The 57,671-nt window shown below is 39.1% G+C and carries 48 protein-coding genes, 11 tRNA genes, 1 pseudogene and 1 riboswitch (2 of these 61 running past the window's edge); of the genes and pseudogenes, 37 read left to right on the top strand and 23 right to left on the bottom strand.

Annotated elements, in window-relative coordinates:
* Together ED622_RS06800 and ED622_RS06795 are read left to right on the top strand one after the other, a co-directional pair.
* Nucleotides 1–415, top strand: the final stretch of a protein-coding gene (locus ED622_RS06800) for an AraC family transcriptional regulator (RefSeq protein WP_122033163.1). The gene continues 470 nt to the left of window position 1, outside the view; only the last 415 of its 885 coding nucleotides appear in the window; its start codon lies off the left edge, out of view; it ends in the stop codon at nt 413–415.
* Between the two features lie 25 nt (nt 416–440).
* On the top strand, nt 441–977 hold the full coding sequence (locus tag ED622_RS06795; protein ID WP_122033162.1) for a dihydrofolate reductase family protein: 537 nt from the start codon (nt 441–443) through the stop codon (nt 975–977).
* 88 nt (nt 978–1,065) lie between these two features.
* On the opposite strand, the gene ED622_RS06790 is transcribed toward ED622_RS06795, so the two are convergent.
* On the bottom strand, nt 1,066–2,280 hold the full coding sequence (locus tag ED622_RS06790; RefSeq protein ID WP_045102459.1) for a pyridoxal phosphate-dependent aminotransferase: 1,215 nt from the start codon (nt 2,278–2,280) through the stop codon (nt 1,066–1,068).
* 382 nt (nt 2,281–2,662) lie between these two features.
* Here ED622_RS06790 and ED622_RS06785 point away from each other — a divergent pair, with 382 nt between their 5' ends.
* The 6 genes from ED622_RS06785 (at nt 2,663) to menE (ending at nt 9,805) form a co-directional block, all read left to right on the top strand.
* Nucleotides 2,663–3,985 carry an isochorismate synthase MenF gene (locus ED622_RS06785; protein ID WP_122033161.1) on the top strand — a complete coding sequence of 441 codons (1,323 nt, stop codon included), beginning with the start codon at nt 2,663–2,665 and terminating at the stop codon, nt 3,983–3,985.
* Nucleotides 3,982–5,715 carry a 2-succinyl-5-enolpyruvyl-6-hydroxy-3-cyclohexene-1-carboxylic-acid synthase gene (gene menD / locus ED622_RS06780; protein ID WP_045102457.1) on the top strand — a complete coding sequence of 578 codons (1,734 nt, stop codon included), beginning with the start codon at nt 3,982–3,984 and terminating at the stop codon, nt 5,713–5,715. The genes ED622_RS06785 and menD overlap by 4 nt, the downstream gene beginning before the upstream one ends.
* Nucleotides 5,699–6,493, top strand: coding sequence for a 2-succinyl-6-hydroxy-2,4-cyclohexadiene-1-carboxylate synthase (menH, locus tag ED622_RS06775; RefSeq protein WP_122033160.1), 795 nt, complete (start codon nt 5,699–5,701; stop codon nt 6,491–6,493). Before menD ends, menH begins: the two co-directional genes overlap by 17 nt.
* A 4-nt stretch (nt 6,494–6,497) precedes the next feature.
* On the top strand, nt 6,498–7,364 hold the full coding sequence (gene menB / locus ED622_RS06770) for a 1,4-dihydroxy-2-naphthoyl-CoA synthase (protein ID WP_045102455.1): 867 nt from the start codon (nt 6,498–6,500) through the stop codon (nt 7,362–7,364).
* 78 nt (nt 7,365–7,442) lie between these two features.
* Nucleotides 7,443–8,417, top strand: a complete 975-nt coding sequence (menC, locus tag ED622_RS06765; protein ID WP_122033159.1) for an o-succinylbenzoate synthase — start codon at nt 7,443–7,445, stop codon at nt 8,415–8,417.
* Entirely contained in the window at nt 8,405–9,805 is a 1,401-nt protein-coding gene (gene menE, locus ED622_RS06760) for an o-succinylbenzoate--CoA ligase (protein WP_122033158.1), read from the top strand. The genes menC and menE overlap by 13 nt, the downstream gene beginning before the upstream one ends.
* On the opposite strand, the gene ED622_RS06755 is transcribed toward menE, so the two are convergent.
* Nucleotides 9,785–11,653, bottom strand: a complete 1,869-nt coding sequence (locus ED622_RS06755; protein WP_122033157.1) for an MFS transporter — start codon at nt 11,651–11,653, stop codon at nt 9,785–9,787. The genes menE and ED622_RS06755 overlap by 21 nt on opposite strands.
* Before the next feature lie 22 nt (nt 11,654–11,675).
* Complete coding sequence (locus tag ED622_RS06750; RefSeq protein ID WP_122033156.1) at nt 11,676–12,275, bottom strand: TetR/AcrR family transcriptional regulator; 600 nt, start codon at nt 12,273–12,275, stop codon at nt 11,676–11,678.
* Nucleotides 12,276–12,499: 224 nt separating this feature from the next.
* Here ED622_RS06750 and ED622_RS06745 point away from each other — a divergent pair, with 224 nt between their 5' ends.
* Both ED622_RS06745 and ED622_RS06740 read left to right on the top strand, forming a co-directional pair.
* The gene (locus ED622_RS06745; protein WP_122033155.1) at nt 12,500–13,393 is read left to right on the top strand and encodes a Tim44 domain-containing protein; all 894 of its coding nucleotides are present in this window, start codon (nt 12,500–12,502) and stop codon (nt 13,391–13,393) included.
* 146 nt (nt 13,394–13,539) lie between these two features.
* Nucleotides 13,540–13,770, top strand: a complete 231-nt coding sequence (locus tag ED622_RS06740) for a TIGR02647 family protein (RefSeq protein WP_122033154.1) — start codon at nt 13,540–13,542, stop codon at nt 13,768–13,770.
* 20 nt (nt 13,771–13,790) lie between these two features.
* Here the strand turns inward: ED622_RS06740 and ED622_RS06735 are convergent, their stop codons facing one another.
* Nucleotides 13,791–14,042: a YkgJ family cysteine cluster protein gene (locus tag ED622_RS06735; protein WP_122033153.1), complete on the bottom strand. Its 252-nt coding sequence runs from the start codon at nt 14,040–14,042 to the stop codon at nt 13,791–13,793.
* Between the two features lie 161 nt (nt 14,043–14,203).
* On the opposite strand from ED622_RS06735, the gene ED622_RS06730 reads away from it, so the two are divergent.
* Together ED622_RS06730 and ED622_RS06725 are read left to right on the top strand one after the other, a co-directional pair.
* A complete protein-coding gene (locus ED622_RS06730; protein WP_122033152.1) occupies nt 14,204–14,644 on the top strand; it encodes a YcgN family cysteine cluster protein in 441 nt (146 codons plus the stop codon).
* Entirely contained in the window at nt 14,644–14,943 is a 300-nt protein-coding gene (locus tag ED622_RS06725; RefSeq protein ID WP_122033151.1) for a hypothetical protein, read from the top strand. Before ED622_RS06730 ends, ED622_RS06725 begins: the two co-directional genes overlap by 1 nt.
* On the opposite strand, the gene ED622_RS06720 is transcribed toward ED622_RS06725, so the two are convergent.
* A complete protein-coding gene (locus tag ED622_RS06720) occupies nt 14,932–15,624 on the bottom strand; it encodes an SDR family oxidoreductase (RefSeq protein ID WP_122033150.1) in 693 nt (230 codons plus the stop codon). The genes ED622_RS06725 and ED622_RS06720 overlap by 12 nt on opposite strands.
* A gap of 171 nt (nt 15,625–15,795) precedes the next feature.
* Between ED622_RS06720 and ED622_RS06715 the strand changes: the two genes are divergently transcribed.
* Together ED622_RS06715 and ED622_RS06710 are read left to right on the top strand one after the other, a co-directional pair.
* On the top strand, nt 15,796–16,635 hold the full coding sequence (locus tag ED622_RS06715; RefSeq protein WP_122033149.1) for an isopenicillin N synthase family oxygenase: 840 nt from the start codon (nt 15,796–15,798) through the stop codon (nt 16,633–16,635).
* A 168-nt stretch (nt 16,636–16,803) separates the two neighbouring features.
* Nucleotides 16,804–17,289: a GNAT family N-acetyltransferase gene (locus ED622_RS06710; protein WP_122033148.1), complete on the top strand. Its 486-nt coding sequence runs from the start codon at nt 16,804–16,806 to the stop codon at nt 17,287–17,289.
* A gap of 163 nt (nt 17,290–17,452) precedes the next feature.
* On the opposite strand, the gene ED622_RS06705 is transcribed toward ED622_RS06710, so the two are convergent.
* The 10 genes from ED622_RS06705 to ED622_RS06660 form a co-directional block, all read right to left on the bottom strand.
* Nucleotides 17,453–17,543, bottom strand: a tRNA-Ser gene (locus ED622_RS06705).
* A 122-nt stretch (nt 17,544–17,665) separates the two neighbouring features.
* The gene (locus tag ED622_RS06700; RefSeq protein ID WP_122033147.1) at nt 17,666–18,373 is read right to left on the bottom strand and encodes a carbonic anhydrase; all 708 of its coding nucleotides are present in this window, start codon (nt 18,371–18,373) and stop codon (nt 17,666–17,668) included.
* 232 nt (nt 18,374–18,605) lie between these two features.
* Nucleotides 18,606–18,682 (bottom strand) — tRNA-Asp (locus tag ED622_RS06695).
* 38 nt (nt 18,683–18,720) lie between these two features.
* Nucleotides 18,721–18,811: transfer RNA gene (locus ED622_RS06690), tRNA-Ser, on the bottom strand.
* 794 nt (nt 18,812–19,605) lie between these two features.
* Nucleotides 19,606–19,682 (bottom strand) — tRNA-Asp (locus tag ED622_RS06685).
* Between the two features lie 38 nt (nt 19,683–19,720).
* Nucleotides 19,721–19,811 (bottom strand) — tRNA-Ser (locus tag ED622_RS06680).
* A gap of 95 nt (nt 19,812–19,906) precedes the next feature.
* A complete protein-coding gene (locus ED622_RS06675) occupies nt 19,907–21,184 on the bottom strand; it encodes a HAMP domain-containing sensor histidine kinase (RefSeq protein ID WP_122033146.1) in 1,278 nt (425 codons plus the stop codon).
* Between the two features lies 1 nt (nt 21,185).
* Entirely contained in the window at nt 21,186–21,863 is a 678-nt protein-coding gene (locus ED622_RS06670; protein ID WP_122033145.1) for a response regulator transcription factor, read from the bottom strand.
* A gap of 137 nt (nt 21,864–22,000) precedes the next feature.
* Nucleotides 22,001–23,809 (bottom strand): DUF3413 domain-containing protein, encoded by a 1,809-nt coding sequence (locus tag ED622_RS06665; RefSeq protein ID WP_122033144.1) that lies wholly within the window; start codon nt 23,807–23,809, stop codon nt 22,001–22,003.
* A 19-nt stretch (nt 23,810–23,828) separates the two neighbouring features.
* Nucleotides 23,829–24,059: a YejL family protein gene (locus ED622_RS06660; RefSeq protein WP_122033143.1), complete on the bottom strand. Its 231-nt coding sequence runs from the start codon at nt 24,057–24,059 to the stop codon at nt 23,829–23,831.
* Nucleotides 24,060–24,135: 76 nt separating this feature from the next.
* On the opposite strand from ED622_RS06660, the gene yejK reads away from it, so the two are divergent.
* On the top strand, nt 24,136–25,152 hold the full coding sequence (yejK, locus tag ED622_RS06655; protein ID WP_162922479.1) for a nucleoid-associated protein YejK: 1,017 nt from the start codon (nt 24,136–24,138) through the stop codon (nt 25,150–25,152).
* A gap of 142 nt (nt 25,153–25,294) precedes the next feature.
* A complete protein-coding gene (locus ED622_RS06650; protein WP_122033141.1) occupies nt 25,295–26,500 on the top strand; it encodes a chemotaxis protein in 1,206 nt (401 codons plus the stop codon).
* A gap of 124 nt (nt 26,501–26,624) precedes the next feature.
* Here ED622_RS06650 and nhaC read toward each other — a convergent pair whose 3' ends face one another.
* Nucleotides 26,625–28,061 (bottom strand): Na+/H+ antiporter NhaC, encoded by a 1,437-nt coding sequence (gene nhaC / locus ED622_RS06645; protein WP_122033140.1) that lies wholly within the window; start codon nt 28,059–28,061, stop codon nt 26,625–26,627.
* A gap of 621 nt (nt 28,062–28,682) precedes the next feature.
* Between nhaC and asd the strand changes: the two genes are divergently transcribed.
* Nucleotides 28,683–29,798 carry an aspartate-semialdehyde dehydrogenase gene (gene asd, locus ED622_RS06640; protein ID WP_122033139.1) on the top strand — a complete coding sequence of 372 codons (1,116 nt, stop codon included), beginning with the start codon at nt 28,683–28,685 and terminating at the stop codon, nt 29,796–29,798.
* A 112-nt stretch (nt 29,799–29,910) separates the two neighbouring features.
* On the opposite strand, the gene ansA is transcribed toward asd, so the two are convergent.
* Nucleotides 29,911–30,924, bottom strand: coding sequence for an asparaginase (gene ansA, locus ED622_RS06635; RefSeq protein WP_045102434.1), 1,014 nt, complete (start codon nt 30,922–30,924; stop codon nt 29,911–29,913).
* Between the two features lie 92 nt (nt 30,925–31,016).
* The gene (sppA, locus tag ED622_RS06630; protein ID WP_122033138.1) at nt 31,017–32,873 is read right to left on the bottom strand and encodes a signal peptide peptidase SppA; all 1,857 of its coding nucleotides are present in this window, start codon (nt 32,871–32,873) and stop codon (nt 31,017–31,019) included.
* Nucleotides 32,874–33,088: 215 nt separating this feature from the next.
* Between sppA and ED622_RS06625 the strand changes: the two genes are divergently transcribed.
* The 4 genes from ED622_RS06625 to ED622_RS06610 all read left to right on the top strand — a co-directional run bounded on the left by ED622_RS06625 (nt 33,089) and on the right by ED622_RS06610 (nt 39,635).
* The gene (locus tag ED622_RS06625; protein WP_122033137.1) at nt 33,089–35,092 is read left to right on the top strand and encodes an NADPH-dependent 2,4-dienoyl-CoA reductase; all 2,004 of its coding nucleotides are present in this window, start codon (nt 33,089–33,091) and stop codon (nt 35,090–35,092) included.
* Between the two features lie 93 nt (nt 35,093–35,185).
* Complete coding sequence (locus ED622_RS06620) at nt 35,186–37,135, top strand: DNA topoisomerase III (RefSeq protein ID WP_122033136.1); 1,950 nt, start codon at nt 35,186–35,188, stop codon at nt 37,133–37,135.
* A gap of 79 nt (nt 37,136–37,214) precedes the next feature.
* Nucleotides 37,215–38,039 carry a DUF5718 family protein gene (locus ED622_RS06615; RefSeq protein WP_122033135.1) on the top strand — a complete coding sequence of 275 codons (825 nt, stop codon included), beginning with the start codon at nt 37,215–37,217 and terminating at the stop codon, nt 38,037–38,039.
* Between the two features lie 123 nt (nt 38,040–38,162).
* On the top strand, nt 38,163–39,635 hold the full coding sequence (locus ED622_RS06610; protein WP_122033134.1) for a sensor domain-containing diguanylate cyclase: 1,473 nt from the start codon (nt 38,163–38,165) through the stop codon (nt 39,633–39,635).
* Nucleotides 39,636–39,664: 29 nt separating this feature from the next.
* Here ED622_RS06610 and dusC read toward each other — a convergent pair whose 3' ends face one another.
* Nucleotides 39,665–40,612: a tRNA dihydrouridine(16) synthase DusC gene (dusC, locus tag ED622_RS06605; RefSeq protein ID WP_122033133.1), complete on the bottom strand. Its 948-nt coding sequence runs from the start codon at nt 40,610–40,612 to the stop codon at nt 39,665–39,667.
* Nucleotides 40,613–40,663: 51 nt separating this feature from the next.
* Complete coding sequence (locus ED622_RS06600; RefSeq protein WP_122033132.1) at nt 40,664–41,218, bottom strand: type II secretion system protein; 555 nt, start codon at nt 41,216–41,218, stop codon at nt 40,664–40,666.
* 101 nt (nt 41,219–41,319) lie between these two features.
* Between ED622_RS06600 and ED622_RS06595 the strand changes: the two genes are divergently transcribed.
* Complete coding sequence (locus ED622_RS06595) at nt 41,320–41,934, top strand: SEC-C metal-binding domain-containing protein (RefSeq protein ID WP_122033131.1); 615 nt, start codon at nt 41,320–41,322, stop codon at nt 41,932–41,934.
* An 82-nt stretch (nt 41,935–42,016) separates the two neighbouring features.
* Here the strand turns inward: ED622_RS06595 and dsbB are convergent, their stop codons facing one another.
* Nucleotides 42,017–42,532 (bottom strand): disulfide bond formation protein DsbB, encoded by a 516-nt coding sequence (gene dsbB, locus ED622_RS06590; RefSeq protein ID WP_122033130.1) that lies wholly within the window; start codon nt 42,530–42,532, stop codon nt 42,017–42,019.
* A 76-nt stretch (nt 42,533–42,608) separates the two neighbouring features.
* Nucleotides 42,609–44,204 carry a Na(+)/H(+) antiporter NhaB gene (gene nhaB, locus ED622_RS06585; RefSeq protein WP_122033129.1) on the bottom strand — a complete coding sequence of 532 codons (1,596 nt, stop codon included), beginning with the start codon at nt 44,202–44,204 and terminating at the stop codon, nt 42,609–42,611.
* A gap of 446 nt (nt 44,205–44,650) precedes the next feature.
* On the opposite strand from nhaB, the gene fadR reads away from it, so the two are divergent.
* A complete protein-coding gene (gene fadR / locus ED622_RS06580; protein ID WP_122033128.1) occupies nt 44,651–45,493 on the top strand; it encodes a fatty acid metabolism transcriptional regulator FadR in 843 nt (280 codons plus the stop codon).
* 261 nt (nt 45,494–45,754) lie between these two features.
* Nucleotides 45,755–46,513, top strand: coding sequence for a MipA/OmpV family protein (locus ED622_RS06575; RefSeq protein ID WP_122033127.1), 759 nt, complete (start codon nt 45,755–45,757; stop codon nt 46,511–46,513).
* A gap of 214 nt (nt 46,514–46,727) precedes the next feature.
* Here ED622_RS06575 and ED622_RS06570 read toward each other — a convergent pair whose 3' ends face one another.
* The gene (locus ED622_RS06570) at nt 46,728–47,132 is read right to left on the bottom strand and encodes an H-NS family nucleoid-associated regulatory protein (RefSeq protein ID WP_162922474.1); all 405 of its coding nucleotides are present in this window, start codon (nt 47,130–47,132) and stop codon (nt 46,728–46,730) included.
* 242 nt (nt 47,133–47,374) lie between these two features.
* Nucleotides 47,375–47,559: riboswitch (Lysine riboswitch) on the top strand.
* A 79-nt stretch (nt 47,560–47,638) separates the two neighbouring features.
* On the opposite strand from ED622_RS06570, the gene ED622_RS06565 reads away from it, so the two are divergent.
* From ED622_RS06565 to ED622_RS06505, 13 genes and pseudogenes are all read left to right on the top strand, one after another.
* Nucleotides 47,639–49,225: a Na+/H+ antiporter NhaC family protein gene (locus ED622_RS06565; RefSeq protein WP_122033125.1), complete on the top strand. Its 1,587-nt coding sequence runs from the start codon at nt 47,639–47,641 to the stop codon at nt 49,223–49,225.
* Nucleotides 49,226–49,332: 107 nt separating this feature from the next.
* Nucleotides 49,333–50,109 carry a nucleotidyltransferase domain-containing protein gene (locus ED622_RS06560; RefSeq protein WP_122033124.1) on the top strand — a complete coding sequence of 259 codons (777 nt, stop codon included), beginning with the start codon at nt 49,333–49,335 and terminating at the stop codon, nt 50,107–50,109.
* 2 nt (nt 50,110–50,111) lie between these two features.
* Nucleotides 50,112–52,481, top strand: coding sequence for a DNA polymerase II (locus ED622_RS06555; RefSeq protein WP_122033123.1), 2,370 nt, complete (start codon nt 50,112–50,114; stop codon nt 52,479–52,481).
* Between the two features lie 243 nt (nt 52,482–52,724).
* Nucleotides 52,725–53,369 (top strand): UvrY/SirA/GacA family response regulator transcription factor, encoded by a 645-nt coding sequence (gene uvrY, locus ED622_RS06550; protein WP_122033122.1) that lies wholly within the window; start codon nt 52,725–52,727, stop codon nt 53,367–53,369.
* Entirely contained in the window at nt 53,369–55,195 is a 1,827-nt protein-coding gene (gene uvrC / locus ED622_RS06545) for an excinuclease ABC subunit UvrC (protein ID WP_122033121.1), read from the top strand. Before uvrY ends, uvrC begins: the two co-directional genes overlap by 1 nt.
* 45 nt (nt 55,196–55,240) lie before the next feature.
* On the top strand, nt 55,241–55,795 hold the full coding sequence (gene pgsA / locus ED622_RS06540) for a CDP-diacylglycerol--glycerol-3-phosphate 3-phosphatidyltransferase (RefSeq protein WP_122033120.1): 555 nt from the start codon (nt 55,241–55,243) through the stop codon (nt 55,793–55,795).
* Between the two features lie 316 nt (nt 55,796–56,111).
* Nucleotides 56,112–56,185 (top strand) — tRNA-Cys (locus ED622_RS06535).
* Between the two features lie 22 nt (nt 56,186–56,207).
* Nucleotides 56,208–56,283 (top strand) — tRNA-Gly (locus ED622_RS06530).
* A 108-nt stretch (nt 56,284–56,391) separates the two neighbouring features.
* Nucleotides 56,392–56,478: transfer RNA gene (locus ED622_RS06525), tRNA-Leu, on the top strand.
* Nucleotides 56,479–56,510: 32 nt separating this feature from the next.
* A tRNA-Gly gene (locus tag ED622_RS06520) sits at nt 56,511–56,586 on the top strand.
* 107 nt (nt 56,587–56,693) lie between these two features.
* Nucleotides 56,694–56,780 (top strand) — tRNA-Leu (locus ED622_RS06515).
* 32 nt (nt 56,781–56,812) lie between these two features.
* Nucleotides 56,813–56,888, top strand: a tRNA-Gly gene (locus ED622_RS06510).
* A 497-nt stretch (nt 56,889–57,385) separates the two neighbouring features.
* Nucleotides 57,386–57,671 (top strand): annotated as a pseudogene (locus ED622_RS06505) (aspartate aminotransferase family protein); its annotated part runs 1,214 nt beyond the window's last position; the annotation flags it as partial.

Raw genomic sequence — 57,671 nt, 5'->3', positions numbered from 1 at the left:
CGATACGAAATTATTGGGTGAGTCTTTATTAAATGAAATTGTCTATCGAGTACTGACTGGCACAGAAGGGCATGTATTATTTAATTTAGCACATCATGATGGCCAGTATGCCAGAGTCGCTAAAGCGATGAATAAAATGCACCAATCTTATGCGGATGGATTAACAGTACAAAACTTAGCTGAAGAAGCCAATATGAGCGTGTCTGCGTTTCATTCGGCGTTTCGTAAAGTCACGTTAGAGTCTCCGTTACAATATTTGAAAAAAGTGCGTTTGAATAAAGCCAAAGAGTTGATTCAACTAGAAGGACGACGTGTTAATGATGCTGCTCACTCTGTAGGCTATACCAGTACATCACAATTTAGCCGAGAGTTTAAACGCCATTTTAATATGACGCCTAAAGGGTGTGTCGCTTAGTGTTAATAAAATAGAGAATTCAAATATGTCAAATGTCGTATTTATAGCAACAAGCCTAGACGGATATATCGCGGATAAAAATGGGGGATTAGATTGGTTACATGCGATCCCTAATCCAGAAGGTAATGACATGGGTTATGCTAAGCATGTAGCTAGTATTGATGCGTTAGTGATGGGGCGTAATACGTTAGATATGGTATTGAGCTTTGGTATCGATTGGCCTTATTCAAAACCTGTTTTTGTATTGAGCAACACGATGACTTCAGTACCTGATGGCTATGAAGATAAAATCTTTTTAGTAAAAGGCCCATTGAAAGAAGTATTAGATCAAATCCATGCAAAAGGATTTATGAATTTGTATATTGATGGCGGAGTTACGATTCAAAATTTCTTAAAAGAAGATCTGATTGATGAGATGATTATTACCACGATTCCAGTACTTTTAGGTGGTGGTTCGTCACTGTTTGGTGATTTAGAGGCATCAATAGACTTTAAATGCATAAAAAGTGAGATATTTTTGGACTCAATTGTTCAAAATCAATTTGTACGTCAGCGTTCATAGTGTTCACTGTTTTTTAAATATAAAAAAGCCTGCAAATTCAGCAGGCTCTATTTTTCATTTTATATTCGCGTGATTGAGATTAGATCAATTACTGCTTATAAGTATGTAAGAAGCGCTCTAGACGACCAATTGCCGTTTCTAAATCGTCAACACGAGGCAGTGTTACGATGCGGAAGTGATCGGGTTTTGGCCAGTTAAAGCCAGTGCCTTGAACTAACAGCACTTTTTCCTTGATTAAGAAATCTAGAACAAACTTCTGATCATCTTTAATCTTGTACATCTTAGGATCAAGTTTAGGGAATAAGTACATTGCCCCCTTTGGCTTCACACAACTTACGCCTGGGATTTGAGTAATTAAGTCATACGCTTTGTCACGTTGCTCTAATAAACGCCCACCCGGAAGCAGAAGCTCATTAATACTTTGATAACCACCTAGTGCAGTTTGAATCGCGTGTTGCATTGGCACGTTGGCACACAAACGCATTGAAGCCAGCATATCTAAACCGGCAATATAGCCTTGAGCGTGATCTTTAGGACCATTCAAGAACATCCAGCCACCACGGAAACCACACACACGGTACGCTTTCGATAGACCGTTAAACGTTACAGTTAAAAGATCGGGAGCTAGTGTTGCTAATGTTGTATGAACTGCACCGTCATAAAGTACTTTGTCATAAATTTCATCAGCAAAGATGATTAGGTTATTTTGGCGTGCAATCTCAACCACTTGTAATAAGAAATCACGACTATATACAGCACCCGTTGGGTTGTTCGGGTTGATTAGTACAATACCTTTAGTATTCGGTGTGATTTTCTTTTTGATATCGTCAAGATCTGGGTACCAATCTGCACCTTCATCACATAGGTAATGAACTGGCTTACCACCAGAAAGTGCTACTGATGCCGTCCATAATGGATAGTCAGGTGCAGGTACTAGCATTTCATCGCCATTGTTCAATAACGCCTGCATTGCCATTACGATAAGCTCTGAAGCACCATTACCGATGTAGACATCTTCTACATCTAAATCTAATAGACCACGACGTTGATAATGCTGAACTACCGCTTTACGAGCAGAGTAGATGCCTTTTGAATCACAGTAACCTTGCGACGTTGGCAGGTTTTTAATCACATCAACTAGGATTTCATCAGGGGCGTCAAAGCCAAATGGGGCGGGATTCCCAATGTTTAGTTTAAGAATTTTGTGACCTTCTTCTTCCATTCTTTTAGCATGTTTAAGAACTGGACCACGGATGTCGTAGCATACACTGCTAAGTTTTGATGACATTCCAATATTTTGCATGGTGAAACCCTGATGAAAAAAATACGTTATAGACTCAAATTACACTATTTCTAGGGGACTGAGAAACAATTTTTAGAAAATAATCACGCAAAATTCGCATCAGCAATATTTACTACTGAGAAAGAGGCTTTTGCCATTTCTTTTGATAATGAGCAGCATTGGTTGATATATGTGCAATTAAGGAAAATTCACATTGTTTTAGATTTACATAAATAAGCAAAATTTGATAATAGTTTTATTTTTTAGACATACAATTGATGTGAATTATTTTTTATTTTCAAACCTTTTGCTAGAATAACTAGTTCATACAAGGAAATAGCAAGCAATACCGCTTGTGCAATACGGTTGCCATGATGGCTGAAAACGATCAAGAGAGGTTAATTTGTCCACTTTTCAAAATGCCATTGAATCGATTCGTCATCAAATTACGCAGGCAACGTCATCCCATACTATCTGTCTTGAATTGGATTGGTCTATTGGCGAACAACTGATTGACTGGCTAGAAGCTCAACCTGTATACCCTAAGTTTTATTGGCAATCTCGAGATGGCCAAGAAGAAGTTGCGGTCGTAGGGCAAGTGAAGACATTTACTGATCCAGGTGCTGCACAAAAAGTGTTAGCGCCACAGCAACGTATCTGGGGTGGTCGTTCTTTTGATGGTCGTACTGAACGTAATCGACGTTGTATGTCGTCTTTTTTCTTTTTGCCACAAGTAGAAATCAGCCGTTTAGCCTCCTCTTGGCAGATCATGGTGAATCTATCAGACGATAATTCACGTCTACTATCGACACTAGATAAACTTGTCGAGCATTTCTCTTCATTATCTGAATTACATTGTCGGGTGACCCAACGCATTAACACGCCAGAAAAAGCAGATTGGACTAATATGGTCAATAAAGCTCTGACGGCTATTTCAAACAAACAGTTTGAGAAAGTGGTTCTTGCGCGTAAAACGACATTAACGCTCGATCAAGACTTATCATCTGCTCAGTTTTTAAAAGCGAGTCGCAAAGCGAACAGTCATAGTTTTCATTTTATGATGGCGTTAGATAGCGAGCATTGCTTTATTGGTTCAACACCAGAGCGTCTGTATGTACGTAATGGCTATGCATTAAAAACAGAAGCATTGGCAGGAACGATTGGCCGTGGACATGATGAAGAAGAAGACAATCAATTAGCATCATGGTTAATTTGCGATAAGAAAAACCAATATGAAAACCGCCTTGTGGTGGATGACATTATCAATCGCCTGTCTAAATTTAGCCTTTCAATGAAGGTCGCTGAAACGTCTGAATTAGTAAAATTGCGTAAAGTACAGCACCTCAAACGCCCAATTTCAGCTGAGATAAACTCAGATTGCAGTGACTCGCAATTATTAGATAACTTACAACCAACTGCAGCTATTGCAGGTTTGCCTCGTATGTCGGCGTTGGATTTTATTATCGACAACGAACCGTTTGCCCGTGGTTGGTACAGTGGCGCTGTCGGTTTTTTAAGTCAGCAACGCAGCGAATTTTGTGTCGCTATTCGCAGTGCCTTAGTTATGGGGAATAAATTGCACCTATTTGCAGGGGCAGGAATTGTACCTGGCTCTGAACCAAGCAGTGAATGGGAAGAGTTAGACAAAAAAACCTCAACTCTGTGTACCTTATTAGAATCGGATCCTACCGTGAGTGTAGAGATCAAGGAGTCGCAAGTCGCATGATGCAACCAGAGCAGCAAGTAACGCTAAACCAAGTTTGGGCTGAGTTGATTATTGAAGAGTTAGTTCGATATGGGGTGAAGCATGTTTGCATAGCTCCGGGATCTCGCTCGACACCATTAACGCTTGCGGCTTCAGAGCATCAACATTTATCAATTCATACTCATTTTGATGAGCGTGGATTGGGTTTTCTTGCTCTTGGTATTGCTAAAGCCTCAAAAGAAGCGGTTGCGGTGATAGTGACATCAGGAACGGCGGTTGCGAATTTATTGCCTTCGGTTGCCGAATCAGGATTAACCAAAGAGAAGCTAATATTACTTACAGCAGATCGCCCCGTTGAATTGATTAACTGTGGTGCAAATCAAGCGATTAATCAGCAAGGCATATTCTCATCTCATGTTTGTCATTCTCTCCAACTGCCATCACCAAGCATTAATATTCCAGCCCAGTGGTTATTAAGTCGATTAGATCAAGCCTGCTTTGCTCAGCAAGAGCAGGGTGGTGCCATTCATATTAACTGTCCTTTTCCAGAACCATTTTATGGCAAGAAAGATAATGATCTTGTACGAGATTATCTTGCGCCTATTCAAGAATGGAAAGAGGCATTCTCAGCCTATATTCAACAACCTCGTTATTCTTCAGTTGTGACCGTATCACCTCAATGGATGAAAACAGCCCAGAAGAAAGGCATTGTGATTATCGGTAACGTCACGTTAGAAGAAGCACAAGCCGCGGCTAAATTAGCGCAAGAATTAGGATGGCCAGTATTGGCGGATCCACAATCAGGTTATTACTCATCGTGGGCGCATTACGATTTATGGCTACAGAATACAGCCTGTATTGAATTACTTGCAGATGTTGAGTGTGTACTTCAATTTGGTGCACGTCTAGTGTCTAAACGCTTAAGTGCATGGTTAGATAAATATCAACAAGATTACTACTTGATTGACCCACACTTTGAACTACTTGATGCCAGTTGTCATTCTCATGTTCGCTATCGTGCAGATATTACAGCATGGTGCCAGACTCATGCTGAAAGCTTAACCGAGCGAGATTGCTTCTTTGACCACGCACCTTCTCTATTGTGGAGTGAGTCTTTAAAAGTGGCCTCTCTTAATGCGTTGGCGTTGGCTCGCTCTATGGCATGCCACAGTGAAACACTGTCAGAATTAAGCTTTGCACTTACCATAGGCCAGAAGGCTGAATCATGTGATTGGTTCATCGGTAATAGTTTAATTGTTCGTTTGTTAGATATGGTCGGAGAGCTAAATCAACAACACACGTATACCAATCGTGGTGCCTCAGGCATTGATGGGTTAATCGCAACAGCAGTGGGTGTTCAACGAGCAAATCAAAATCCTTTGTTGGCTTTAGTCGGTGATACCTCTCTACTTTATGACTTGAATTCATTAGCATTATTAAAGCAAGCAACTCAACCGGTTGTCATTGTGGTCATCAATAATGATGGTGGTGGCATTTTTGATTTGCTGCCTGTTGATGAAAAGAAAAAAGATGATTTCTATCGTATGCCTCACCAACTAGAGTTTAGTCATGCCGCTGCGATGTTTGGTTTGGCCTATCATAAGCCAGAAACACTAAGTTGTGCGATGTCGATGATTAATGAGGGTCTACAACAGGGTATTCACCTAGTGGAAATTAACACCCCAGCAGGACAAGCTGGTGAAGAGTTAACGCGTTTATTCCAAACAATCCAACATGCCACTTTATTCTAAATGCATTAAGCCTAAAGAGAATATCGCACAACCTTGCGTGGTATTTTTACACGGATTATTAGGCTCAATAGGTGATTGGGAAAAGATAGCGTCAGCGATAGCGAAAACTCACCCAGTGTTATTAATCGATCTTCCTGGTCATGGTCATAGTCGTTTAATTAATGTGTCTGAGGGTCATGGCTTTGAGCAAACTTGTCGCTTGATAGTCGAGCAACTTGAAAGCAGTCCTTATCAAGAGTTTATTTTTGTGGGCTACTCCTTAGGTGGACGCATTGCTATGTATTTGAATGCGTGTGTTGAGTTGCCAAGCAATATCTCTCTTCGTGGCTTGTGCATTGAAGGGGGAAATTTTGGTTTGCTATCAAAAGAAGAGAAGCAAACTCGATTGAATAATGACATTCGATGGGCTGAGCGATTTGAACAACAACCGATTGTTGATGTTTTAGACGATTGGTATAAACAAAAGGTATTTTCTTCACTAAACCCTGAGCAAAGACAAGTTTTAGTGGTTAAAAGAAGTGATAACCTTGGTAAGTCAATTGGGATGATGTTGAGATCTACATCACTGGCTAAGCAACCATATTTGCTTGAAGCCTTACATCGTAGCACCATTCCTATGCTTTATATTTGCGGCGAAGCAGATAACAAATTTCAACACTTGGCTGAGCAAAGTCAATTAACGTATCAAATCATTGCTCAGGCCGGTCATAACGCTCATGTGGAACAGCCCGAACGCTTTACACATGTACTTAATACATTCTTACAACAATGGAAATAAACCCATGGCAAGAACTGTTGGCATTTCAGAACAAGAACTTTACGCTCCAGTAGATTGGACAGATTGCACGGCTCAATACGAAGATATTCAATATCATAAATCGGCCGATGGCATCGCGAAAATCACTATCGCACGTCCACAAGTACGTAACGCTTTCCGTCCTGGTACGGTAAAAGAGATGATCGATGCGCTGGCGGATGCTCGTTATGACGAGAAAGTTGGCGTTATTATTCTTACCGGTTTAGGCGAAGATGCATTCTGTTCAGGTGGTGATCAGAAGATCCGTGGCGATTACGGCGGCTACCGTGATGACAGTGGTACACACCACTTAAACGTCTTGGATTTCCAACGCCAAATTCGTACGTGTCCAAAACCAGTTATTGCTGCTGTTGCTGGCTATGCGGTTGGTGGTGGTCATGTTCTGCATATGATGTGTGACTTAACTATTGCGGCTGAGAACGCACAATTTGGTCAAACAGGCCCTAAAGTGGGTTCTTTTGATGGCGGTTGGGGTGCTTCTTACATGGCTCGTATCGTTGGTCAGAAAAAAGCGCGTGAAATTTGGTTCTTATGTCGTTTCTATGATGCACAAGAAGCATTGGACATGGGTCTAGTAAACACGGTTGTCCCTGTTGCTGATTTAGAAAAAGAAACCGTTCGCTGGTGTCGTGAAACACTACAACACAGCCCAATGGCATTACGTTGCCTTAAAGCGGCATTAAATGCGGACTGTGATGGTCAAGCAGGCCTTCAAGAGTTAGCGGGTAACGCAACAATGATGTTCTACATGACAGAAGAAGGCCAAGAAGGTCGCAACGCCTTTAATGAAAAGCGTCGCCCTGATTTCGATAAATTCCCTCGTAATCCATAAGCATTTATCACTGATTTGATTTAAGTATTAGAGGCTCTTTATGAGTCTCTTTTTTCTTTTTATTGGTTGGAGTAACAAATGAAAGCAGCCAAGATATATCAATACCAACTCCCTATGGACAGTGGAGTTATTCTTCGTGAACAACGTCTTCAACAACGAGATGGCTTGATCATTGAATTACGTGATGGAACACAGTGTGGCAAAGGTGAAATCGCACCTCTGCCTGAATTCAGTCAAGAAACATTAGAGCAAGCGCGTGAAGATTTATTGTCACTGACGCAAGCGTGGCTAAATGGTGAAGAGCTGGATCTTGATGCGAATTGCCCATCGGTAGCATTTGGCTTTAGCATGGCATTGCTAGAGCTTGAAGGCGGCTTACCGCAAGAAGGTAATTACCAAGCGGCACCATTATGCTCAGGTGATCCTGATGATTTAGTGGTTAAGCTTAATGAGATGAGTGGCAAAAAAATCGCGAAAATCAAAGTCGGCTTATATGAAGCGATCCGCGATGGAATGGTTGCGAATATGTTCTTAGAGCTTATTCCTGATCTCTCTTTACGTCTTGATGCTAACCGTAACTGGACACCAAAAAAAGCTGAGCAATTTGCTAATTACGTCAGTCCACAATTTCGCTCTCGTATCGAGTTTTTAGAAGAGCCTTGCCATACTCCAGAAGAGAGCTTGGCATTCTCACAAGCAACAGGTATTGCCATTGCTTGGGACGAAACAGTACGTGATGACGGATTTGAAGTAAGCGCTCAAGAAGGCGTAAAAGCGATTGTGATCAAACCAACCATGGTTGGCTCAATAGAGAAGTGCTTGGCCCTTGTTGAAGAGGCGCATCAGTTAGGTATGCAGGCTGTGATTAGCTCAAGCTTGGAATCAAGTCTTGCATTAACACAGTTAGCGCGATTGGCTGCATGGAAAACACCAGACACGATCCCAGGTTTAGATACTATCGACCTTTTTAAAATGCAATTAGACACGCCATGGCCTAATTGTCAGTTACCACTGAATACATTATCAGAGCTTAAGATTGTATGGGAAAACTAATCTCTCCACTTTTTACGACTTGGCCTTGGGCAAAGTGGGGTGAAGATCGTGAAATGGAAATCGCTCTTCGTGATGGCAACAACGTATGGACTTGGGGGGAAGTATCAACCCAAGTAAATCGATACGCTAACGGTCTTATTCAACAAGGCGTTAAGCGTGATGATGTGGTTGTTGGTGTCGCTAAAAGTGGGATTGATCTCGTTTGGTTACAGTTAGCGTGTATTCGTATCGGTGCTCGTTTTTCTGCGATTAACCCAAAAACGCCGAGAGCTCAGCTTCATCAGTTAGTGACGAGTATTTCAGCGCAACATATGTGGTTTGGTGAAGGACAAGAGAGTATTTCTGGTACTTGGCACCACCTGCAATTAATCAACGCTGAATACAGTGTGATTGCTGCGACATGGCAAGCGAATCGACTAGCAACATTAACCTTTACCTCGGGTTCTACTGGGTTACCAAAAGCCGTTGCCCATAGTGCAAATAATCACTTACATTCTGCGGCTGGCTTACTAAGCACGATGGAATTTGATAATTGCGATTCATGGTTATTATCTTTGCCTTTATTCCATGTATCAGGCCTAGCGATTGTATGGCGTTGGTTATTAACTGGTGCAACAATGGTAATGCCAACCGAAGATGGGTTATTAAATGACTTATGTGGTGTTACCCATGCGTCATTAGTACCAACACAATTGCAGCGAATTTTAGACAGTGGCGATGTTTCTCGTCTTGCATTAAAGCGCGTATTACTTGGTGGAGCGGTTATTCCAACAGAATTGACCAATGCCGCTAAAGAGAATGGCATTGAATGTTGGCTAGGTTATGGCATGACAGAGATGGCGTCTACGGTAACCGCGAAACTGGCAGATGGGCAACCAGGGGTCGGTAACATACTGCATTATCGTGAATTGCGTATTGAAAAAGGCGAAGTTCTTGTTCGTGGCGAGTGTTTAGCACTAGGCTATTATCGTTCATCTGGCATCATGAATATCACTAACGAAGAGGGTTGGTATCAAACTAGCGATCTTGGTTATGTGATGGGAGCAGAGCTTCATATTCAAGGCCGAGCTGACAATATGTTCATTTCCGGTGGTGAAAATATTCATCCTGAAAAAATTGAACTGGCTTTGTTAGCGCATGATGCGATTGAGCAAGTGATTGTTATTGATGTGGCAGATGAAGAGTTTGGACAACGCCCTGTTGCCGTTATTAAAATGACACAACCGATTAGTCATGACGAACTGCATACCTTCTTAAAAGAGAAATTAACTCAGTTTGAATGTCCAATTCGCTATGAAACTATGCCTGAACACTTACTTGGAACAGGCCTTAAAATTTCACGTCCACAAGTAAAAGAGTGGGTTAACTCACTGCCAATCACCGCGTAATTGAATTACTTTTTCACGCATTACGCTTGATGTTGCTAGATGTGGTGGTACGGGCTCTCCGGCTACCACTTCTATTTTTGACCAACAGCGGCTTGGTCGTTTTAATATCGCTTTCCCACCATGACGACTAAAGAAACTGCCCCATAAGCCACGCAGTGCCATTGGAATTACAGGTACGGGTGAGCGTTTCAATATGATGTCTATTCCTCGTAAAAATGGCCCTACTTCACCATCGTGAGTTAATACCCCTTCAGGAAAAATCAAGACGATTTCACCGTTAGATAATGCTTCTTCAACATCGAAAAAGGCACGACGAATAGAACCACTTTTTGATGCATTAATAGGAATTACTTTGGTTAAACGGAAGAAGTATTTAACTAAAGGTAATTCGGCGTATTCCTCTTCCATGACAAAGCGAATAGGGCGAGGGCATGCCCCACTAAGAATAAACGCATCCATATAAGTAATATGATTACAAACCAGTAAAGCGCCACCTTCTTCAGGAAGATGTTGTAACTCTTTATGTTTTACTCGATATAAGGTGTGAGTAATGATCCAAAGTAAAAATCGGATCACAAAGACAGGCACTTTACAGAATAGAAAGAGAGCGACAACTCCATTCATGATAGCCAGAAGTGCAAAAAATTGAGGAATAGAGATCTCAATAATCGATAAGCAAACAATACCTAAGATAGCGCTAGAGACCATAAATAGCGCATTATAGATATTATTGGCAGCAATGATCTGAGAGCGATGTTCCGGCTTTGGGCGCTTTTGAATGAAGGTATAGAGAGGAACAATATAAAGCCCGCCACAAATCCCTAAAAAGAACAGGTTAATAAAAACAGGTAAAAGCTCAGGGCTTAAAAATGTCGCCATAAAACCAGAGGCATGAATAGGCATATTTGGTGTTGAAAGGTACAGATTCATCCCAAACAGAGAAAGGCCAAAACAGCCTAAAGGAATGATGCCGATCTCAACTCGGTGTTTAGATAAAACATCACAAGTAAGAGAACCAATCGCAATACCAACAGAAAACAACGCCAGCAATACCGTTACAGTAATGGCATTATCGTTAAGATGTAGATGAGTATAATTTGGGAACTGAGTTAAATAACTTGCACCTAAAAACCAGAACCAGCTGATCCCCATAATCGCTAAAAATACAGCGGGATCTTCTTTGGCAATATTAAGTGTCTGTTTTGTTTGTTGGATAGGGCGCCATTTAAAAACTAAATCGGGAGCAATGGCTTTAGTGTGAGGAATAGATCGGCTTGCAAGGTAACCAAGTACGGCAAAAAGAACAACCGAACCTGCTGCAATGTACTCCGCGTTATCTTGTGAAGCAATAAAACCAGCGCCAATGGTTCCGAATAAAATAGCAAGAAAAGTTCCTGTTTCAACTAAGGCATTTCCTGACACTAACTCTTCTTTTTTGAGTTGCTGAGGAAGAAGAGCGTATTTGACCGGACCAAAAAAAGCCGATTGTGTTCCCATCAAAAAAAGAAGAATTAATAATAAGGTGTAATTTTGGAGGATAAACGCCATCGCGCCAAAGAGCATAATAACGATCTCAGCGAGTTTAACCTTGCGAATAAAGGCAGATTTCTCATACTTATCGGCGAGGACGCCGGCAAAAGCAGAAAAAAGAAAGAAAGGCAGAATAAACAGGCCAGCAGCAAGATTAATAAACAGATTAGATGGCATGGGTAAGCTATCAACACTAGCAAAAGCAACAAAAAGTAATAGCGTATTTTTATAGATGTTGTCGTTAAATGCGCCTAAAGCTTGAGTTAAAAAATAAGGCAGGAATCGACGTTGAGTTAATAGCTTGGCTTGCTTTGCCATGAAAAGTCCCTTGATTACAAAGCTAGTGTTGCTTCCATTGATTAATATAGTTCAATAGTAGGTTATCGATGAGAAGATGGCCATCAATTGGTGTTGAAGAAAACAACAAGTCATCCAAACTTAATAATGTAATTCCATGAACACTGGCCCAGATAACACGACTGCTTTTCTCTACATCAGAATCGCATTTGTGTGGATTAATTGTTTTAATTATTTCTTCAAGAACGCCCATCATTTGATTAATGCGGTTCTCTTGCCAATCAGGTAAGGCCTCACCATTCATATTATGTTGAAACACTAATCGCCAGCGATTGGGATGCTCTTGGGCAAAGTCATAATAACAGTAAGCAATGGCTTTTAGTGCTTCTTCAGGAGTAGCGCTGTTTTCTAGCCCTTGATTTACTTGCAGCATGATTTCATCTAGCGTTTGGGCGATAGAGCTCAGAAGCAATAAATTATAACTACCAAAAATATTCACTAATGTACTCGGTACATAACCAATGCTTTTTGCTAACTTTCTTAAACTGAGTTCGTGATGACTATGCTCGCCAAGGAATACTTTGACATTATCTAATGCCATGTCGCGTATTTCTTGATGAGTATGGTCGTTTCTGCGCGCCATATGACCCTGATCTATAAAATTATGTACAATGTTCTTAATTTTAAATGTATCTACCGATTCTTCAAGTAAGAGTTTTATCAATTAGGACGTAAAGCACAGTGTTGAGAATAAAACAGAGAGCTTTTAACACTCTGAAACATCCTGATCAATTTTAAAGCTCCCAATATGAAGCAATGCAGGCTATTATCAGGTCAAATTATTTTAATACAGTAAAGGAACAGACAATGAAACGTCTTTTATCTATTGCTGCCCTAATGTTTGTTTTTGTTCTTTCTGCGCCTCATGCAGAAGCAAAGAAATTTGGTGGTGGTAAATCATTTGGCAAAAGCTTTAAAACAGCGCCTGCGCCAAAACAGAAGCAACAAAACACGAATACCATTGGTAAGCAAGATACCGCTAAGGGCGCATCAAGCAAGAAAGGCTTAATGGGCGGACTACTTGGTGGTCTTCTTATGGGTGGTCTTTTAGCATCAATCTTTGCTGGCGGTGGCTTTGAAGGTATCCAGTTTATGGATATTCTAATCATGGCTGGTGTGGCATTTGTTCTGTTTAAGCTTTTCCGTATGTTTATGGCATCAAAGGCCAGCAGTATAAATCAGAGGCAAGGGGCAGCATACGCAGGCCCACAAGCATCTCACGACGAGAAACCAAGCTTCCGTGATAACCAGCAGTACTTCCAAGGTGAGCAAGCACAGCCACAAGCGACAGGCGGCTTTGGCGCACCTGCAGCTGATGAGATCCCGCATAACTACCCACCGGGTTTTGATCTGCAAGGCTTCATCAATGGTTCTCGCGAGCACTACCGTATTTTACAAGGTGCATGGAACCATAACCAACTTGAAACGATTCAAGAGTACGTATCAATTAGCTTATACAATGATCTAGTAAAAGAGCGTGCAAATCTTGAAGGTGAGCAACACACAGACGTTATGTTTGTTGATGCTGAAGTTGTTCGTGCCGATCATAATGCAAATAACGCACAGCTTAGCTTACAGTTCTCTGGTCGCTACCGTGATTCAGTGGAAGGTGTTGAAGAAGAAATTACAGACATCTGGCACTTGGAGCGTGACCTTACGCAACCAAATGCACCGTGGTTAATTATTGGTATTCAAGCTTAACTGTCTAAATACATAATAAGTTGATTAAAAAACATCCTCATAGAGAGTAATCCTATGGGGATTTTTTATAGGTGTGATCTAGCTCTGTTTTAATCTTTTAAAGACAGTCTATGCTGAATTCAGTTAATAAATAAGAGAGATATATTATGCCATTTAATAAAGACATCGTTGAAGAAATGAACCTTCTCAAGCAATTCCCACTAGAAAGCACTCAAGCGGGTTTAAAAGTACATTCTGACGCAGCACCCGAAGCAATCGAAGCAATGAAGCGTCTATTCTCGAAAGGATTGGTAACACAGGAAGATGGTGGTTATTTAACAAACCACGGCATTGAAACAGCAGAACAAGTACAAAACGTAATTCGCGTACTATCGTAATCGAATGCTGTTGTAAAAGATTATAGCGTCATTGACTCAAGTTCAGTGATGGTTTGAATAGCTTGTTCTGGGGTTGACCCACATACGTCAGGGCAAGCTTTAAATTGATGACACACCTTTGGGCGTTCTGCCTTACCAAACAACTTACACAAGTTCTCATCGTTTAATTGTACGCAGCGTACTCCTGCAGGTTTCCCATCAGGCATTCCCGGAATAAATGAACTTATACTCGGGGCTATACAGCAAGCACCACAATATAATCTACACTCCATAACACTATCTCATTGCATCAATTAAAGGATGCGCAAAATACCATTCTTCCCCTTTCAGGTCAAAGTTACTCAGGATTATCTCTTTACTGATTAGTAAACCACTTGCACTTTTATCTCAAGATGGGTATAAAACCGCCTCTTCCCATAACGAGTGTAAAGCAATGACAGAGCAATTTTGGCAACAAAAAAAATTAGAAGAAATGACAGAGCAAGAGTGGGAATCTCTTTGTGACGGCTGTGGTAAGTGCTGTCTACACAAGTTAATGGATGAAGATACAGATGAGGTTTACTACACTAACGTGGCATGTAGCTGGTTAAACAGCAAAACGTGTTCATGTAAAGATTACGCTAAGCGTTTTACTTCAGGTGAAAACTGCCTAAAACTAAGCCGTGAAAATATCGCTGAATTTAACTGGTTACCAGTGACTTGTGCATACCGTCTATTGGCAGAAGACAAAGACATTCCAGAATGGCACCCACTGATCACTGGGTCTAAATCAGCAATGCATGCTGCTGGCGAAAGCGTAAGAAACAAGGTTGTTTATGCGATTGATGTAAAAAACTGGGAAGATCATATTACAAATCACCCTCATAGAAACTAATGACTAATAAACCAAAAACACAAAAGCCTGATCGTAAAACCGCGATGTTAAATATCATTGAATTAGTGAAAGCGGATTTTCCATTTGATGCGCCTGAAGCTCAAATATGTGGTGATACGTGTGTAGGTTGTCCACGTAAGTTGATTGAATTGGTGGAAGGTGAGTTACTGTATTGGGAGTCTTACGTTCAACGTGGAGAAACCCCCAATTTTTCAGAGATCGAAAGTTTTGCCAAACTGTGTAAAAACGTTCGCCGCGGTTTAGTTAGAAATGGAATATTAGAGCCGCTACCAAGGTAATTCAGTTCCGTCAAAATTTAAAAATTGCCCACTATTATCGATTGATAGTTGGGCAATAACTTTTGTTAATTCTGCAACTGATTCTTCTGTTGAAATAAGGGCATTTGGTCCTCCCATTTCAGTTTGAACCCAACCTGGGTGTATCGCGATAACGGTAAATCCTTCTGGCTTCAAGTCATTACTTAAACTTTTTACTACCGAGTTTAATGCAGCTTTAGATGAGCGATATAAGTAGCCGCCACCAGACGTATTTTCTGTCATGCTACCTACCTTAGATGAAATACAAACAATGGTTTTATCATTACTCAATTGCAAGTTAGGGTAGAGGGCTTCAACTAGCTTTTGAGGGGCAATGGCATTAATTTCAAATACCTTCTTCCACTCTGTAACATCACAATTCCCAAAGCCATACCCTTTAGGGCCATAATAGCCTGCATTATTGATTAATAGATCGATTTTACTTTCTGAAATCTGCTGAGATAGCTTAAGAATAGCGTTGTAATCAGTAAGCTCTAATTGGTAAAGTGATAGCGTATCGTACTGTTTGGTGAGTGTGAATAACTCAGTAGCACTGCTCTCATCACGATAAGTCGCACTTACTTTAGCCCCTTGTTGTAAGTAGTAAGCAACAAGTGATAATCCTATCCCACGGTTTGCACCTGTAATGAAGACGTGTTTCATACTTTGCCCTTATTGTTGTTACACAGAATAGTTGTGTTTCTATGTGTAAACGAATTGTTGTCTGTTTTTAGACATTAGCGCTTGAGGCTCTCTGTTCATCTTAATACAATTTAACAGTACATTATAAAAACATATTATAAAAACCAGTCAGCCAACGATAAGATAATAATTATGAAATTAGAAGCAATTGATTACACTGCTGAGAATGCAGCGGAGCTGTTTGTTAAATCACTGCGTGAGACAGGGTTTGGCGTATTAAAAAATCACCCAATTCAACAAGAGCTTGTACAAAGCATCTATGACAATTGGTATGAATTCTTTAACAGCGAAGAAAAAGAGAACTTCCAGTTTAATGTAGAAACTCAAGATGGATTTTTCCCTGCGTCGGTATCAGAAGTCGCAAAAGGGCACACTAAAAAAGACATTAAAGAGTACTACCATTATTACCCAACGGGTCAATGTCCTGAGCAGTTAAAAGCACAGATTCAAGAGTATTACGATAACGCTAATATTCTCGCTAGTGAGCTGCTGTCTTGGGTTGAAGCGCACTCACCAGAAGACGTATCTGTATTGTACTCTCAATCGCTTTCTAGCATGGTAGAGCAAAGTGATAAGACATTACTTCGTATTCTTCATTACCCACCATTAGAAGGCGATGAGGAGCTTGGTGCTATCCGAGCTGGTGCACATGAAGATATTAACTTATTAACAGTGCTCCCAGCAGCTAATGAGCCGGGTTTACAAGTTAAGACTAAAGAAGGTGATTGGTTAGATGTGCCTTGCGATTTTGGTAACTTAATCATCAATATCGGTGATATGTTGCAAGAAGCATCAGGGGGTTATTATCCATCAACAACGCACCGAGTGATTAACCCTGAAGGCTCGGATAAAACGAAATCTCGTATCTCATTACCGTTGTTCTTACATCCAAAGCCTGACGTTGTTTTATCAGAGCGTCACACAGCAAACAGTTACCTAATGGAGCGTCTACGTGAGTTAGGTGTGATTTAATTCGTTAATATCGAAAAGAACATTAAAAAGCGAGTAATTTAGGTTACTCGCTTTTTTTGTGTCACTGTGATCGAGATTGTCCCTCTATGGCTACTTTGTGGAGGACGCCGCAATTAGGTGTTCATATTTTTCTATAATGAAGCAAGAGAATAAATGGAGGCAAAGGATATGGAGTATCGAATTGTTGGTATTACCAGCGACCATGATAATGATATCTGCTACATCATTAAAAACGTAGGTGTTGAGTTTGGTGCGATAGGGGAAGGTTTTGGCCCATCGGACGATGAAGTTTTGGAAATGAGTAAATACTATAATCCGGCATTCAAAAGTAAATACCTCATTTTATTGCTCGATGGCCGAGTGGTTGGTGGCTGTGGTTTAGCTCCATTTAACGGCAGTGAGACTGTGTGTGAGCTACGTAAACTATTTCTATTACCTGAAGCACGAGGCAGAGGCTTTGGTAAAACCATTGCAGGTAAAGTACTTAAATGTGCGAAAGAGTTTGGTTATTCTCAGTGTTATTTAGATACGCTCTCAAGTATGAAATCTGCCATTAGTTTATATGATGATCTTGGCTTTGAGCGATTAGCAAAACCTCTTGATGGTGCAGTGCATAATGGCTGTGATGTATGGATGCTTAAAACGTTTAAATAGACATAGGTAGATAACGCGAATATTTACTTCTTAGTTATTTTCAGAGTAGCCCAGTTTAAAATTTTCTAACACCTTCTTTGAGGCTTATGAAGATAATTGATTTGAGAAGAGATAATACGGCAGATACAAAAAAGCCCCAGCATTTCTGCTAGGGCTTTGAATGTGGTGGAGGGATAGGGATTTGAACCCTAGAACCGCTATTAACGGTTGCCGGTTTTCAAGACCGGTGCTTTCGACCACTCAGCCATCCCTCCGATGCGGTGAATAATAGGCGTAACCCTTCTTCTTGTAAAGGATTCTTTTTGATAAAAACACCGTTTGCTCTAAATTCGATCATATCGATGAAAGTTAGAGCAAAATTGCAGGTTGTTACTGTTTATTTTAATACAGGGCGGGCATTAATCGCTTGTACTGGACGATTATTTCCTTGATACAGAGATTCAAATTGAGTTAATTGCTCAGCAGAAATCGTAATCGGGTTTTTCATTACTAACCAAGTAACCCCTTCTGTGCATGGTGGGGTAGTTAATGAGCCATTAAAGCGATAATAAGCCTGATCACCAGGCAGTAGCTTTGTAAGCGTTAATTTACTATCAAGTTTAACATCACCTGATTTTGGCATTTGAGCCCAAACTTTTGCCAATTCAGTATTTTCTTTACCCTCTTTAAACATAACTCCTATCACGGCTAGGTTTCCATCTTTATTGGCGTGAACTAAATGCATTTCTAAAGGATATGAATGACCAGCAATCAGGTTTTCACTTGGGGCATGGAAATGAAGTTGTAATAGACTAAATGTTTTCCCTTCAACTTGAATAGATTGCTTGCCATCAAAATTTACTTGTACGGTATGGCCATTATTGACGATATTCTTACCGGCTTGAGCATAGTTGAATGTGATAGGATCTAAAGTACTCTCAATTGCATTGGTAATATCAATAGGGGATTGATTCACTCCTGTCTGGCAGTTGCCGTGCCAATTAGCAGGGGCGGTTTCTCCTGCATAACTCCACTCTGAAGCAGAAACGAATGAGCTAGTTGATAGAGCGGTGATAACTGCCAACGTTGAAATAATATGTTTCATGGTTTTCTAGCCTTTTTGTTTTATAAAATATGGCGTTAGGCTAGTACAGATGGGGTTGAGTTAAAAATGCTTTGAATAGAATTTAGCTAACTACTTCCATTTATATGAAACGGTTTGAAAATATGTTTTATTTCTAAGGCACTATTTGATGAAAATAAGGTAACTATGGGGATGTTTCATATTCGACAGATACAAAAAAGCCCTGTCATTTCTGACAAGGCTTCGTTGATGTTGGCGGAGCGGACGGGACTCGAACCCGCGACCCCCGGCGTGACAGGCCGGTATTCTAACCAACTGAACTACCGCTCCAATTTTTAAAACCCAGACTCTATCTGAATTTTCAAAAGTGGTGGAGGGATAGGGATTTGAACCCTAGAACCGCTATTAACGGTTGCCGGTTTTCAAGACCGGTGCTTTCGACCACTCAGCCATCCCTCCAATGCCGAGCATAATAGGCTGAACCACTTTTATTGTAAAGTACTAATTTTAAAAAAGATTCTGTTTGATTTAATTTTAAACAATTTGAGGGCATTTAAAGCAATGTTGAAGGTTTGATTATTGAAGTTAGCTTAAGCTGGGTAAACATAAGTCGGGAAAAATGAGGATCTAGTTAGATATGACCAATGGATTGGTTTAATGAAACTTATTGAGATCTCATATTTAACAGATACAAAAAAGCCTCGTCATTTCTGACAAGGCTTTATTGATGTTGGCGGAGCGGGCGGGACTTCCTATCTCACCTTGAGAGCAGCACGTCCCCGGCGTGTCAGGCCGCTAAGCTCTCCAATAGAAAGTCTAATCAACTGAACTACCGATCCAATTTTTAAAACTCAGATTCTATCTGGATTTTGAAAAGCGGTGGAGGGTAAGGATTTGAATACTAGAGTTATTATGTAATGAAATTTACGGGATTCTCATATTCAACAGATACAAAAAAAACCTGTCATTTCTGACAAGGCTTCATTGATGTTGGCGGAGCGGACGGGACTTTCTATCTCACCTTGAGAGCAGCACGTCCCCCGGCGTGTCAGGCCGCTAAGCTCTCCAATAGAAAGTCTAATCAACTGAACTACCGCTCCAATTTTTAAAACTCAGACTCTATCTGGATTTTTGAAATGCGGTGGAGGGTTAGGATTTGAATACTAGAGTTATTATGTAATGAAATTTACGGGGACCTCATATTCAACAGATACAAAAAAGCCCTGTCATTTCTGACAAGGCTTCGTTGATGTTGGCGGAGCGGACGGGACTCGAACCCGCGACCCCCGGCGTGACAGGCCGGTATTCTAACCAACTGAACTACCGCTCCAATTTTTAAAACCCAGACTCTATCTGAATTTTCAAAAGTGGTGGAGGGATAGGGATTTGAACCCTAGAACCGCTATTAACGGTTGCCGGTTTTCAAGACCGGTGCTTTCGACCACTCAGCCATCCCTCCAGTGATTTGAATAATATGCGTATCACTGGATCTTGTAAAGGATAAATTTAAAAATATGGGCTGACTGCACTATTTTTGCGCAATGTGCTCTGTTTTTAACTGATTTCTTTATTTTTGTTATATAAAACAGTCGCAATACAGCCATAGCTACCTTCTTTATTAGTCAACGTGAAGGTCAAATCATAACGTTGACTAATGTCTCTAACAATCAATAATCCTAAGCCGAACCCTTCAACGCCACGGGGTTTTTCATCTAAACCAATGCCAGAATCAATAATAGAAAACCCTTCTTGATTCATTGATATGATGATTTCGCCTTCATCTGTACAGTTGAAGGCATTTTTAATCAGATTACCAATTAGGACTTTTAATATGTTTTCAGAGATATAGGTGGTAGTTAAGCTTTCTAATTCAATACGATAACTAACTTTTTTAAAGCGTAGTAGATGTGCGTGCGTTTCAATAATTCTTTCCAGCTCAGTAACGTCGATACTTCGATAAGTTATAGCTGAATTTTTAAGATCAGATTCATCACGAGTAAGTGATAGTAAGGTATCAACAAAGTCACTCATCTCTTGTACGGCATCGTTTAATCGTTTTTGTTGTCTTTGTATAAATACTGGGTCGTTTGATTGATCAAGTAGTTTGGTTGCTCCTTTCATAATCATTAATGGTGTACGTAGCTCATGGCTAGCATATCGAGTGAAAGAACGTTCACGTTCGATTAACTGTTCTATTTGTTGGTAATTAGCATTAAGGGTTTCAATTAATTGCGCACTTTCTTGGGTGTTTCCTGAAATGCTATCTGGAATTTGAGATATATCTCCCTGTTTTCTATTGCTTATGTTTTCTGTTAATCGAGTTAGAGGTTCTGTTATTCTTTGTGATATTTTTAAAATAATAAAAAAGCTGATAAGCATTAGCAATAAAGAGGAGCCAATAGTTTTTGATTCCATGAAGAAAATACGACGCTCAGAGTCATCAGTAAAATCTCCAGTTAAGACAATGTAAATGCTCTTGCCATGGTTATCTAATGTACGATAAACAAAGGCCTCATTTTCGACATAGCTGTCTTTTTTGAATACTTCTATTGTAGTATCTAACGGTAGATTGAAGAAATCAGTGTAATTAATATCAATATCTTCTTTGTTTGTATAAACGGTAATACGATCAGTGATTACTACTTTGGTTGAATTGGTATTATCAAGGCTGTTTATTGCCACTTCTTTTGCGCTTAGGATTTTTTGTTTAGCGAGTAGGTTCTCAATGCTATCAAGTGTTGAATCAATCACTAATGCATGAACGATAATAATCGCCAAAGCAACGATCGAAAAATAAATAAAAGTAAGGTGTTTAGCACTGTATTTACGCATTTCAGTCTACTTTCCCAATTAATTGATAACCAACTTTGGGAATGGTTTTTAAGTATTTATGAGTAAATGGTTTATCGACTAAGTTTCGTAATTGATAAATATGGCTGCGTAGTACGTCTTTTTCAGGTTCATCATCTCCCCATAGTTCATAAGCAATCGCTTCTTTATTGACAATTTTAGGGGCAGAAAGAAGCAGATTTTTCATGATGATAAATTGAGTGGGGTTGAGACTAAACCTTAACCCTTGGCGAGAGAGAGTATTTGAGGTGAGATCTAATAATAACTCTTCAAACTGAAGTTCTGTTTTGGCTTGTTTTCCTGAGACTCTACGAACAAGAGCATTGATACGGGCATCAAGAATATCAAGGTCAAAAGGTTTAACTAAATAATCGTCGGCACCTTGCTTGAAGCCAAGAAGAGTGTCTTCTGTGGTATCTCGTGCCGTGAGCATAAGAATTGGGGTGTCTATTCCTTCTTCTCGTAAACGATTACATACGGTTAAGCCATCCATTTTAGGTAGCATGACATCAAGAATAATCAAATCGAAATGTTCTTTTTTAGCAAGATCATAACCTTGCTGACCATCACTTGCATAATCTAATACATAGCCTTTAATCTCAAAGAAATCAAAAATGATCCCCGCAATATCTTGATTATCTTCAACAAGCAATAGTTTCATATACACCTCTATTTATCTGATTTTATATCTTAACTATTTTATGTGAAAAAAAAGTAGATTTAAGGCGATATTTGAATTTGGTATAAACATTAGATATAAAAAATCCCTTTATGAGAAAGGGATTTTTATGAGGCTATTTATTTTTTAGGGTGATAAAACCGTTTTAGCTCTGAGATGCCTTGCATCAGTAATGAGAGTTTCGGTTTTTCATCCGTCAAACGATTATAGTTTTCATCGTAGACTTTATAATTACCAAATGTATCAATAACAACAGTATTGCTATCTGTGATTAGGGCGATATTTTTTCTGTCACCAGCTAATAGCCAATTACGATCATTATCTTGAGTTAATAAATTTAAACCACTGCTGTAACTTTCAGCTGATGTCGTTGTTTTTAAAAATGACTCCATCAATGTTGGTGCTAAATCTAAGTGACTTGAACGAGTCATAATTAATTCAGGCTCAACGTCTGGCCAATGAATTAACATAGGTACACGAAGCTGATATTTACTGAAGTTAGTACTTGAGCCCCAGCTATTAGTATTGGTTTCATCAAATTCCATACCGTGATTTGATGTAATGACAACAATGGTATTTTCCCACTCAGGAGATTGTTTTAATGCGCTCAATACTGCTTTAAGTTGTTGGTCGGTTTTTTTAACTGCTTTTCGGTAGTTAATCTCAAAAGCACTTTGATCTGAGTTTTCTGTCGATATTGGACTTGTTGCATCATATTCAGAGACAGAGGTCAGTTCTAAATAACTAAACCATGGCTTGTCAGATGTTTGTGCTTTGAACCAATCATTCCATTGAGAAATTGCTTTGCGATCAGACATTTTCTCTTTAGGTTCGCCAATCTCGCCTTTAGTAAAGATGATTTGCTTATACAATGACGAAGTAAAATCATCACCACTAAATAAACCAAATTGGTAATCACGGTTATGTAGCTCAGCTAAAATTGGTGATTCAATTTCTGAGTTTCTAAAGTTATCAACGTAGTTTCCAGGCAATCCATAAAACAAGCCAAATAAGCTTGTTGGGTTATTACTGGCACTGTAATGATTGTTGTAGTTTAGATTGTTCTGAGCAAAGCGTGTTAAATTTGGCGTATCAATATGATTTAATGTGTCAGCTCGAAGGCTATCGATCATAATGATTTGTAAGTTATAACCAGTTTGCTTTGTTTTAAATTTTATTGGCTCAAGAGGGTAACGCATCGCTTCTTTTGCGCCGCCAGTACCTTCTTCTTGGATTTGTTTTGCCAATGCATCGCGATCAATAAAGCCGTGTTTTTCTAAAAACGAGCGTGCTGTCATTGGATAAGATAATGGGAATGTGGCACGTTGAGCGGTTACTGGCCCATAAGCTGAAGCATCAGCCCATGTATGAATTAAGTGACTACCAATGAATGCGACAGCGAAGGTGATCGCAAAAGGGCGACCAACATGCTTATGTGCAAGTTTGCGTAATTTATTCCACACCCATTCAGAGAGAGAAAGTTGAAGTAGGAAAATTACGGGCACCAGAATAAACAAATATTGCCATTGGGTGTTTAAATTTGATTTATCGTTGTTCAGCAGCATATCCCAAACCAGTGGGGTAATATGCAGGTGAAGGTTTTGATAAGCGTAAGTATCTAGCAGCAGCAAGGTCATACCTGCGGTTGCTATGATGACACTTAAGATACGCATTAATCGTTGAGATGGCGTAATAAAGGTAAGAGGGAACAGTACTAGAATGTAAAACCCAAAGACCAAAAAGCCAAAATGACCTATCCAGTTTAACACTAGATAGGTCTGACCAAGTAACGTTTCAGGCCATGGAGATTGCGATATATAACGCGTGCCAATAAGCATTGCAGCAACGATATTGAAGAAGCTAAACCAGTGACCCCAAGTAATTAACTTAGAGACTTTGTCGCTGTAGGTATTCCCGCTATCAACCATGGTAATTGAATTCTCGCTCTTAGTGAGTTTTTGGTGTATCTAATGAGCTAAATAGTGCTTGAGCAAATTTCTCAGCAATAACTTTACGCTGCTCTGCTGGCACTTCTTGGTTTAGTACATTAGTAGCAATGTTACCAACCAACATTAGAGATAGATCAGCTGGTGCACGATGCTTATCTAGTACATCGACCATCTCTGTTAACATTTGTTCAATTTGTTTGTTGCTGTATTTCGAAGTAGTAATAGCCATAAGTCTTTTCAGTTAATGATAGTGAAAGCGGCTTATGATAACCTACTATGCACGTCAACTAAAAACCTTTTCTATTATGAGTTTAACCCTTTCAAACGTAATTTTACATAAATTAGTAAAAAATGAGCAAGATGAAATCGAAGTTTGTCTACGAAATCAAACTCTTGAGAACGAAGAGTTCACTGAAGCCCTCGTATCTGAGCTGCATCGTGTCTTTAACTCTAAAGCAGGTAAAGGCTTTGGTGTATTTAAGACTGAAAGTGAGTTCGGGCATTGGTTAGGTTCCGTTCGTAAGAATGAAACGCCATTTTTAGAATTCAGTAATAAATCGGCAGAGAAATTAAAATCAGAGCTGATTAAATACCCATTTGCTGAAGAAGGTATTTTAGTTATCGCTGAATATCGTTCGCTAGCAACAGAGTATTTGTTTGTCGCAGTATTACCATCAAACGAGAGTATGAAGGTCACGGAGCAATTAGATATTCGTTCTACTGATTACCTTGATATTGCTAAAATGGATATTGCGGCACGTATTGATTTATCAACTTGGGAAACGGATTCAGACTCAAATCGCTACCTGACGTTCATTAAAGGACGTGTGGGACGTAAAGTCTCTGATTTCTTCTTAGATTTCTTACAAGCAGATGTAGGTATGGATACTAAGGTGCAAAACCAAGTATTGATGCAAGCCGTTGAAGATTTCTGTGCAGATGAGCGTTTAGAAAAAGAAGAAAAACAGCAATATCGTAAAAGCGTATATGATTATTGCAATGGCCAACTTCAAGCTGGTGAAGAGTTAACCGTCAAAGAGTTATCTGGTGAATTACCAACCTCTGAATCAGGCTCTAATTTTTACCAATTTGCTGAAGAGCAAGGGTATGAATTAGAAGAATCTTTCCCAGTTGATCGCACTGCAATGCGTAAACTTACTAAGTTTGTTGGTGCTGGCGGTGGTTTATCTTTGAACTTTGATGCGATGTTACTGGGTGAGCGTGTTTTCTATGATCCAGAAACAGATACTCTAACAATTAAAGGCACACCACCAAACTTAAAAGATCAATTAACACGACGTCTAGGTTCTTCTGAATCATAACTCGTGTTTATATTGCAAAAAATAAAGCTGTTGATTTATGCATAATTGACAGTTTGTTCTCACATATTTGATAACTTGATTTTTGCAAAATGATACCCTATCTATCCTTTAATTATAAAATTCTGGTTAGGTAGGGTTGTTCATGAAATACACCTCTAAATTCTTTGTTTCTAAGCTATTCTCGATAGCTCTATCCCTTTTTCTGCTCAATGGTTGTTCTTTACTTGAGCTGAAGATAGAGTCTCAATCTATCCCATTAACGACGGCAGAACTCAATACTCGTATTTTAACTCGTGAATACAGCAAACATTTCTTTAGTGAAGTGGAATCTGCTGCGGATAAAATATCAGCGACATACCCTAAAGACGATACCTTACATCAATCGTATGTTTTGTTATGGAAGATCCATGCAGAAGAAGGGTTGCAACGTGCGGCGTATCAAGTGTCTCCAAAAATAGCCTTAATTGATACTTGGGTTTTTGCTGCTCAAATGGAACAATTCTTCTCACTAGAAGGGAAAGGCTCTGAGTTATTTGATGGCGATGTCGCTTTTAAAACAAGCCAAGTTCTGAATGATGACATTAAAAAAATGGCAGAGAAGCTGTTGTCGAGTTCTGAGTTTAGTGATGCTCAAGACTTTATTACCACGTTTGTTGCAGAGCACCCATTTGATAATTTAATGATGCGAAGAACCCCTGCTTTAAAAGCGTGGTTAGCGCATCAAAATATCGATGAAACGGAAGCGGTAGCAACATTAGGAACCATGCCTGAGGCGTTAGGTGATGTCTCTGACCGCTTAGGTTTAGTGTCAGAACAAACCCCGAAGATCATGACATGGAAAGCCCAATTGATTGCGATGAACAGCAATCTAAATGGTAATGATATTAATAAAACCATGGAAAGCTTGCGCGATACCTCTGAGTCGTTTCAAGACTTTGTGAACAACAACCCTGAGTATATGCAAAATCTAGCAGAACAAATGAGCTTACAGTTACAGCCATTGCTTGACGATTTGGATCTAAAGACAGATGACAAGTTAAATCAACTCAGTGCTGAGCGTATTGCTTTAGAGGCGATGGTTGCTCGTGAACGTCAAGAGTTAGTGAACATGGTTGAGAGGGAGCGTAATGCAATTGCGATTATTGTTTCTCAAGAGCGTGAGAAGTTTACTCAAGATTTAGATAAAGTCTCACAAGATGTGCTGACACTTGCGATAGATAAAGTCATTGATTTGATTAAGAGCACCATTATTTACTTCATCTTATTTATCTTAGCTATTTTCTTTGCGCCTTTAGGATTGGGTTACTTCTTAGGTAAACGAGCAGCTGTGAAAAAAACGGTTGTATAAATATTGTGATAACTATAGATAATAGTTAGAACATAAAAAATAGACATAAAAAATGCCAGTGGTTGAGTCAACCGCTGGCATTTTTCTATTTAGATGACGCTATTTAAAGGTAGAGCAGTATGAATTACGCTGTTTTTGTTTCTACTGCAATAGCTTCGTCAGTATCTTCTGCTGTGATTGTTGGTTCACATTTATCAACAAACCAACCCATGTAAGACGTCACGATTGTCACGATAATACATACAAAGCTTAACCACATGAACGGTGCGTAAGACAGTGTCGCAACACCTAAGATACTTGCCATGTAGATACCATTATCACTCCATGGAACCATACCTGATGTTAGCGTTCCGCCGAACTCTGCGTTACGAGAAAGGTTCTTACGTTTGTAGCCTAAACGGTCGTAGTTTTTCGCACAAATCTTTGGAGTAAGGATAAGCGATACATACATTGCTGAGCCGAAGATGTTACCAAAGAAAGCCGTAGCAATTGTACTTGTCGCGAGTGAACCAGGACCTTGTACGCGTTTTTCGAATAGTTTAGCAACGGTTTCTAGTACGCCAACTTTATCCAGTAAGCCACCAAAGCCTAAACCAAATACGATAACAGCTACTGAACCAAGCATTGAAGACATGCCGCCACGGTTTAGAATTGAGTCAATGAAGCCAACACCAGATTCAATTGAGAACGGAGCCCATGCTGTATTGAATGCGGTCAAGAAGTCGATATCTTGAACCATCACTGCCCAAATAATACCCAGAAGAGAACCAAAGCTAATTACTGGGAAAGAAGGCATACGCATTGCTAATAGACCAAGCACAATCACGACAGGAACAAATGAGAATGGAGAAATTACAAACTGATTTTCCATCGCAAGAATTACTGAATCTACTTGGCTCATGTCAACGTTACCAGCAAAGTGGAAACCAAAAGCGGTAAACATGATACCAGTAATGATGTAACTGATAAGTGCAACTGGAAGCATGCCCTTAATGTGTTCCATTACTTCAACGCCTGACATTGAAGAAGCAAGAATTACTGAGTCTGACAGTGGTGACATTTTATCGCCAAAGTAACAACCAGAAAGGATAGCACCTGCAGTAATCGGAGCCGGAACACCAAGACCTTGACCAATCCCCATCATCGCAATACCAGCTGTACCTGCAGCACCCCAAGAGGTACCAGTTGCAAGAGCTGTTAATGAACAGATAATCATTGTTGCAAGAAGGAAGATTGATGGATGAATTGCTTTTAAACCATAGTAAATAATGGTTGGAACAATACCGCCAGAAATCCAAGTACCTACTAAAGCACCTACAGCCAAGAGAATTAATACCGCTCCTAGTCCATTGGAGATGCCATTTAGAGCTGCTTTTTCTAAAGATTTATAATCATGACCTAACTTGATACCTAAAGTAATGATAATGAACCAACCAATATAAAGTGCTAATTGGATAGGTAGATCAAGTTGTGCCGTGAAAGAAAAGGCAAGTAGTAGAAATAGCCCTAAAGATATAATTACCTGCGTTAGCGATGGTAACTTTGTCGTTGCTTGCTTCATGTATAAAGCCTCTTTTTTGTATGCATGAATAAAATTCATACGATAAGGGATTGTGTTTTCTAAACGAGATGCACTTTACCTTATGATCAACAAGAGATCGATTAACTATAGTTGATTTGTGATTTCTATCTATAGCGGTGTTAAAAGACTGCTTATAAGTAAATTTTTGGTTAATAATTGGTTTTATATTTTAAGTTGATTGGTTTTAACACTCGTTTGATGTTTTTATTTTGTATCAAATTTTATACTTAACTTTGTTTTTAAGTATCAGTAATTAACTGCTTTTTAGTGTAATCGTTTGCTAATTCATTATTGAGTAAAATATCATGAAGTGTAACGAGGTGTAATAATCTAAAAATATTACTTTTTAAGCTGTTTGTGGTTATTTATTGTATTAGTTGTTAAAAAATGGTTTTTTGTTGATGTAAAAGTGCGATTTTTGTCAACTTAACTAAAACAGTGTCGTTTTTTTATCCATTTTTTTGAAATAAGAAACGTAAATAGGTAGAAATATGATCCATAAAAAGTAAGTAATGAAGCAAATAGTGCTTGAGATTTTGTCCTGTTCATCATATAGATGGAGTAAGTATTTTTTATTTTTTGAATTACAGGGAGAGTATAATGAGAGTAGGTTTAGTCGGCTGGCGTGGAATGGTGGGGTCAGTATTAATGCAGCGTATGGTTGAAGAACGTGATTTTGACCATATTGAACCTGTATTTTACACTACATCACAAGTTGGAATTCCAGCACCAAACCTTGGAAAGGATGCCGGTTTACTGCAAGATGCATTTGATATTCAGTCCTTATTAAAATTAGATGCAATTATTACCTGTCAAGGTGGTAGCTATACTGAAAAAGTATACTCAGCACTTCGTCAAGCAGGTTGGAAAGGCTACTGGATTGATGCTGCATCTACATTACGTATGAAAGATGATGCGATTATTACGCTTGATCCAGTGAACTTTGATCAAATTCAACAAGGCATTCATGCAGGTACTAATACTTATGTTGGTGGTAACTGTACGGTTAGTCTGATGCTAATGGGTCTTGGTGGCTTATATAAAGCAGGTTTAGTTGAGTGGGTTAGTGCTATGACGTATCAAGCGGCTTCTGGTGCTGGTGCGAAAAATATGCGTGAGCTAATTTCTCAAATGGGCGTAGTGAATGATTGCGTGACATCTGAACTAGCAAATCCTTCAAGCTCTATTTTAGATATTGATAGAAAAGTAGCAGAGACAATTCGTTCTGATTCTTTCCCAACATCAGAGTTTGGGGCTCCACTGGCGGGTTCATTGATCCCTTGGATTGACGTGAAACGCGAAAATGGTCAGAGTAAAGAAGAGTGGAAAGCAACGGTTGAAACCAACAAGATCCTTGGTCTTCAAGATTCACCAATTGCGATTGATGGTACTTGTGTACGTATCGGTGCAATGCGTTGTCACTCACAAGCATTAACGATCAAATTGAAGCAAGATGTCCCAATGGATGAGATCGAAGAGATCATTGCAACGCATAATGATTGGGTTAAAGTTATTCCAAATGAGCGTGATATTACTGCTCAAGAGTTAACACCTGCAAAAGTAACAGGTACTTTGTCTGTGCCAGTCGGCCGTTTACGTAAGATGTCGATGGGTAATGATTTCTTGAATGCCTTTACCGTTGGTGACCAATTACTATGGGGTGCAGCAGAGCCACTTCGTCGTACATTGCGTATAATTCTTAACGAAAAGAAATAATCTCAACATTCTAAATAGAGTTAATTGCATTAGTTAATAGAACAAAAAAGGCTTCCCATGAGAATATCAGGGAAGCCTTTTTATTATAACAAGATGACCTTGTTATTAGATTTTAGTGAGTTAACTCGCCACGTAAACTTTGCTGCATCATGGTACGCATGGTTTCATAAGGCAGATCTTTACTTAGTAGGTAGTGCAGTTTAGCTAGTGCTGCTTCTGGGGTCATATCATAACCACTGATCACACCGGCTTCAGCAAGCGCACAACCTGTTGCGTAACCACCCATGTTTACTTTTCCTGATAAACATTGAGTTAAGTTTACAACGACAACACCACGCTCAGAAGCGTCTTTTAGTTGTGCTAAAAGCTCTGGATTTTGTGGGGCATTACCTACACCAAAAGTGAGTAATATCATTGCATTCACAGGTTGGCGTAATGTGTTTTTAATCACTTCGGCTGAAATACCTGGGTACATGGTTACTACGCCAATTGGTTGTGGCGTAATATTATTAACCGTGAATTCACCTTCAGGCTGTTTATTGATTTCAGCACCGTTGATTTGGATATTAATACCCGCTTCAAGTAATGGTGACAGGTTTGGCGAAGAGAAAGCATCAAAGCCATCAGCATGTGATTTTGTACTACGGTTACCACGAATTAATTTGTTGTTGAAGAATAATGTGACTTCGTTAATCGGGTAGTTAGCTGCAATGTGTAAGGCATTTAATAAGTTGCTTTGGCCATCAGAGCGTAGCTCAGCAAGAGGGATTTGAGAGCCAGTTACGATCACTGGTTTTCCAAGGTTCTCAAGCATAAATGAAAGTGCTGATGCTGTGTAGGCCATGGTATCCGTACCATGAAGAATTACAAATCCGTCGTATTTATCGTAGTTAGCACGAATATCATCTGCAATACGTTGCCAATCTTCTGGCGTCATATCAGATGAATCAATTAATGGTTCATATTCGTGAATGGTGAAAATTGGCATTTCTGCACGATGAAACTCAGGCATTTGTTTTAGTTGATGTTGCATAAATCCTGATGCAGGTACATAACCATGATCATCAGATTTCAACATGCCGATTGTGCCGCCTGTATAGGCGATGTAAATGTGTTTTCTTTCCATAATAACAACGGTACAGAGTTATGGGAGGTAGTGCGATTATACTGTGCCTTCGGCATAAAGAAAGCCCGACATGTGTCGGGCTCGTCATGCTTTTAAAGATTGCTACAGTTTAAACAGAAGAGATATTGCCCTTTTGGATCATTAAAGTTATTCAACATGTTGATGTCTGTTGCAACTTTGCTGATGGTTGGTTGCAATGCTTCTGGTGCTAATGAAAAAAGCTCTGTTTTGATATTAGCGTTAAAGCTCATACTTAACTCTTCAAGGAATTGCTCCATTGGAGATAGTGGCTCTTTAACCCAGTAGAGGTTATATGATTCCATATTAGCTAATTGAGCTGCGGCTTGTACGGCATCATCAAAATCACCTAATTGGTCAACTAAACCATGTTTTAGCGCATCTTTACCTGTCCAAACACGGCCTTGTGCTACGTTATCAACCGCTTCTAGAGATAGATCACGATGGTCACTCACCAGTTTAATAAAGCGGTGATAGCCATGTTCGATACCTAACTGCATCACTTGAGCTACATCATCATTTAACGGGCGAGTTAAACCAACACCATTAAATGGAGAGGTTGAGATCCCATCATTGTGGATCCCCATCTTATTTAAGCCTTTTTCAAAGGTAGTTAGAATACCAAAGATACCAATTGAGCCAGTAATGGTGGTTGGTTGTGCAATGATCTTGTCTGCACTTGCTGAGATCCAATACCCACCAGAGGCGGCGACACTCGACATTGAAATAACGACCGGTTTACCTGCTTCTTTAAGGGCATCCACTTCATTGCGGATCACTTCAGAAGCAAAAGCACTACCACCAGGGCTATCAACACGAAGAACGACCGCTTTTACATTGTCATCTCCACGAGCTTGACGAAGTAGAGAAGCGGTAGAGTCACCACCAACGGTACCTTGTCGTTGAGTTCCATCCATGATTGCTCCACTTGCAACAACAACAGCAATATCTTGAGCATCAGGAATGATAGCTGGGCGAACTTGTGGGCGATAATCGTAATAACTGATTTGTTTAAAGCTGTCGTAGCCATTAGAACCAAATTGTTCAATCATGTCTTTACGAACTTCTTGGCGTGTTGCTAGCTTATCCACCAAACCAAGCTCTACTGTCATTTGTGATAAGTCACCATTAAGCGTTTTTAACTTCGCAATGAATTGATCCATTGGCATCGTTAATGTTTTTGCATCAATTTGACGGTTAGTAGCAACATCATCTAAATAGGCATCCCACAATTGAGTCAGCCATACTGATGTCGATTCTTTTGCCGCATCAGACATGTCATTTCTAAGATACGGTTCTACCGCTGATTTGTACGTTCCAACACGGAAAACATGCGTAGAGACATTCAGGTTTTCAAGTAGGTCTTTGTAGTACAGCGTATAAGCGCCGTAGCCACGTAATAGAACCGTACCATCAGGTGCCATGAAAACTTTATCAGCGTAACTTGCTAAATAGTATTGGCTTTGATTGTAGTAATCACCAATGGCATAAACCGGTTTACCTGCAGCTTTGAAGGTATTGATGGCTTTAGCGATATAACGGAGTTTAGTTAAGCTGGTTTCATTCATTTCTTTTAAATGAAGTACTAAGCCCGAAACATTGTCATCATGAGCCGCAAAGCGAATAGTATCGACAATATCAAATAAGACATTTTCTTGAGATTTTTGACTGCCTAATAAATCAGAAGTAACACGCTCTAATGGTTCGCGAAATTTACTCTCTTCAACAATGGGACCAGACAAATCAAGGATTAATGCTTTCTTCTCAACTTGTTGAGTTTCAACGTTAGACTCATCACTGGCTAGGAAAGTGAAGGCAATCACTCCCACAAAAGCAAGAAAAAATAGGTTTAATACCAGTTGACGGGTAAAGGAAAGTAACTTCCATATGGCTTTAAAACATTTTCCTATGAAGTGGAATAACCCTTTCATATTGTTCCTTATTATTAGTTTGAACTCTGTCACTATCCTACGCTAACTGAATCAGAAAGTAACTAGACTAAATCGTTCTAAATGAGAATTACTGTTATTAGTAAATTGAAATAAAAACATTGATGGATGTTGCATATTTGTAAATACTTAATTGTAGCAGAAGCCTATAGCTACTATTCTGGTCAGACCACAATAATTATAAGCGATGGATTGTTATGACGTACCCACACCTTTTTCAGCCGTTAGATTTGGGGTTTACCCAATTAAAGAATCGAGTATTAATGGGCTCTATGCATACTGGATTAGAAGAGAGTAATGATGGATTTAAAAAACTCTCAGCCTTTTATGCTGCGCGGGCAAAAGGTGGGGTTGGTCTTATTGTTACTGGTGGTTTTGCACCAAATTTTCGTGGGCGCCTAACCCCATTTAGTGCGCAGTTTAGCTCTTCTCGTGCTGCGGATAAGCATAAAGCCTTAACCAGCGCGGTACATGATAATGGCGGGAAAATTGCACTTCAGCTTCTTCATGCTGGTCGATATGCGATGCATCCTTTAGCGGTCAGCGCCTCTGATATTAGAGCACCAATAGGGATGTTTACGCCAAGTCAAATGAGTGAGCGTCAAATCCAGAAGACGATTAATGACTTTGCTAATAGTGCTTATTATGCAAAAAAAGCCAATTACGATGGTATTGAAGTGATGGGTTCTGAAGGCTATCTCATTAATCAATTTATTTGTGCTAGAACTAACATGAGATATGACGATTGGGGTGGTAACTATCAAAATCGTATGCGTTTTCCGTTAGAAATAATTAAAGCGATACGTGAAGAAGTAGGTACTGATTTCATTATTATCTTCCGTTTATCTATGCTTGATTTAGTTGAGCAAGGCAGCACGTTTGATGAGGTGGTGGAGCTTGCTCAAGCATTAGAAAAAGCGGGAGTCACGATACTAAATACAGGCATTGGTTGGCATGAAGCAAGAGTACCAACCATAGCGACTCAAGTACCGCGAGCGGCCTTTAGCTGGGTAACTGAAAAGCTAAAAGGTAAAGTATCTATCCCATTAGTTACTTGTAACCGTATTAATACACCCGAAGTCGCTGAAGATATATTGGCATCAGGACAAGCCGATATGGTATCGATGGCACGACCATTTTTAGCGGATGCAGAATTTGTAAATAAAGCAGAACAAGACAAATCAGAATTAATTAATACTTGTATTGGCTGTAATCAAGCCTGCTTGGATCATGTATTTAAAGCTAAGCGAGCTACGTGTTTAGTTAATCCTCAGGCGTGTTATGAAACCGAGTTAGTAATTACACCTGCTGAGAAAAAGAAAACCATTGCGATAATTGGCGCGGGAATGGCCGGTTTGTCTTGTGCTACATCAGCGGCTGAACGTGGTTATCAAGTAACGGTATTTGAGCGAAGTGATCGCATTGGTGGGCAGTTTAATTTAGCCATGCAGATCCCAGGAAAAGAAGAGTTTAAAGAAACAATTCGTTATTTCTCCAATAAATTAGATCATAAGAATATTATAGTTAAGTTGAATTATACCGTTGAGATGGATGAACTACGCCAGTTTGATGAGGTGGTGGTGGCGACAGGAGTTAAACCAAGAGCACCACAGCTAGAAGGCAGTGATCATCCAAAGGTGATTGATTATCAAACTTACATTAAGACTCAACCTAAACTTGGTCAAAAAGTGGCGGTGATTGGTGCTGGTGGTATTGGTGTTGATGTCGCGACCATGATAACTGAGCCTGAAGATCACACATTAGATGCGTGGCTAAAAGATTGGGATATCGATAAAAATATTGAGTTCGAAGGCGGTTTAAAGCCACAAGATACATATCAAACCACCCGCGAAGTATGGCTGATGCAGCGTAAAAAAGGCAGCATAGGAAAAGGCCCAGGCAAAACAACAGGTTGGATCCATAAACGTACCTTACAAAAACGCGGCGTACATATGCTAGCGGGTGTTGAATATTTAAAAGTGAATGATGAAGGTTTGTATATTCGTCAAAATGAAGAAGTTAAGCTACTGGATGTTGATCATGTCTTAATGTGTGCAGGCCAAGTATCCGTCAATGACTTAGTTGAAACACTAACCTCAGCGGACATTGAGCATCACGTTATTGGTGGTGCAGAGCATGCAGGTGAATTGGATGCGAAGCGAGCAATCCGTCAAGGGGTTGAACTAGCCGCAAAACTTTAAGCTAAAATTCCAACAAGTTAGGCAACAAAACTTGATAACTGTCTATTCATACAGGTATAGTGCTGATGTTATTCACAACATCAGCACTTTTTTATGTCACGATTATTTATTGCAGAAAAACCGAGTTTAGGTCGAGCGATTGCCGCCGGTCTAGCAAAGCCACAGAAGAATCAACAAGGCTACATAGAATGTGGCAATGGCGACATTGTAACTTGGTGTATTGGCCACCTATTAGAGCAAGTTGAGCCTGATGCTTATGATGATAAATACAAATCGTGGCGTATGGAGCATTTACCTATTGTTCCTGAGCAGTGGCAGCTTCGTCCAAGAAAATCGTCGAGCAAACAATTAACGGTGATCCGAAAGTTACTGAAAACCGCTTCTCAAGTGGTTCACGCGGGTGATCCTGATAGAGAAGGGCAGCTGTTAGTAGATGAAGTTTTGGATTATTTAAAACTGTCTAAAACGAAAAAAGCCGCGACTCAACGGTTATTAATTAGCGATTTAAATTTACCGGCAGTAAAACGTGCATTAACGTCAATGCGAAGTAACCAAGAGTTTATTCCTCTCTCTATTTCAGCTTTAGCGCGCTCTCGTGCCGATTGGTTGTATGGCATGAACATGACACGTGCTTATACCTTATTAGGTCAACGTGGTGGTTATCAAGGTGTATTATCTGTAGGCCGTGTACAAACGCCAGTGTTAGGCTTAGTGACCCGTCGTGATGAAGAGATTGCTAATTTTGTTCCTAAAGCGTATTTCACTTTAGAAGCATTAATTCCTTATCAAAATCCTCAATTGAATGATGGACAAGCGTTTGATATTCGAGCGAAGTGGAAGCCAAGTGAAGCGTGTCAGCAATGGCAAGACGAAGAAGGGCGCGTGCTCAGTCTGAAATTGGTAGAAAACGTGGCTCAGAGAATTGCGAATCAACCAGCAACCGTCACTAAAGCTGAAAATAAAGAAACAAAGCAAAATGCGCCTTTGCCTTATTCGTTATCGTCATTACAAATAGATGCTTCAAAACGTTATAACCTAAGTGCACAGCAAGTATTAGATGCGTGTCAGGCGTTGTATGAAAAGCACAAATTAATCACTTATCCACGTTCAGATAGCCGTCATTTACCCAAAGATCATTATAAGCAGCGTGAACAAGTATGCGCTGCAATTGGTAATAACGATAAGCAATTATTTAGCGCAGTAACCAATGCAGATTTAACGTTGAAATCACGAGCATGGAATGACAGTAAAGTAGATGCTCACCATGCGATTATTCCAACCCCAAAATCGAGTGGTTCGATAGGGCTTTCTGGGTTTGAAGAGAAGGTTTATCACTTAATTGCCCGTCAGTATTTAATGCAGTTTTATCCTGCTGCTGTTTACGCCGAAGCTGAGTTGGTGTTTGATATTGCAGGGGGTGTCTTTGCAGCCAAAGGCAAGCAGATGTTGTTTGCAGGCTGGCGAGTATTACTGGGTAAAGCTCAAGCGCAAAATGGCGATGATGATGTAGCGAATAAAGTTCCTCCGCTTAAAAAAGGTGAAGTACATACGTGTCGTGAAGGTGAAATAAAACACAAGATGACGGAGCCTCCTAAGTATTTTACTGAGGCCACGTTACTGCAAGCCATGACGGGTATTGCACGCTTTGTTGAAGATAAAGAGCTGAAAAAGATCCTAAGAGATACCGATGGATTAGGAACAGAGGCCACGCGAGCAGGGATATTAGATACTTTATTTAAACGCCAACTATTAACTCGAAATGGTAAAAACATTAATGCGAGTGAGGCCGGAAAAGGCTTGATTAACGCGTTACCGAATGAGGCGACCTACCCAGATATGACGGCTCATTGGGAGTTTCAGCTACAAGGAATGACAGAAAGAACCTGCTCATATCGCCCCTTTATGTCTGAATTAGAAACTAAAGTCCTAAACTTTATGCAAAGGGTTCAGCAAGGTCCGGTACCAGAATCATTAAAAACGTTGAAAAGCCCGACAAAACCGCAATTTAAACGTCGTAGAAAAGCAAAGAAATCACAAAACTAGATCCGTATCATCGAACAGAGTTAAAGAATAAATTAAGGTGCCTTCTTAACGTTACTTTTAGAATAATTAAGAAGGCAATATGACATTTAAACATGCAGTGGGTTTTGGTGTAGCAGGTAACTTTGCTGGCCATCTGGAGCAAGCAGGTGAAGCGACTGACTTTTTAAGTGTAAAAGTTGAAAATGCCATTCAACCCAAAGCACTGTTTCCATTTTATATCCCATCACAACAAGCGGGATTCTTATCTCAATATCCACTGTCGTCTGATTTAATTATCCCACCTAATGATGCTGATAACCTGCAAATTGAACCAGAAGTTGCGATTGTGTTTGATATCACTTATCAAGACAACAAAGTCGTGGCGTTAACTCCGGTGAAGTTTGCGGCATACAATGATTGTTCAATTAGAAAACCCAATGCGAAGAAGATCAGTGAAAAGAAAAACTGGGGTGAAAACACCAAGGGGCTCTCGCAAGATTTTATTGAGCTAACCTCGTTTACTAAAGGCTGTGAGTTAGATAAATATCGTATCGCTAGTTTTCATATTCGCAATGGTGAAATTAATCGATACGGTGAAGATAGCGCTGCGATTGATTACAGTTATTTCCATGAGCAACTGAATGATTGGATGATTGATCGAATGAACAATCAAAAGGATGAAGGCCCCGCTGAAGATCTTGCGCTTTATTTATCTGAGGCAGATTATCCAGAACAAGCAATCATTAGTATTGGAGCAACGCGATACACTGAATTTGGTGAAACTAACTTCTTACAATCAGGCGATGAAAGCATCGTGGTGGTTTATGACGGTGAGCAATATGGAACTCAAGATATTGAAGAGATGGTAAATAGCAAAACGTGGACTAAAAGTGGGGTATCTTTGCTTTCTCAAGTAGTTAGATAATCATTAGTTATGTTTCTAACGGTAATTTACTGTCAGATAAATGTTAAATGAAACATTTCTGCAAGATATTCAGTAAATAAATAGGTATTATAGTCTGTTCATTTTCTGTTAAAGAATTTATATATGCCAAAATCAAATTTAAAACATATCTTTGTTATTCCAACACTGTTTTTAGTGTTACTGCTTAGTATTGTTTTAGATAATCATATTGGTTCTGTTCAGCGACAAGTGAACCGTGAATATGATCGTATTATGGATTCTTTACAACGCTCTATTAAAGTGATGATTTCGCTTGATTACAATTTATCCCAGCTCTATAAACAAAGTTCAGGCGGTTTTTATAATCATAACTTTAAATTAGATGAACAGGCTGGCCTTTGTGTTATTCGTCCGAGTAATGATCAAAGTGCGGTAATGGATAATCAGAATGTATCGGTACCTAAAAGTCGTTTAGATTACAGTATTGCAGGAGCAAAAGAGCTGTGTGATCCAAGTTCAGATCTCTATGATATTGCTTCTAAGAAGGTTACGCTTGCTCCTGTTATCTCATTTATTCATGATTATGAATCCTATCTACATGGGATCTATTTTATTTCAAAATACAATTACATCATCTCATCGCCAAAACAAATTGCAGAAAATTTAACCAAGCAAACATTGGATACTATCTACTCTCGACCATATTGGACGAACAGTATGAAGAATACCAATCGAAAACATGTCACCTTTACCCCGCCGTATACTGATGCCTTTTTTGATGGTTTAGAGGTGTTAACTTTTTCTACGCCTATTTATTATAAAGACCTCTTTAAGGGCGTATTGGTAATCGACTTATCGGTTGAAAAACTATTACGTTCAAATAGTGATGTTTCAAAGCATATTCAATTATTAGAGAGTGATAAGTATGAGCGGTTTGAACAGTATCGCTTTATGCAACCAGTGACGCTTTCGGATACTAATTTTACCTACTTTCTATATTACAAAAGCTCAATAAAACAAGAACTGATTAGCTTTTTAACTCATGATATTAAATCGTTAACCTTGATTTTTGTAACCTATATTCTCGCTGTTTTATCGATGTTTTATTATCAAACACATCTATCTCAACGTTATTATCGTGACTTAGCAAAACAAGATCCAATGACAGGTTTATATAATCGTCGTGGTTTTGAAATGAGTCTACAAGATCGTGTGGTTAAGAAATTTGTTGGCTTTGCTCTTTACGATATTGATGATTTTAAACAAATTAATGATGTATTTGGTCATGATGTGGGCGATGAAGCAATTATATATGTCGCGAAGATATTGAATAAGAGTGTTCGTGATAGTGACATTGTCTCTCGGTTTGGTGGCGAAGAGTTTGTGGTTTGTATAAATGCAGAATCCAGATCTAACCTAGAGAGTGTGTGTGAACGAATAAGAAAGTCGATTCAAGACTCATCAGGTAAGGTTGTGAAAGGGGGCTTTACTGTCTCTGGTGGTGTTGCAGTGATTGATTCTCAACAAGAATTTTCATTTGAGCATGTCATCAAAAAAGCAGATGACCTCCTGTATAAAGCAAAACAAGAAGGTAAAAACCGAGTTTACTTTTCATAAACTCGGAAATTTTAATCTGTTCTATAGAGTTAGCTTACTTTTTCTAGCTCTTGATGAAGTCTTGCAACGATTGGGTCTGATTTTTTATGGCTGCGAATATCCATAAAAATGTCTTTTGCCTCAGTGTATTCTTGGCGAAGATAAACGAGCCATTGTTTTACTCGGTTTGAATAATACTGACCTTTGTCACCCGCCATTTGTAACTTTGAATAATGAATAAGTAGGGCTATTACTTCTGGCCATGGCATCTTGGTGTGATTGTGCTTTACAACATTACCTAAGTTAGGGATGTTGAATGCGCCACGGCATACCATTAATGAATCAATGCCTGTTGCAGCAATACAACGTTGCCCATCTTCATAGTTCCAAATTTCACCATTGGCAATGATTGGAATATCGACTTTTTGACGAACTTGGTTAATGTAATCCCACTTTATTTCTTCTGCGCGGTAACCATCGACTTTAGTTCTTGCGTGAATGGTTAGCTCGCTTGCACCTGCTTGTTTTATCGCATCTGCAATAGCAAAGCACTCTTCTGGATTTTCCCAACCTAAACGGATCTTGGCTGTGACTTTTTTATCACTTGGAACGGCATCACGACACGATTTCACGATCTGATAAATTAATTTAGGATCTTTTAATAGTGCAGCACCACCTCGACTTTTGTTTACCGCTTTTGCAGGACAACCAAAGTTGAGATCGACACCATCAGAGCCGAGTTCAATAGCACGTACGGCATTTTCTGCCATCCAATTAGGCTCTTGTCCTAATAGTTGTACACGGATAGGAGTACCAGATTGTGTTTTACTGCCATTGAGTAGTTCTGGACTGATACGGTGGAACACGTGTGGAGGTAACAACTGGTCTACGATGCGAACAAACTCAGTAACGCAGAAATCATAGTCATTAATCTCTGTTAATAGTTCACGCATTAAGTGATCGAGTACGCCCTCCATCGGGCCTAGTATTACTTGCATATCCCACCTCTTTTATTGGAGATGGGATTGTAGGGGGAAAGGGGAACTATGTCACTTACTTCCTTTAGTATAACTTTTAGTAATAGTCTCTCCCGTTGATGGGAAATAATTCAGTTGGTAACCTTGTTGAGTTTTGTTTGCTATGTCTGATGTATAGTAATACATGCATGCTTGTGGTTTACCTGAAATCGGAGAACCATACCAATATTCTATATCAGCGCTAGTAGTCACAAATCCGTCGCCTTTATATTCTTCAATAGTTAATTCTTGATTTAATAATGCATTCCAAAGTTCACCACAACCTTCACCTGTAATTTTACCATGATAAGTTGTACCTAATGGAAAACCTTCATTTGATGGGTAAATAGTTTCATCAGCGAAAGTAACACCAACAGCAGAACTTGCTGATGGTTCACCTTGCAGAATCCATACGCCGTGATACATATTGACAGCGGCAGTAAAGGCAGAAAATACACCATCAGCTCTAGACTTATGAGCATCATCTTGTAGATTTAAAAACTTGGGAGCAGCGGTAACCGCTAAAATCCCCAAAATTACAATAACAACAACTAACTCAATTAAGGTAAATCCTCGATTTTTTTTCATAACGTACTCGACAGCAAAAAATTAATAATAATGGCACTTAGGCTCTAATAATTATTTGCGCTATACTACGCCGAAAACTTAATTTCGGAAGTGAATAAATAATGAAGTATCAATTAATTGCACTAGGTGGTGTTGATTTGAACTGCTCTGGCCTTTTTCTTGAAGGGGCAGTACTTGCTGCAAATATGGCAACCAAGCCATTAGACCCTGAAGTGTGGTTAAGCGACTTGGTTGGTGCTGATAATGTACAAGCAATACTAAAACCAGTATCTCAGCAAATAGAGCATCAATACACTTTACTAAAGCGTCATGAATATGAAGTCACTGAGGTTGTAAATTTTGATAATCTTGATGATGTAGCAGAATTTGCTGAAGGCTTTATGACGCTATGGCCAACAGTTGAAGAGTTATGGGCTGATCTTAACGTAGCTGATGGTACGATGCGAATGCTGTCTGCATTACTGACGACTATGATGCTTGCCGTTGATGAAAAAGAAACTCATCGTCAAATGGCAGAAACAGGAATTGATACGCCACCAACGCTAGAGCAGATGTTACCTAAAATTGATTTCATGATACAAGAAGTAGCAATGGCTGCGGATGAATATCAAATTGGTTATAAAGGACAAAAGGTAAACCCATATAAAAATGTGGGCCGTAATGATGCTTGTCCGTGTGAAAGCGGTAAGAAATTTAAGAAGTGTTGTGGAAAATAAACACTAAGCTATCTTTTAGTGAAAAATAGAATAAAAAGCCATCAACTGATTGATGGCTTTTTTGTGTCAAATCGAAAGATTTTTAGGCTGATTTCTTATTAAAAAATTGAGCAATAACGAAAATAGCCAAAGCCACTAAATTACCGGCAAAGATAATAACCAACCATTGAGGCATAGTTAGTGTTAAGAATTGCCATACAATTTTGCTGCAATCTCCATACGCTTCAAACATCCACGGCGCCCATTTGTTCAGTGGTGCCCAAGAAGGGAAGGTAACAAATAAGTCGCAGGTCGCGAAAGGCGATGGATTTAATTGAAAATCAACGTGCTGCATAGCAAGTTTTAAACCCCAAGCGGCACTGATACCCCAAGCAATAAATCCACACCAACGAATGAATAGGTTATTAGGGTTAAGTAAACCAATGATAGCGGCACCACCAATTCCCATCATAGCTACGCGTTCATAAATACACATTACACAAGGAGGTAGTTTCATTACATGCTGAAAGGTAAGTGCTGCGGCTTCAAATGCAGCAATACAGAGAAGCAATAATAGCCAAGATAAGCGAATGCGGGAGAAGTGGTTAAGGGCTTGCATTAATTATTCCTTAATAAAAAAAAGAAAGGCTCCGTATATACAGAGCCTTTATATATCAAAAATAGGTTATACCTTATTAATGACCACTAGAAACCGCAGAAGTTGCACTTTCTATTGTACTATGAGTTAACCAACCTAAATCGTAGAACATTGCTGTCATCGGTTCAAGGAAGAACACAATACCAAACATACCAACAAGAGCTAAAACAATCGTATATGGTAATGCCATCCAAACCATACGTCCGTATGATAATTGAATTAATGGAGCAAGTGCTGAAGTCAGTAAGAATAAGAAAGCAGCTTGACCATTTGGTGTTGCAACTGATGGTAAGTTTGTACCGGTATTGATGGCTACTGCTAATAAGTCAAACTGGTCACGAGTTATCTGACCATTTAATAATGCTGTTTTCACTTCATTAATATAAACCGTACCAACAAATACATTATCAGACACCATAGATAGCAAACCATTTGCGACATAGAATAGAGCTAACTGTGAGCCTTTATCTTCGACAGCTAATACGGCATCAATAATAGGTTTAAATAATTGTTGATCGATAATTACAGCAACAACGGCAAAGAAGACGGCTAATAAGGCGGTAAACGGTAGAGCTTCTTCAAACGCTTTACCCATTGAGTGTTCTTCGATAACACCAGTAAACGCAGTGGCTAAGATAATAACCGATAGACCGATAAGTCCCACAGCAGCTAAATGAAGTGCAAGAGCGACAATTAACCAAACAGCGATAACCGCTTGAATAATTAACTTAGCATTATCAATATTAGTACGGTTTTTACGTTCTTCTGATTCATACTCTTCAAGAATATTACGAACATTAGCAGGCAGTTTTGCACCGTAACCACAGATGCCTAATTTCTCTACAACAACACAAGTTAGCATGCCGCAGACAAATACAGGAGCAGTGATTGGTAACATTCGAATAATAAACTCACCAAACATCCAACCAGCTTGATCAGCTATGATTAGGTTTTGAGGTTCGCCTACCATGGTCATTACACCACCAAGGGCAGTACCTACACCAGCATGCATAAGAAGGCTACGTAAGAAAGCACGGTAGTTTTCAAGATCATCACGAGTCAGTTCATCTGTTACGTTTGAATCGCAGGTGTGATCATGACTTGGGGTGCCACCTTGTCCTGAAGCAACGCGGTGATAAATCGCATAGAAGCCAACAGCAACGCTAATAACAACCGCAATAACGGTTAATGCATCAAGGAAAGCAGATAGGAAAGCCGCAGTAAAACAGAAAGCAGCAGAAAGTGCTGGTTTTGATTTAATGCCAATTAATATTTTGGTAAAGATAAATAGAAGCAGTTGCTTCATGAAATAAATACCGGCAACCATAAATACTAATAATAGTAATACTTCGATGTTAGCAACCAGTTCATGCTTCACTTGCTCTGCACTTGTCATACCTATCGCAATTGCTTCAATGGCAAGTAAACCACCGGGTTGCAAAGGATAGCATTTTAATGCCATAGCAAGAGTAAAAATAAACTCTATTACTAATAACCAACCAGCGGTAAACGGATCGACTAAAAAGAAAACAAAAGGGTTAATAACTAAAAAGGATAGTATTGCAAGTTTGTACCAGTCGGGGGCTTTACCAAGAAAGTTTTTGATAAATGCATTCCCTAGCGAAATAGACATGTGATTTTCTCTACATTGTTACATTAAATACTATAAAAATAAGGTTAAGTAGGGAGTTGATAATAATCGCCTAACATATTGTTATTAGTAAGGATAAACAACTATTTAGAAAAACAACAAAATCATGTTACTGCTTTGCCAAATAACTACCTATGTGTACCTAACCTTATACCAAACGGGGGAACTTTACTCTTTATTAGTGAATAGTCAATATTCGAAAAGAGGTAAATTGATCAAAATGTGCCTTTGGTCGATTTTATGATTAAAACTAAAGAAATGTATATAAAAAAAGCATTGTTAGGCTTGAATATTCAAGTTTAAGCAAGCTTAAAAGTGAGAGTTATGTGTCTAATTAGTCGCTTAATTTAATAAGTGGTTAAGAAATTATTGAACTGGTGGTATGATGAGTGCAGTTAATTTATATAAAGAACGGATTGTAAACTTGTATGGTTATTAAGGCTAAAAGTCCTGCTGGATTTGCTGAAAAATACATTATTGAAAGTATTTGGAATGGTAGATTCCCTCCTGGTTCAATTTTACCAGCAGAGCGTGAATTATCCGAACTAATCGGGGTTACAAGAACAACGCTTCGCGAAGTATTGCAGCGTCTTTCCCGTGACGGTTGGCTAACGATCCAACATGGTAAGCCAACGAAGGTTAATGATTATATGGAGACATCGGGTCTGCATATTTTAGATACGTTAATGACATTAGTTGATGCGAATAACGCGACATCAATTGTTGAAGATTTATTAGCGGCACGTACTAATATTAGTTGTATTTTCATGAGACAAGCGTTTAAAACGAATAAAGAGGGCTCTTTGCGTACTCTTGATCGTGTAATCGAATCTTGTGAGCAATTATTAGCTGCTGATAATTGGAATACGTTTATTGAAGAGTCTCCTTTTGGTGCTAAAATTAAAGCTGAAGTAAAAGAAGATAACGAGAAAGATCCAGTAAAACGTGAAGAAATATTGATAGCTAAAACATTTAACTATTACGATTATATGTTATTTCAAGGTGTAGCTTTTAAATCAGGAAATCAAATTTACGGACTGATTTTTAATGGCCTGAAAAAATTATATGCTCGTGTTGGTAGTTATTATTTTTCAAATCCAGAAGCTCGTGAACTTGCATTGCAATTCTATCGAGATTTAAAGCAGATTTGTGAAGAAGAAAGAAAAGATGCAGTAATGCCAAGAATGCGTCAATATGGTATTGAAGGTAATCTTATTTGGAATGAGATGAAATTGAATCTACCAAGTAATTTTAGAGAAGATGACAGTTAAGTGTCATTGTAAAAATATATAAAAAAGCAGGCCCTGAGCCTGCTTTTTTTATACCTAAAATATAGTTATCTAGATTAACCTGTTTGTAATCCTATTACGCGTTGCTGGAACGTTAGTCATTGTGGTTTTTTATGTTGTTTTTACTATGAGTACAGATTTTTCAAATCAAAAGCTAAAAAACTATGAAAAGGTATTAAGTACTGTATAATGCTGTTCGTAATCTAAGTATAAATACATAAAACAATTAGAAAGGTTGTTACCGTGAATAAACTAGTAAGTGGATTGATTGTTGGGGCTGCATTAACTGTTGCTACTAGCGCTAATGCAAAAATTTCTCAATGGTCGATTGGTGCTGCTGCTGCCTATTCACCTTCTTTTTATAAAGAAACACCTTCCAATACTACCGTTATTCCAGTAGTTGGTTACGAAGGTGAGCATCTCTTCTTACGTGGCTTTAGTGGTGGTTACCGTTTATATCCAGTAGGAACACCACAGAATATCATTTTTCGTTTTATTTATGATCCTCGAACATTTAAGCCTGAAGATTCCGATAATGCAGCAATGCAACAGTTGGATGAACGTAAAGCTTCAATCTTAGGTGGTGTGACTTACCAAGCCATTACGCATATTGGTTTATTTGAAATTGGCGGTGGTACAGATATTGGTAATACACATAATGGCTTATATGCTGAAGCGGTTTGGAAATTACCAATTCGCAGAAAAGGCTGGGCAATAACTCCGTCAATAGGTTACTCATATAATAGTGAGCGTTTAAATAACCATTTATATGGTGTGTCTGCTGAAGAATCACAAAGAACTAAGGGAGTAATTAGTGAGTTTGATGCTGATTGGGATGGGCAATTTTTTGTCGGTTTATCTACTTACTTCCATTTAACACCGAATATTCGTGTGACTGGTGGTCTTAGATATGTAAATCTAGAAGGTAATTTAGAAAAGAGTTCAATGATAGAGCATACGACAAGTACAACAGGTAATGTCGGTATAGCATACGTGTTTTAAGGTAGATAAATTGAATGAAAAGTGATGAATTAATTTATCACTGTTTTTTGTTTAAGATTTGAGAATGAAGATAAAATTCCCTCAGAAACATTCAGATACAATAGAATATATACTAAGTATTGTGATAGTTAAGAAGATTTCTGTTTTTTTTTATATCTCAAACATAAAAAAAGCTGCTCAAGAGAGCAGCTTTTGAATATAAAAGTATTAACTTTTACACTAGGAATTCTTCTAAAGACTTACCAGCATCTAGTTGAGTTTGTAGTGCTGATGGAGTACGACCTTGGCCTGTCCATGTTTTTTCTGCACCTGCATGATCTAAAAATTTATATTTAGCAGGGCGTGGAGCACGTTTTTGCTTTGTCTTAACAGTAGTAGAAGACATAGTATCTAATAGGTCTTCTGGTGCGATACCGCTCTCGATCATCATTTGACGGAACTCTTCAAGTTTTGCTTGTTTTTCAGCAAGTTGAGAGCGTTCTTCAGCTTCAGATTCTTGGCGTTCTGCAACTACTGATTGCAGTTTTTCAAGTGCTTCTTCTAATTGCTCAAGTGTCATTTCACGAGAAAGTACGCGTAGGCTACGTAGGTTTAGTAATGTTTTAATAGTATCAGACATGATTGATTCCATATTTATTTTGATAATACATTTATTATATAACAAGAAAATAATATAACAAATATTTTGATAATGAAATAAAAAGATATAATGATAATAATATTAAAAGTGACTGTTGTTTATTGAATCGCTAACAGGATAATTAATTTAAAGTATCTCATTCTAATGATGTTATGAGTTAATGTTAAAATACTCAGATATAGTATTGCAAAGTTGTGTTCGATCCGTACAATGGTCGCACCTAAACGGGTAGAGGCGCATTGCCTAAAAGTAGATTGTTAGAGGGTGATTCTGATGACAGCGATCGAAAGGAGTCAATGCCGAAGTTAAGTACGTTAATCAGATGTATTTAGCTGGGGTTATTTCGAAAAGGAATAACACTGCCATAGTCAATTTTATTTTTTAACTATGGAGCGCTACTGTGGGGAAATGTTTTAACATTCACTTCCTTTAACGGCATTGCCGTATCAACAGTAGATCTCCAACCAAACTGGTTGTTGTAGATCATGAACTTAGCTGATTTTTCAAATTCTCCGATATCGATATTGCCCCCATTGGTTGCATTGGGTTTAGCAATTGTTACTCGCCGAGTACTACTTTCTCTTGGTGTAGGTATCGTTCTAGGCGCAATTTTGCTGTCTAACTTCTCCATTTCTGGCACTGCATCTTATACTTTTAGCTCTGTTAAAGGTGTTTTTATCGATGATGGTTCTATTAATACTTGGAATATGAGTATTGTCGCTTTTCTTCTTTTATTAGGAATGACGACGGCACTTTTAACGCTTTCTGGTGGTACTCGAGCTTTTGCTGAGTGGGCACAAACAAGAATTAAAAGTAAACGTGGAGCAAAACTTCTTGCTGCCTTCCTTGGTGTTTTCATTTTTGTTGATGATTATTTTAATAGCTTAGCTGTTGGTTCAATATCCCGCCCTGTAACTGACCGTTTTTATGTATCAAGAGCAAAGCTAGCTTATATTCTAGATTCAACAGCTGCACCAATGTGTGTATTAATGCCAGCATCAAGCTGGGGCGCTTACATCATTACGATTATTGGTGGCATTTTAGTTTCACATGGTGTGACTGAATATTCTGCTTTAGGTGCTTACGTTCGCTTAATCCCTATGAACTTTTATGCAGTCTTCGCATTATTAATGGTATTTGCTGTTGTTTGGTTCCAATTAGATGTTGGCCCAATGCGCGATCATGAAAATGAAGCGGCGCGTGGTAATGGTTTTGATGATCAAGCGGTTAATGCTGAATCTAAAGACTTAAACGAAGAGCTAAACATTACAGAAAGTGAAACAGGAAAAGTATCTGATTTAATCTTCCCAATTATCGTACTTATCGTTGCGACTATTTTCTTTATGATTTACACCGGTGCTCAAGCATTAATTGGTGATGGTAAAGAATTTAATATTTTAGGTGCGTTTGAAAATACCGATGTAGGCGCTTCGCTTTGCTACGGTGGTTTAATTGGTCTAGCTGCTGCTCTTATTACTGTATTCCGTCAAGACATCTCAGCAAAAGATATTGGAATGACAATGTGGATTGGTGCTAAATCAATGTTTGGTGCAATCTTAATTCTATTCTTTGCATGGACAATTGGCTCGGTTATCGGTGATATGAGCACTGGTTCTTACCTATCTAGTTTAGCTCAAGGTAGCATTGGTATTCATTGGATCCCTGTTATCTTATTCTTACTATCTGGTTTGATGGCATTTAGTACCGGTACATCATGGGGTACATTCGGCATCATGCTACCAATTGCAGGTGACATGGCAGGAGCAACGGACATTGCGCTAATCTTACCAATGTTAGGCGCAGTATTAGCTGGTTCAGTATTTGGTGACCATTGTTCTCCAATCTCTGATACGACAATCTTGTCTTCAACGGGTGCTCGTTGTAGTCATATTGACCATGTATCAACACAACTACCTTATGCATTATCAGTTGCCGGAGTTTCAGCAATTGGTTATATCGCTCTTGGTTTTACTGGTTCAGTATTGATGGCATTCATTGCTTCAACAGCCGCGTTTATTTTAGTGTGTGCAGGCTTAATGGTTCTGTCTAAAAAGAGAGCAATTACAGCTTAAGGCATAAACTATCTTAAACAAACCGACCTCAATGGTCGGTTTTTTTATTGCTTTTTAACCATGAAATCGCGATCATAACTCCTTATCTATCTTGATTGGAGTGCTTTGTGTCTCGCTATACTTTACCTATTATTGATAAACAATCACCCTTTCAAAAAGAATTCGAAATCGTTATCCGTGATCTTATAGGACATATTCGTTCTGCTGCACCTAAATCCGTTCATAGTGTTTATTTATACGGCAGCGTAGCAAGACGAGAAGCGACAGCAGGGCGTTCAAATTTAGACGTCACCTTATTAACAACCGTTCCTTTGACAAATAAAGAGCAGACGTTAATAAACACGATTAAAGTTCGCTTCCAATCCAAATACCCTCAAATAACTGGTGTTACCTTTACTATTGGCGAAACCGCAGAAGTACTGCAGTTAGAATCCATATTTAGTTGGGGGTTTTGGCTTCGTCATTGCTGTGTTTGTATTTTTGGTGATGATCTATCGACTCGATTTGGTGATTTTGAACCAAGTTGGGAAATAGCCAAAAACATGAATATGGATATTGAAGAGTGGTTAGAGGTATATATAAAGAAAATCTCTGCCAGTCAAACTATCGATTCTCAAGTAGAACACCAAAAAACCATCGCGAAAAAGCTACTACGCAGCTGCTACTCTCTAGTCATGCACAAAGATAAAGGGTGGTATGATCACCCAATATTATGCGCACGAAAATTCTTAGAGTATTACCCTGAGAAACAAACAGAGATCGAAAGAGTCGTCATGTTATTAAAAGGACGAAAAATACCTAAGCGCTCAGCAGTTGCATTATTACAAGAATTTGGTGGTTGGGTTGTCGGTGAATTTAATAAGATTGAAAGAAGAATAGGTTAAGAGTGAATTCACATCAGACTGGATTTTTACTTACCCGACAAAATAAAGAAATAAATTCACAAACCTTAGTTGATTTATGGGTTAAGTGTGATGGTCATATTGCACATTTACTTATTGATAATGAGCTTGCGGTTGCCTTTATTTTACAAGAAAGATTGTCAGAGTATGAGAGTTTATTAAAGAATCTCAATATTTCATACACACTTAAATCCACACAATTAACGACCTATCATCATCAACCTGTCCTTGGTATTTATTTTTCGTCGACTCAACAAAAGCGACAGGTTGCTCAATATTTTGAGCAAGCTCAGTTACCTATTTTTGAAAGTGATATTCGTTTGGCGGATCGTTATCTAATGGAGCGATTTATTTGTGGTGGGCTCTCTTTTATTGGGACGCCGATACAGCGAAAAGACCATGTTGAATATCGAAATGTAAAAATAAAAGCCACACCAGTGACTCCTGTATTTAGTAAAGTCTCTTTAGATATCGAATGTTCTGAAAAAGGGATTTTGTATTCAGTCGCCCTGCACAGTGATCTAGACACTCGTATTATCATGATTGGTAAGCCGGAAGAAAGTGAGCTAGCGATTGAGTGGGTAGAGAACGAAAAGGCGTTATTACTTGCGCTGGAGCGTTGGTTTCAAACCTTTGATCCTGATATTGTCATTGGTTGGAACGTGATTAATTTTGATTTTCGCTTATTAATTCAACGAGCAAAATGGCATAACTTAGCATTTCGAGTTGGGCGTGGAAATAGCACTTTATATTGGCGAGAGTCAGATAAAAATCGTCAACAAGGCTTTCTCTCTTTCCCTGGAAGAGTCGTGCTAGATGGGATTGATGCCCTTAAAACGGCGACTTATCATTTTTCTAGTTGGTCTTTAGAGTCAGTATCACAAGAGTTGTTTAATGAAGGTAAATCAATCCATGATCCGAGCGATCGTATGGGTGAAATCAACCGAATGTATCGCGAAGACAAGCAATCACTTGCTAAATATAATCTTCAAGATTGCGTATTAGTTACTCGTATATTTGAACATACCCACATTATCGATTTTGTTATTGAACGAACGAAGCTCACAGGGGTTGAATTAGATCGTGTCGGTGGTTCGGTTGCAGCATTCACTAACTTATATTTACCTCGATTACATCGTTCTGGCTATATTGCCCCTAATCTTGAGAGTGAAAATTGGATAGCAAGCCCTGGCGGTTATGTCATGAACTCAAAGCCCGGCTTATATGATTCAGTATTAGTGTTAGATTTTAAATCACTTTACCCATCGATTATTAGAACTTTTAGGATTGATCCCCTTGGATTGCTTGAAGGGTTAAAATTAGAAGTAGGAAAAGGTGAAGAATTTGCTATCGATGGATTCAGAGGTGGGCGGTTCCATCGAACTCATCATTTCCTTCCTGGATTGATTGAATCTTTATGGTCTGCCAGAGATGTCGCTAAAAAGAATAATGAAAAAGCATTTTCTCAAGCAATAAAAATCATCATGAATTCATTTTATGGCGTATTAGGCTCATCTGGCTGTCGTTTTTTTGATCACAGATTAGCGTCGTCAATAACCATGCGTGGACATGAAATAATGAAAACCACCCGTGAGTTGATTGAATCAAAGGGCTATGAAGTCATTTACGGTGATACAGATTCTACCTTTGTGACGCTAGGGCAGGAGATGTCTTCAGAAAAGGCCGATGAGATAGGCAAAGAGTTAATTACTTATATTAACCAATGGTGGACACAACATTTACAGGATGTTTACGCCATAGATTCTGCATTAGAACTTGAATATGAAACCCATTATCGTACTTTTTTGATGCCGACTATTCGTGGCTCTGAAACGGGTTCTAAAAAACGTTATGCAGGCCTGATTAGAAAAAATGGCAAAGAAGAAATTATTTTTAAAGGATTAGAAACAGTTCGTACAGATTGGACTCCGTTATCTCAAACCTTTCAAAAGGTATTATTTGATAAAGTGTTTCATCAGCAAGAAGTAAAAGAATACGTACGTAATTATGTGGATGATACACGCTCAGGCAAATTAGATGACCAACTTATTTATCGTAAGCGATTAAGAAGAAAGTTGGATGATTATCAAAAGAATGTCCCTCCGCATGTGAAAGCCGCGAGATTGGCCGACTATTATCACCAAAAAATGGGCAAATCAGCACAATATAAATATGGGGGCTGGATTGAGTATGTTATCACTACTTCAGGCCCTGAGCCGTTAGAGTATTTAAAAAGCCCAATCGATTACGATCATTATGTCGAAAAACAATTAAAACCGATTGCTGATGGTATTCTTCCTTTTATAGGATTGGATTTCATGCAATTATCAGCATCGCAATTAGGTCTATTTTAACGATTGCTTTTATTGTATATTGATAAATAGTTGATTGAATTTATTTATTTTCAAGCGTGTGGTGTTTCTTTAGAGATGCAGCATGAAAAGGTAAATAGGTACTAAAGTCAATACTATATAAATAGTAAAACTTTGCGTACAAACACATAATCAATAGGCGACAACCTTATTTTTTAAGGTAAAATAGGCCATAAAATTTGCCTCAGTCGAGGTGCGCAGTAAATTTAAGTCGGAGTGTCAGTTGTGATTAAAGTATTCCTTGTAGATGATCATGAGCTGGTTCGCACAGGGATTAGACGTATTCTTGAAGACGTCCGTGGAATTAAAGTAGTAGGGGAAGCTGACAGCGGTGAAGACGCCGTAAAATGGTGTCGAACAGAGCAGGCAGATATTGTCCTTATGGATATGAATATGCCCGGGATCGGTGGATTAGAAGCCACTAAAAAGATTTTACGATTTAATCCAGATATGAAAGTTATTGTTTTAACGATTCATACTGAGAACCCATTCCCAACAAAGGTAATGCAAGCAGGTGCTGCTGGCTATCTTACAAAAGGGGCTGGCCCAGACGAAATGGTGAATGCTATTCGTATGGTTCAAAGTGGGCAACGTTATTTATCACCAGAGATCGCGCAACAAATGGCATTAAGCCAGTTCACACCAGATTCTGAGAATCCATTTAAAGAATTGTCAGAGCGTGAATTGCAGATCATGATTATGATAACGAAAGGCGAAAAAGTGACGGATATTTCCGAGCAACTTAACTTGAGCCCTAAAACAGTAAATAGCTATCGTTACCGATTATTCAGTAAATTGAATATCAGTGGAGATGTTGAATTAACTCACTTAGCTATTCGTCATGGTATTTTAGATGCTGAGACGCTTTAGTGCCTTCTTTTGATTCAAAAGCTTTCTTAAAATCTGTTACTCATCAGCCCGGCGTTTATCGTATGTATAACGCTGAGGCTGAGGTTATTTATGTAGGCAAAGCAAAAGATTTAAAAAAACGATTATCTAGCTATTTTCGTGTAAATATCCCATCAGAAAAAACCAAAGCATTAGTCAGTCATATTGATCATGTTGATGTGACGGTGACTCATACTGAGACCGAAGCCCTTATCCTTGAGCATAATTATATTAAGCAATATTTGCCGAAATATAATGTATTACTTCGAGATGATAAATCTTACCCTTATATTTTCATTTCAAACCATAAGCATCCAAGGATCTCTATCCATCGTGGGGCGAAGCGTAAAAAAGGGGAGTACTTTGGGCCTTATCCAGATTCCGGAGCAGTGCGAGAAAGCCTTCACTTGATCCAAAAACTGTTTCCAATTCGTCAATGTGAAGATTCGGTTTATTCAAATCGTCAGCGTCCTTGCTTGATGCATCAAATTGGTCGTTGTTTAGCGCCGTGTGTAAAAGGCATTGTTAGCGATGATGAATATAAAGAGCAAACGGAATTTATTCGCTTATTTTTACAGGGTAAAGATAGACAAGTTATTCAGACGTTAGTTGAGCAAATGGAAGCGGCAAGCCATTCCCTGAAATTTGAAAAAGCAGCGGTTATTCGAGATCAAATTCAAGCAATGAGACGAATGCAAGAGCAGCAATACGTTTCAGATGACAGCGGTGATGACTTAGATGTATTAGGTTTTGCTATCGAAAATGGATTAGCTTGCGTACATTTATTAATGATCCGCCAAGGAAAGATACTTGGTAGTCGAAGCTTCTTTCCTAAGATCCCTGTGAAGACGGATAAAGAAGAAGTATTCTCAAGCTTTTTAACTCAGTATTACTTAAACCACTCTCAAGGCCGTACTATTCCTAATCGTGTAGTGACAAGTTTTGAGTTTGATGGCGAAGGGCTAGAGCATGCATTAACAGAGTTATCTGGGCGTAAAGTCCAATTTCAATTAAATCCTAAAGGAATAAAAGGGCGTTATTTAAAATTAGCCGATACCAATGCATTGACTGCGCTTACAAGTAAATCGAATCATAAGCTGACGATGTATCAGCGATTTAAACAATTAGAAGAAGCCTTGTCTTTAGCCTCAATTCAGCGAATGGAATGTTTTGATATTAGTCATACCATGGGAGAAAAAACCGTGGCTTCTTGTGTCGTATTCAATCAGGAAGGACCAGTAAAAGCGGAGTATAGACGTTATAATATCACTGGGATTACGGGCGGCGATGATTACGCTGCGATGGCTCAAGTTTTAGAACGCCGTTACAGTAAGCATCTTGATGTAGATAAAATTCCTGATATTGTATTTATCGATGGGGGGAAAGGGCAGTTAAACCGCGCTTATGAGGTTATCTCTAAGCACTGGGATGATTGGCCAAAGCAACCACTATTGTTAGGTATAGCGAAAGGGATTACACGAAAACATGGATTAGAAACCCTAGTTAAAGTGTCTGGTGAGGAGTTTTCGATGCCAAGTGATTCGCCTGCTTTGCATTTAATACAGCATATTAGAGATGAAAGTCATAATCATGCGATCAGTGGACATAGAGCTCAACGTGCTAAAGTTAGAAAAACCAGTACGTTGCAAAATATTGAAGGCGTTGGTCCAAAAAGAAGACAGGCATTATTACAGTATTTAGGTGGTCTCCAAGAATTAAAAAGTGCAAGTGTTGAAGAAATAGCCAAAGTGCCAGGAATTAGCCTCTCTTTGGCAGAAAAAATACAGGATGCGTTGAAACACGGATAAAAAAAGCGCACCATAGACCTAGCGGACCAAAACTAAAGAATTATTATGCGATTAACGATACCAAATATACTCACGTTTATCCGACTTGCACTTATTCCAGTGTTTGTTGTTGTTTTTTACTTGCCTTATGAATGGTCAGCGGTTGCTGCAGCAATGGTTTTCTGGGTGGCAGGCTTTACTGATTGGTTAGATGGATTATTAGCAAGAAAATTAGGTCAAACTTCTCGTTTTGGTGCCTTTTTAGATCCCGTAGCTGATAAAGTGATGGTAGCAGCTGCTTTAATTTTAATTACTGAGCACTACCATTCTATTTGGGTAACGATCCCTGCTATCACCATGATTGGTCGTGAACTTATTATCTCTGCATTAAGAGAATGGATGGCCGAGATTGGTAAGCGTGCAAGTGTTGCCGTATCGTGGGTTGGTAAAGTAAAAACCGTTTCACAAATGTTTGCGCTGTGGCTTTTGATTTGGCGTTATGATGATTGGATGATTTGGGTAGGTTATGCTGCACTTTATGTTGCGACAATTCTAACTTACTGGTCTATGGTCCAATACTTAGCGGCTGCGAAAGATGACTTGCTTAATGCAGACGATTGATTGAACTAATTATATGAAAAGCGAACTTAGGTTCGCTTTTTTTATATTTGAAAACCGCTGATTTTTAGATAACTGATATTACAGGCTTTTGCCTTGGTTATTTCTTGCTATTTGTTGGTGGTTTTTAAGCTATCGTGTTCAATAATCTGATGTGAAGAGGTTGTTTTCGTTCGTTTTATGCTCATTTTGGCCGGATTTTATTCAAACGAAACAAAAACCAAAAAATAGTGTTGACTCTAATGGCTGAATCAGTAGAATGCATCCCGTACCCAAGAGGAAGGCAGCAAATAAGCAGCTAGCCAATTGAGGATACGTTGGCGCCTTGGCAGAGTGGCTATGCAGCGGATTGCAAATCCGTGGACCTCGGTTCGACTCCGGGAGGCGCCTCCAATCTCTTTTTAGAGATGACTTTGCGACACTAGCTCAGCTGGTAGAGCGCAACCTTGCCAAGGTTGAGGTCACGAGTTCGAGCCTCGTGTGTCGCTCCAGATTTTGTAAAAGGCAGTCACGTAACATTGGCAGACTGTTTTAAAGATGGTGTCTAACCGTTCTTTTTAGAACACATTGGTTAGGAGCATCGCAATAAAGAATTGCGTGCCCTGGTGGTGGAATTGGTAGACACAAGGGATTTAAAATCCCTCGGCGTTCGCGCTGTGCCGGTTCAAGTCCGGCCCGGGGCACCATCTATTAAAGTCTACATTGAAAAATGTAGCATGCGACACTAGCTCAGCTGGTAGAGCGCAACCTTGCCAAGGTTGAGGTCACGAGTTCGAGCCTCGTGTGTCGCTCCAGATTTGTAAAAGGCAGTCACGTAACATTGGCAGACTGTTTTAAAGATGGTGTCTAACCGTTCTTTTTAGAACACATTGGTTAGGAGCATCGCAATAAAGAATTGCGTGCCCTGGTGGTGGAATTGGTAGACACAAGGGATTTAAAATCCCTCGGCGTTCGCGCTGTGCCGGTTCAAGTCCGGCCCGGGGCACCATCTATTAAAGTCTATATTGAAAAATATAGCATGCGACACTAGCTCAGCTGGTAGAGCGCAACCTTGCCAAGGTTGAGGTCACGAGTTCGAGCCTCGTGTGTCGCTCCAAATTGAAAAGCCCAATCAGAAATGATTGGGCTTTTTGACGTTTATAATTTAATGATTATGAATAAAAATTTCCATAATATAAACAGCTGTGTTACTTTCCTTCACAATCTCGGAATAGTTCTGGGGGAGACGCGTTTTAACTTTATATTTTTACTAAAATTTAAAGATAAATACGTAGGGTAGGTATCAACAACAATTTGTTGATAGAAGGGATACTAGTGACGGTAACGTCATGCTTATGGGAAACCCAACATTGAACACATTTAAATTACACACTCAAATCTGCTTAATACTTCCACTGTGCCCTGTATTAGAAACAGGCAGCATCACCGAACCTTGAATCTTTGAAAAACAATTGCCATTACGTGGCTTAATTTCTATATGCATTTTGCTATGGATAGATTTTTCACATCTTAATTTTCAAGGTTATAAAAATGAGCGCACTCTTTGATGAGAGAGCTGATGCTGTTATGTCTCAGTTATCAGTTCAATTGGTAGAATCAAATAGTCAGGAAGAATTCAACCAACAAGAACAATGGAAACAGCACTTTATTCAAACAGGCGCTGGAGGAAGTGATCAATTCCTTTCTATGTTGAATCATACCAATCAAGCGTTAGCTTTGGTATTTGAACAGGTGAGATCCCCGTATTCAGGGGTTACACCAGCCTTACTTGAAAAAGCCATTCAAAACGTAAACCTAGATAATGAACCATCAGATCTGCGCAATGTTATTGATAGAACCACAGACCTAGTGGTTAAAAACTCAATATTTGTCCAGCATC

Source organism: Aliivibrio sp. EL58, from assembly GCF_900312675.1.
GTDB lineage: Bacteria > Pseudomonadota > Gammaproteobacteria > Enterobacterales > Vibrionaceae > Aliivibrio.
Note: the sequence above shows the minus strand (reverse complement) of the source record. Positions and strands in the feature narration are given on the sequence as shown.

Coding starts and splice junctions, on each gene's coding strand:
- ED622_RS06720 (WP_122033150.1), bottom strand. CDS start 15,624: ATGAAACACGTCTTCATTACAGGTGCAAACCGTGGGATAGGATTATCA.
- ED622_RS06625 (WP_122033137.1), top strand. CDS start 33,089: ATGACGTACCCACACCTTTTTCAGCCGTTAGATTTGGGGTTTACCCAA.
- ED622_RS06670 (WP_122033145.1), bottom strand. CDS start 21,863: ATGAAACTATTGCTTGTTGAAGATAATCAAGATATTGCGGGGATCATT.
- ED622_RS06570 (WP_162922474.1), bottom strand. CDS start 47,132: ATGTCTGATACTATTAAAACATTACTAAACCTACGTAGCCTACGCGTA.
- ED622_RS06750 (WP_122033156.1), bottom strand. CDS start 12,275: ATGGCGCGCAGAAACGACCATACTCATCAAGAAATACGCGACATGGCA.
- yejK (WP_162922479.1), top strand. CDS start 24,136: ATGAGTTTAACCCTTTCAAACGTAATTTTACATAAATTAGTAAAAAAT.
- ED622_RS06615 (WP_122033135.1), top strand. CDS start 37,215: ATGACATTTAAACATGCAGTGGGTTTTGGTGTAGCAGGTAACTTTGCT.
- dusC (WP_122033133.1), bottom strand. CDS start 40,612: ATGCAAGTAATACTAGGCCCGATGGAGGGCGTACTCGATCACTTAATG.
- ED622_RS06565 (WP_122033125.1), top strand. CDS start 47,639: ATGAACTTAGCTGATTTTTCAAATTCTCCGATATCGATATTGCCCCCA.
- sppA (WP_122033138.1), bottom strand. CDS start 32,873: ATGAAAGGGTTATTCCACTTCATAGGAAAATGTTTTAAAGCCATATGG.
- ED622_RS06660 (WP_122033143.1), bottom strand. CDS start 24,059: ATGGCTATTACTACTTCGAAATACAGCAACAAACAAATTGAACAAATG.
- menB (WP_045102455.1), top strand. CDS start 6,498: ATGGCAAGAACTGTTGGCATTTCAGAACAAGAACTTTACGCTCCAGTA.
- ED622_RS06610 (WP_122033134.1), top strand. CDS start 38,163: ATGCCAAAATCAAATTTAAAACATATCTTTGTTATTCCAACACTGTTT.
- ED622_RS06595 (WP_122033131.1), top strand. CDS start 41,320: ATGAAGTATCAATTAATTGCACTAGGTGGTGTTGATTTGAACTGCTCT.
- ED622_RS06740 (WP_122033154.1), top strand. CDS start 13,540: ATGCCATTTAATAAAGACATCGTTGAAGAAATGAACCTTCTCAAGCAA.
- ED622_RS06795 (WP_122033162.1), top strand. CDS start 441: ATGTCAAATGTCGTATTTATAGCAACAAGCCTAGACGGATATATCGCG.
- nhaB (WP_122033129.1), bottom strand. CDS start 44,204: ATGTCTATTTCGCTAGGGAATGCATTTATCAAAAACTTTCTTGGTAAA.
- menC (WP_122033159.1), top strand. CDS start 7,443: ATGAAAGCAGCCAAGATATATCAATACCAACTCCCTATGGACAGTGGA.
- nhaC (WP_122033140.1), bottom strand. CDS start 28,061: ATGAAGCAAGCAACGACAAAGTTACCATCGCTAACGCAGGTAATTATA.
- ED622_RS06790 (WP_045102459.1), bottom strand. CDS start 2,280: ATGCAAAATATTGGAATGTCATCAAAACTTAGCAGTGTATGCTACGAC.
- ED622_RS06600 (WP_122033132.1), bottom strand. CDS start 41,218: ATGAAAAAAAATCGAGGATTTACCTTAATTGAGTTAGTTGTTGTTATT.
- ED622_RS06725 (WP_122033151.1), top strand. CDS start 14,644: ATGACTAATAAACCAAAAACACAAAAGCCTGATCGTAAAACCGCGATG.
- dsbB (WP_122033130.1), bottom strand. CDS start 42,532: ATGCAAGCCCTTAACCACTTCTCCCGCATTCGCTTATCTTGGCTATTA.
- ED622_RS06675 (WP_122033146.1), bottom strand. CDS start 21,184: ATGCGTAAATACAGTGCTAAACACCTTACTTTTATTTATTTTTCGATC.
- ED622_RS06715 (WP_122033149.1), top strand. CDS start 15,796: ATGAAATTAGAAGCAATTGATTACACTGCTGAGAATGCAGCGGAGCTG.
- ED622_RS06730 (WP_122033152.1), top strand. CDS start 14,204: ATGACAGAGCAATTTTGGCAACAAAAAAAATTAGAAGAAATGACAGAG.
- fadR (WP_122033128.1), top strand. CDS start 44,651: ATGGTTATTAAGGCTAAAAGTCCTGCTGGATTTGCTGAAAAATACATT.
- ED622_RS06755 (WP_122033157.1), bottom strand. CDS start 11,653: ATGGCAAAGCAAGCCAAGCTATTAACTCAACGTCGATTCCTGCCTTAT.
- ED622_RS06710 (WP_122033148.1), top strand. CDS start 16,804: ATGGAGTATCGAATTGTTGGTATTACCAGCGACCATGATAATGATATC.
- menE (WP_122033158.1), top strand. CDS start 8,405: ATGGGAAAACTAATCTCTCCACTTTTTACGACTTGGCCTTGGGCAAAG.
- ED622_RS06665 (WP_122033144.1), bottom strand. CDS start 23,809: ATGGTTGATAGCGGGAATACCTACAGCGACAAAGTCTCTAAGTTAATT.
- ED622_RS06745 (WP_122033155.1), top strand. CDS start 12,500: ATGAAACGTCTTTTATCTATTGCTGCCCTAATGTTTGTTTTTGTTCTT.
- ED622_RS06735 (WP_122033153.1), bottom strand. CDS start 14,042: ATGGAGTGTAGATTATATTGTGGTGCTTGCTGTATAGCCCCGAGTATA.
- ED622_RS06700 (WP_122033147.1), bottom strand. CDS start 18,373: ATGAAACATATTATTTCAACGTTGGCAGTTATCACCGCTCTATCAACT.
- pgsA (WP_122033120.1), top strand. CDS start 55,241: ATGCGATTAACGATACCAAATATACTCACGTTTATCCGACTTGCACTT.
- ED622_RS06620 (WP_122033136.1), top strand. CDS start 35,186: ATGTCACGATTATTTATTGCAGAAAAACCGAGTTTAGGTCGAGCGATT.
- menD (WP_045102457.1), top strand. CDS start 3,982: ATGATGCAACCAGAGCAGCAAGTAACGCTAAACCAAGTTTGGGCTGAG.
- ansA (WP_045102434.1), bottom strand. CDS start 30,924: ATGGAAAGAAAACACATTTACATCGCCTATACAGGCGGCACAATCGGC.
- ED622_RS06650 (WP_122033141.1), top strand. CDS start 25,295: ATGAAATACACCTCTAAATTCTTTGTTTCTAAGCTATTCTCGATAGCT.
- menH (WP_122033160.1), top strand. CDS start 5,699: ATGCCACTTTATTCTAAATGCATTAAGCCTAAAGAGAATATCGCACAA.
- asd (WP_122033139.1), top strand. CDS start 28,683: ATGAGAGTAGGTTTAGTCGGCTGGCGTGGAATGGTGGGGTCAGTATTA.